The sequence below is a fragment of the Rhodococcus sp. 06-462-5 genome (assembly GCF_002258315.1).
Taxonomy (GTDB): domain Bacteria; phylum Actinomycetota; class Actinomycetes; order Mycobacteriales; family Mycobacteriaceae; genus Rhodococcoides.
Map to the genome: position 1 here is coordinate 1 of NZ_NOYD01000018.1, position 56,175 is coordinate 56,175.

The window sequence follows — 56,175 nt, forward strand, 5'->3', positions numbered from 1 at the left end:
AACCCGCAAACGCGCGCGCATTCGCTGAACGCGCGCAAAGTAGCGACCGAATCACAGGCGAGAATGCGCGCACCTGACAAACGCGCGCGCGTTTGCGGGTTCGACCGGGGGCGGCGGTACCGGCAATGGGCGAACCGCGCGCGGGTTTGCGGGGCACCCCGTCTCGGCCCCTATTCTGGTCGGCATGCAGGCGTGGAGTTCGACGGTCGTTCAGTATCATCGCCTTCGGAACGATCTCGCGGTGATCAGACTCGAAGGCGACGCGGTGCCGTTCACCGCGGGCCAGTCGGTGTCGGTCACAGTTCCGCAGAACGCGGCGCTGACGCGGCGATACTCACCCGCGCTGCCGCCTTCGCGAGACGGCAAGTTGGAATTTCACGTTCGAGCCGTTCCTGCCGGTTGGGTGAGCGGATCGATCGTCAACGAGACGCGGCCCGGTCATGTGTGGCAGATCAGCGATCCGCAGGGCGGTCTGCACGTCGACGATTCGGGGCGCGATGTCGTCATGATCGCGGGCGGCACCGGCCTCGCTCCGTTGCGCGCGATTCTGCTCGACCTCACACGTCTCGAACAGCCGCCGAACGTGACGTTGTTCGTCGGAGGTAAGTCGCCTCGCGACCTGTATGCCGGCGACATGCTGTGGCTGATGGCGGCGGAGTTCCGGTGGTTGACGGTAATACCCGTCGTCGATCAGTTGCACGAGCCGTGGGCGTCGGATCGATGGAACGACCGCATTCATGCCGAGATCGGTTCCAGCGCATCGTTCTTCGAGCCGGAGCATTGTTGGGAGGGCAGTGTGGCCGATGTCGTCGCCACGCAGGGGCCGTTCCCGGATCGCCAGATTCTGGTCTGTGGCTCGCCGGGAATGGAAGCAGCGACCGTCCGCGCGCTCGTCGAGATCGGCACCCCGCTGGACGCCATTCGCCGCTGAACGCCCAGAAATCAGGGCAGCTGCAGAATCCGTCGCAGATGCGCCAGGTCCTCGGCCGATATCGTCGTGAATTCCGGCGGCGGGGCGTCGGCGATCGCTCGGGCCTTCTCGGCGAGGAGGCGTCCGGTGTCGGTGAGTCCGATGATGCGGCGTCGGCGATCGGTGGGATCTTCGGTGCGGACCACCAATCCGCGTTTTTCCAACTCCCGAACGTTGAGCGAGACGTACGGCGCGTCGGAGGCGAGGATCTCGGCCAGCTCGGTGACCGTCCGATCGCCGGTGAGCAACTTGGTCAGCAGCTTGGCTCGCAGGAAACTCATCCCGGTCGCGTCGGCGACGGCTCGTCGGGTGTCGTGCTTCTCGAGCATCAGTGCACGCATCTCGCGCCAGACGTGCGCTGCATCCCCGGTCATACGAGCACCGGTTGGTCGATTCGATCGGCGGTCGCGCGGGCCCATCGGCCGGTGGTGACCACTGCGAGCACCGTGACGACCACGCCTGCGCCCGCGATGACGAACCACGCAGGAACTGCGGCGGCGGTGAAACCGTCGGAGATCTCGCCGACGATGCTCGCCGTGACGATGGATCCGACGACGGCGACGCCGAGCGACTGGCCCACCTGCCTGCTCGTCGACGCGATGGCGGATGCCACTCCGGCCTGACTGCGCGGCATTCCGGACACCGCGGTGTTGGTGATCGGGGCGTTGACCATGCCGAAGGATATTCCGAAGATCACGTACGCAACGGCCAGCCACGCGAACGACGTCGTCGGAGTCAGTCGGGTGAGCATCAGCGCCGAGGTCACGAAGCCGATTCCCGCAACGAGCAGCGGTAGGCGCGCTCCCAGGGTGCCGACGATGCGACCGGAGATCGGCGCGAAGATCAGTGTCATCAACGCCATCGGCAGGGTGTAGAGACCGGCGTGCAGTGGTGAGTATCCGCGCACGTCCTGCAGGTAGAGGGTGTTGAGGAACAGGAATCCGCCGAGGGACGCGAACGCGCACACGGCGATCACCGTCGCTCCGCTGAAGGGCGCGCTCCTGAAGAACTTCAGTTGGATGAGCGGTTCCTCGATGCGCGACTCGACCACCAGTAGTCCGACGAGAGAGCCGACGGCGACGGCACCGGTGAACACGATCAGCGGCGATCCCCACCCCTTCGCGGGACCTTCGATGATGGTGAACACCAGCGACGCGAGGAACGCGAAGATGAGGAACTGGCCGGCCGGATCGAACTTGCGTGAGTGCTCGGCCTTGGATTCCGGGACGAATTTCAGGGTCATCGCCAACGCGAAGATCCCGACGGGGACGTTGATCCAGAAGATGGACTGCCAGCCGGCACCGGTGACGAGGATGCCGCCCAGCGCTGGGCCGGCCGACATGGAGATTCCGACGACGGCACCCCACATGCCGATGGCTCCGGCCCGTTCTTTCGGATCGGTGAAGGTGTTGGTGATGATCGACATCGCGACGGGATTCATCATCGAGCCACCGATTGCCTGGAGCATGCGGAAGGCGACGAGCCAGCCGAGCGACGGTGCGACGCTGCACAGCAGGGAGCCGAGGACGAACGTTCCGGTGCCGATCAGGAAGAAGCGCTTGCGGCCGTACTTGTCGGCCATCGAGCCGCCGAGCATCAGCAGAGATGCCACGACCAGCGTGTATGCGTCGATGATCCACTGCAGACCCGAGACCGACGCGTCCAGATCTGCGCGCATCGACGGCAGCGCGACGTTGACGATCGTGTTGTCGGTGCTGACGAGAAACAGGCTCAGGCAGCAGATGCCGAGCACGAGATACCGGTGTCGTCGAGTCAACTCGGCCACGTTCACCTCCGTGATAATGCTTGTATATATATAACTATTACATGAGTACTCCTAAATTGTTCGACGAGCAAGTGAGAAGCGGGCACGGCGCGCCCGATAGGGTGTGTGTCACAGACTTGCTCGAACCCGATTGCTCGCTGAATGGAGAACAACAGTGGCTTCCGAGATCGCACCAGGCGACCTGGTTCAGGCGTCCGGGCACGCCGGCCCGTGGAAGGTGCTCGAGATCCGTCAGGGTCTGGCATTGCTCGAGCATCACGACGGTCATCGGTTGTCGGTACGCACCACCACGGTCGAGGTGGTGCGGAAGGCGTCGAGCAGTGAAGGTTCGGCTCGGCAGGCCGAGACGGAGACCGACAGCCCTTCACTGTTCGACGAGAGCTGACCTACCTCCCCTTACCGTCTACGGCGTACTTCTGGCGTAGCGACTTCGAGATCTGCTTGTACTCACGCAGCTTCTCGCTGCGTGCTCGGGCATCGTGCCTGGAGGTGGCCCAGGCGTTCTCCCGCAACAATTTTCGGTAGTTGCCCAACCGTCTCTCGGTGAGCTCACCTGCATCGACGGCGGCAAGGACTGCACATCCGGGTTCGTGTTCGTGCGCGCAATCGCCGAATCGACACGACGCGGCGAGTTCGTCGATGTCGGAGAAAGCGCTCGTCACAGCGTCTTCCGATCCCTGGACGCCCACCGAACGCAGACCCGGGGTGTCCAACAGCACCAGGTTCGAAGAAGGAATCGGCACCAACTCCCGATGCACGGTCGTGTGCCTGCCTTTGCCGTCGCCCTCGCGGGTCGCCCCGGTGGCGAGAACCGAACCACCCAACAGGGCGTTGCCGAGTGTCGACTTTCCCGATCCCGACGGCCCGATCAGGGCGACCGTGCCGTGCAGATGTGCTGCCAGCGAATCGATTCCGCCGTCCGAGACTGCACTGGTGCTGCACACGGTGACGCCAGGCGCGGCGGCGAGCAACAATTCTTCGGCGACGCTTCCGCTGTCGGTCTTGGTGATCGCGAGAACGGGAACAGCGCCGCTGCCCCAGGCGAGGGTGATGTAGCGCTCGACGCGTCCGAGGTCGAGGGCGGTGTCCGACGCGACCGTGACGACGACGGTATCGACGTTGGCTCCGAGAACCTGTGTGTCGGATGTGGTTCCGGCGGAGGCGCGTTCGATGGCCGTCCGGCGGGGGAGGATGGCGATCAGCCGGAACGATTCTCCGTCGAGTGCCACCCAATCCCCTGTGCAGGTGCCGCCACCTGTGCATCGAGCGATTCCGTTCTCGGTGACCGCGTCGAATCCGCCGCGGTCGACGCGAACGACGCGGGCGAGAACTGCGTCGTGAGATAGATTTTCGAACTCATCCAGCCAATGCTGATCGAGGCCGTAGTGAAGTAGAGAAGACATGCGAGGGTTCCTTCGGAGAGGAGTGACGTGGGCTCGGGTGTGCGCTCGTCCAGGTGGCCACGATGCCCACCTCCTCACTGTTGGAATACACAAAAAGAAACCGTCGACGGCAAAGTTACAGCCGTCGACGGTTCGAAGGAAAGCGAATTTATCGGGTGAGGCTGGTGCCCTCCGCCGGCGCTGCGAGCGCGGTCAGGAAGGAGCGGGCCCAGCGATCGACGTCGTGGGCGAGAACCTGCCTGCGCATGGCGCGCATCTGACGCTTACCGGACTCCGGCTCCTGCTCGAGGGCTCCGATGATCGCGTCCTTCACGCTGTCCAGGTCGTGTGGGTTGCACAGGTATGCCTGGCGCAGTTCGGCTGCGGCGCCGGTGAATTCGCTGAGCACCAGCGCGCCACCGAGATCGCTGCGGCAGGCCACATACTCCTTGGCGACGAGGTTCATGCCGTCGCGCAGCGGAGTGACCAGCATGACGTCGGCGGCGACGAAGTATGCCAGCAGGTCGTCGCGGGGGATCGGTCGGTGCAGGTAATGCACCACGGGGTGGCCCACCTGGCCGTACTCGCCGTTGATGCGGCCCACCTGCTGCTCGATTTCACCGCGCATGGCGACGTAGCTCTCGACGCGTTCACGGCTGGGCGTCGCCAACTGCACGATGACGTTCTCGGCCGGATCGACGCGGCCCTCTTCGAGTAGTTCGCGGAACGCGTTGAGCCTGACGTCGATCCCCTTGGTGTAGTCCAGGCGATCGACGCCGAGCATGATGCGCTTGGGGTTGCCCAGATCCTTGCGCAGTTGCTTCGCGCGATCACGGACGGCCTTGGAGCGCGACTTGGTGTCGAGGTCACCGGAATCGATGGAGATCGGGAACGCGCCGACTCGCACGGTCCGGAAGCCGACCTGCACGACGCCCAACTTGGACCGCACTCCGACGGTTCCGCGGGACGTGGTTCCACCGGCGAGGCGTCGGGCGAGGTAGAGGAAGTTCTGGGCACCGCCGGACAGGTGGAAGCCGATGAGGTCGGCACCGAGCAGTCCTTCGACGATCTCGGTGCGCCACGGCATCTGCATGAACAGCTCGATCGGCGGGAACGGGATGTGCAGAAAGAACCCGATGGTCAGATCGGGGCGCAGCATCCGCAGCATTTTCGGCACGAGCTGGAGCTGGTAGTCCTGGATCCAGACCGTCGCGCCCTGCGCGGCCGCCTCGGAGGTCTTCTCGGCGAAGCGGCGGTTGACCTCGACGTAGGCGTTCCACCAGTCGCGGTCGTACTCCGGCTTGACGATGACGTCGTGGTAGAGCGGCCACAGTGTCGCGTTGGAGAAGCCCTCGTAGTACTGGGTGTATTCCTTCTCGCTGATCGTGACCGGACGCAGCTGCAGGCCGTCCTCGACGAAGGGTTCGACGTCGACGTCCGAGACGCCGACCCACCCCACCCACGCGCCCTTGTTGGCACGCAGAATCGGTTCGAGAGCGGTGACCAACCCGCCAGGGCTTCGCTTCCATCGTGTGCTCCCGTCCGGGAGCTTTTCCAGATCGACCGGCAACCGGTTGGCTACGACGACAAAATCCGAACCCTGCGAGGCGTCAGCCACAACTGTCCAATCCGCTTGTAGATCCTTGGGTAAACAGTCCTGCGAAGAGTGTCAGTCGGTCTTCGCTACGGGATCTATACCCAACATCGACAGCAACATGCGGCATTCGTCGGCATCGGTCGCGTAGGCCGCGACGACGCGCTGAGCCTGGCTGGCCGTCTCGTATTCGAGTGGGACGATGTCTTCGTCGGCGATGTCGTTGTCGGTGGAGGTCTTGGCAGGCATGGTGTTCTCCGTACTCTCTGCTGGGCTTACATGGTGTTCGTTGGTCCCGACTCTATGTAAATGTGGCACCCCATCGCCAGTTCCCGATGCCCTAGGCTGCAGCAAATGACCGTTTCTGTGCCGCTCCGCCGTGCTCGGACAGTGGTGGAGGTGCCCTCTCCGGCCACCGGCTCCGCAATTCTGCGTCGCACCGTTCGACGGCATCGCACCCGCCTGATCGTCTCGTCGCTGCTGTTCGGGGTGCATCAACTGTGCGAAACGATGGTCCCGGTGGCGATCGGACTGATCGTCTCGCGGGCCATCGACACCGGTGATGTGACCGCGATGGTGCTCTCGTTGGTCGGTCTGGCGGCCTTGTTCGTCACCCTGTCGTACGCGTGGCGGATCGGTGCCCGCATCATCGTGGTCGCCATCGAGCGGGAGGCGCACCTGGTGCGCGTGGAGGTCGCCGGTCGCGTCCTCGATCCGCGGGGTGTGCGTACCGAGTTGTCGGCGGGTGAGTTGCTGACGGTCTCGACGTCCGACGCCGAGAAGGAGTCCTGGATTCTCGATCTGATCGCACGGGTCTTCGCGTCCGCGGTGGCGGTCGTCGCGTCCGCCGTCGCGCTGATCGTGATCGACGTTCCGCTCGGTCTCGCCGTCGTCATCGGGACACCGGTCATCCTCATCGCGCTGCAACGACTCGCTCCGTTGCTCACCCGTGCTGCCACCGCGCAGCAGGCCGAGGTGGCCGGGGTGTCGGGTATGGCAACCGATCTGGTCAGCGGTGTCCGGCCGCTTCGCGGAATCGGTGCCGAGGATGCCGCGACGCAGCGATTCGTGACATCGAGTCGAACAGCGTTGGCTGCGACTCTGAAGCTCGCTCGCGCGAACAACGTCTATCAGGGCCTGTCGGCAACGGTCAACGCGTTGCTGGCCGTCGGGATCGCCGGTACCGCCGGGTGGTTCGCGCTGCAGGGCCGGATCTCGGTCGGTGAGTTGATCACCGTCATCGGCCTCGCGCAGTTCGTCATCGAACCTCTCACCGGATTGTCGAAGATCCCCGGCGTGGTGGCGATGGTGCGCGGATCCGCCGATCGGCTCGCCCTCGTACTCGGTGCGGAACACGTTCTACCGCAGTCCGAGTCAACGGTTCCGGTAGACACAGATCTTGCCGTCGACGACGTTCGGTTCCGATCGCTCGACGGTCTCACGTTCAGCACCGAACCGGGCGAGATGCTCGGCGTGGTCACGTACCGGCCGCAGGACGGGGAAGCGCTCGCTACGCTGCTGTCCGGTCAGATCTCCGACGCCGACTACACCGGATCGGTTCGTATCGGCGGCATCACGGCGGGAGAGATCGATCTTCGATGCGCCCGAGAGACCGTGCTCGTCGAACCCCACATCACCGACCTGTTCGCGGGAACCGTCCGCAGCAACGTCACCGCAGGCCGGGAGCGGCCCGACGCCGAACTCGACGTCGTGCTGCACGCCTCCGCGGCCACCGACGTCGTCGAATTGCACGAGGCCGGTCTCGACCACGCCGTCACCGACCGCGGAGCCAGCCTGTCCGGCGGCCAACGCCAGCGAGTGGCGTTGGCGCGCGCACTATCGGTCGACGCACCGGTCCTGGTGCTGCACGACCCCACCACGGCCGTCGACGCCGTCACCGAGCACGCCATCGCCTGCGGCATCGCCGAACTCCGACATACCGAACGAGGCTCGCAGACAACGATCCTCATCACCACGAGCCCCGCGTTGCTGTCGGTGACCCATCGCGTTCTCGTCGTCGACGACGGTCGCGTCGTCGCCGAGGGCACGCACCACCATCTCGCGTCCTCGGACGCGCAGTACAAGGACGCGGTGCTGCGATGACCACCCCCGAACTTCTTCCCATCGCCACCGGTGCTCGCTCCGGTCGGTGGCTGCTCGAACAGCTGCGGCTACGGAAAGTTCGCACCGCGGTGACGCTGCTGCTCGGCGCGGTTGCCGCGGCCATGTCGCTGGTACCCGTCTACGTGCTGGGTGTTCTGGTCGACCGTGTCCGCGACGGTGCCGACACGTCGACGATCATCGGTGTCGTCGTCGTGATCTCGGTGGCCGCGGTGATCGGCGGCATCGTCACCGGTTTCAGCGGATATCTCATCAGCACTCTCGGTGAGGGCATTCTCGCGTCTCTGCGCGAGGCCGTCGTGCGCCGCGCGCTGCACCTGCCCGTTGCCACGTTGGAGCGAGTGGGCAAGGGCGACCTGCTCTCCCGGGTGGGCGACGACGTCGCGGTGATGGCCAAGTCCATCGGTGAGGTGATCCCGCAGCTCGTCGGCGCGATCCTGCTCGTGTGCCTCAGCATGATCACGATGCTCGGCATCGATTGGCGGCTCGGCCTGGCCGGGCTCGTCGCGCTGCCGATGTACGTCCTCGCGCTGCGCTGGTATCTGCCGCGCTCGGCACCGAAGTACGCAGCCGAACGCGTCGCGATGGGCGAGCGAGCGCAGTCGTTCGTCAGCAGCATGCAGGGCGCGAAAACCGTTCGCGCATACGGACTCGAGTCGGCGCACCTGAGCGAGATCGACAGAGCGTCGGCGAAGGCCCGAGACATCGGCGTCGACGTGTTCCGCCTGTTCACCCGATTCGGATCACGGAGCAACCGCGCCGAGTGCGTCGGACTGTCGGTGATCCTGCTGGCCGGATTCCTGCTCGTGCGAGGCGATTACGTCACCGTCGGCGAGACGACAGCCGCGGCGCTGCTGTTCCACCGCCTGTTCAATCCGATCGGCACCCTGCTGTTCACGTTCGACGACATCCAGTCCGCCGGTGCGTCGTTGGCCCGGCTGGTCGGCGTCATCGACATCCCGGACGAGCGACCGGTGGGCGACGGCTCCGTGCCCGCCGACGCCACCTTGGACGTCACCGATCTGCGGCACGAGTACGAGTCCGGGCACGAGGTGCTGCACGGGGTGAACCTGAGGGTCGGTGACGGCGAGACCGTCGCACTCGTCGGATCCACCGGTGCAGGCAAATCCACGATCGCGGCGATCGCGGCCGGTTCCATGGCGTCGACGGCGGGGACGGTTCGTGTCGGCGGAGCATCACTGGATGCGCTGGGCAGCGACGGGTTACGACGACACGTGGCGATCGTCAGCCAGGAGGTCCACGTGTTCGCCGGCCGATTGATCGACGACGTGCGGCTCGCCGCCCCGGCTGCCGGTCGCGACGACGTCGAAGCCGCACTGCGCACCGTCGGAGCCTGGGCATGGGTCGAGGCGCTCTCGGATGGCCTGGACACCGCGGTCGGCGAGGGCGGGCATCAGTTGACCGCGGCCCAGTCGCAGCAATTGGCCTTGGCGCGACTGGTTCTCGCCGATCCGGCCGTCGCCGTGCTGGACGAGGCCACCGCGGAAGCCGGCAGTTCCGGTGCGCGAGACCTCGAGGCGGCGGCCGAGGCCGCGACCAGGGGCCGCAGCACGTTGATCGTCGCGCACCGGCTGACCCAGGCTGCTGCCGCCGATCGTGTGGTGGTGTTGGAGCATGGCCGGATTCTGGAGCAGGGTCCGCACGAGGAGCTGGTCGCCGCCGGTGGACGCTACGCGCAGTTGTGGGAGGCGTGGCAGGGTCGCTGATTGATGTAGGGATTTGCCTAAAGCTATTAGGTTTGGTTACGGTGTCCTCGAACGAATGAGGAGGCCGGTATGGCACGCGCAGGATTGACCGCGCAGCGCATCGTGGAAGCAGGAGCGGATCTGGCCGATGAGGTCGGTTTCGATCGCGTCACCGCCAGTGAGATAGCCAGACGCTTCGACGTCAAGGTGGCGAGCCTGTATTCGCACCTGAAGAGCGCGCACGAGTTGAACGTCGGGATCGCGCTGCTGGCGTTGGAGGAACTAGCAGACAGGGTGTCCGAGGCCCTGGCAGGCCGAGCGGGCAAGGACGCGTTGGTAGCCGTCGCCGATGCGTATCTCGACTATTCGCGCGAACATCCAGGTCGATATGCAGCGACGCAGTTTCCACTCGATCACGAGACCGCTCTTGCGAGTGCGGGAGTGCGTCACTCGGCGATGATGAAGGCGATTCTCCGCGGGTACGACCTCGGCGAAGAAGATCAGGTACACGCAGTTCGATTGCTCGGCAGTGTCTTTCACGGCTACGCCAGCCTCGATGCGGCCGGCTCGTTCGCCCACAGTGCTCCCGACTCGCAGCAGTCCTGGGTCCGCATCCTCGACGGAATCGACACACTCTTACAGCACTGGAGGCAGTGACATGGAACCGATCTCCGAACGCGACATCAGGTCGTCGTTCGTCAACTCGTCCAAGGGTGACGCCGGTCGGCTCTCCCTTCCCGAGATGTTCGACGCGGTGCCGTGGGACGATCTCGACTTCTTCGGTTGGGTCGATCCCAAGCTCGCCGGGAGGAGCTACATCGTCGTTCCCTCGGGGGACCGCCTGCGCGGAATCTCGTTGCGCTACAAAGTCGGTGGGCCACGCACAGCACAGATGTGCAGCATCTGCCTCACCACGCACGCCAACGGTGGAGTGTCGTTGATGGCCGCCGCGAAAGCCGGAGAATCCGGCAGACGCGGCAACACGGTGGGCACCTACATCTGCTCGGACCTCGCCTGCTCGCTGTATGCACGCAAGAAGAAGACCCCGGCGCTGGGCCGTCAGTTCAAGGAGGACTTCGACGTCGAGACACGAACCGCAGCAGTCGAAGACAACATCGCCGCGTTTCTCGCTCGGGTTCTCGATTGATCAACTGATGGTGTGTACTCGGATGCCGGCGTCCTCGGGGTCGATGTCGTCCCGCAGCACGAATCGCCTGTCGTAGTCCCCGCCGTTCTGGGTGCGGTAGGGGATGGCCCGGTCGGTGGGCAGGCTCTTCAGTCGCTGTAGCAGCTCCGATTCTGCTGCAGCGTAATCGGTTTCGGTCATCCGGTCGGCGCTCGCCACGAGAACGGGCGGCAGTACGGACATCCCGGTGTAGAACAGGATGCCGTGCTGGATCGGATACAGCATCTCGTCAAGATCGCCGTTGATGCCGCGTGGGGAGACGGTGTGTTCGCTGCCGCCCATGCTGACGACGACCATCGCACGCCTTCCGGCGAGCATGCCGTCGCCGTAGCGCCGCGACCGGCCGTCCGCACGTTTGATGCCGTAGCCGAACCCCTCGACGAAGACGCGATCCACCCAGCCCTTCATGATCGCGGGCATCGAGAACCACCACAGCGGAAACTGCAGTACGACGGCATCGGCCCGTAGCAGCTTCTGTTGCTCGGCCACGATGTCCGGGGTCTGGGTGCCGGCCGCGAGTGCCGAGCTCGACGCGGTCGCCACCTTGAATCGCTCTGCCGGATCGTGGTCGTAGTCTGCCGGCCGGACCACTGGATTCCACTGCATCGCATACAGATCCGATTGTTCGACGGTATGGCCGTCGGACCGGAGTTGTTCGAGGGCTGCATCGCGCAGGGAACCGTTGAGGGAGCGGGCGTCTGGATGGGCATATACCCACAGGATGTTCATGCACTCGATCCTGGGCTACGCCGCCGTCCGGAACCAGTGGCATGAAAGACAACATGTGAAAGAATTCGGCCATGACGCATCGCATCGCGGTCTATGTGCGCGACGGCCTTCTCGCCATGGAGTTGGGCATCGTGCATCGTCTGTTCGGGCAGGCCCGGTCCGATTCCGGCGATCCGCTGTACGAGGTGATCACCTGCACCGACGTGCCCGGTCCGATTCGCACCGACTCCGACGTTCGGATACTCGTCGAGCGGGGGCTCGACGCCGTGGCCGATGCCGACACCGTCATCGTGCCGGCGTCCGACGCCGACTACGCGTCCGATGGCACTGTCTCCACCTTGTTCGAAGGGTTGTCGACCCAGAGGTTGGCGTCGATCTGTACTGGGTCGTTCGTGCTGGCTGCGGCAGGGCTGCTCGACGGCAAACGCGCCACCACCCACTGGAAGTCGGCCGCTTTATTCGCCGAGCTGTATCCGCAGGTGTTGCTCGATCCCAACGTGCTCTACACCGAGGACGGCAATGTACTGACCGCGGCTGGGGAGGCGTCGGGAATCGACCTGTGCCTGCACATGATTCGGCAGGATTTCGGAGCGGCAGTGGCGAATCGCGTGGCACGCGGGACCGTCGTTCCACCCCACCGCAACGGTGGTCAGGCGCAATACATCGACACTCCGGTGCCGCGGACGCACAGTACGTCGACGGCGGCCGCGCAGGAATGGGCTCTGCGCAATCTGAGATCGACCCTGTCCGTGGAGGATCTGGCCCGGCATCAGGCGATGAGTGTGCGGACGTTCTCACGCAGGTTCGTCGCCGAAGTCGGTGTCTCCCCGGCTCGATGGATCGTGGCGCAGCGCGTGCAACGAGCGCGAGAGTTGCTCGAGAATACGGACCTGACCATCGAACGCATCGCGCACGACACGGGATTCGGCACGGCAACGTCGCTGCGAAATCAAATTGCTGCGGAGCTGGGTGTCTCGCCGAGCGCGTATCGGGCGACATTCAGAGTGGGCAGTTGACTCGCCTACCACACGCCTCCGACAGGTTAGTGTTCACGAATAGCTAAGCAGAGCAGTAGTTTTCGGTTTAACTATGATTGTCAGTCGAACGCGCGTTCGATACACTTGCTTCCATGACGACGGAGATCTGGCAACTGAGCGAGAGTGAACTACTCGCCGAATCTGCCGCGGTCTCCCATGAGATTCAGTTGTTGGAGGCCCGGCGGATTGCCCTTGTCGCCGAGATCGACACCCGCGTCTCACGGGAGAAGCTCGGGTTCCCTGGACCTGCCGGCTGGCTGACCTCCACCACCCTTCTCTCGCCGTCCAAGGCCACCAAGATCGTCGCCCTCGCCCGCGGACTGAAGAACTTCCCCGACATCGCCGACGCCGTGAACACCGGAGTCATGTCCGTCGACCACGCCGCGTTGATCCTCACCTTCGCCGAAACCCCACCGAAGGACCTCCCGGAAGAGGGGCGCGTTATGGCCCGCAAAGCGATGATCGCCGCCGCGACCGGGCCCGAAGCGCGCACCGGCCGGATCCGGGCAGCGATCACCAAGCTCGAGGACGAGTTCGGCGGCAAGACCCCACCCGCCGAGGACACCGACCGCAACGAATTCTTCGCCTCCAAGACCTTGAACGGGCGGTTGGTACTCAAGGGAGATTTCGATGCGATCACTGGCGAGAAGCTGCTCACCGCACTCTCGCCGCTGACCGAACCCCGCCCCGCTGCCGACGGCACCGAGACACCCAAAACCGGAGACGATCGCAGCCCCGCCAAGCGACGAGCCGACGCCTTCGGGCACATCCTCGACCACTACCTTGCCTCGAGTGATCGACCCATCGAAGGCGGTGAACGCCCGCACCTGAACCTGCACATCAGCCTGCGCGATCTCACCGACCTCCGCGACAGTGCCGACACTGTCGATGACATCGCCGACGACGAGAACACCCGCGCTGCAGACGAATCCGATGACGACGGCCGCCCTGCCACGGATCGCGGCGCATACAGGGACCTGTTCGGTGACGGCACCACCGTCGGGTGGCTGCCCTGGATGGGACCGCTCTCGCGCAACACCTCCCGCCAACTCGCGTGCGATTGCATTCTCACCGCCATCGTCATGGACGAGAACGGCTCCCCGATCAACCTCGCCCGCACCGCCCGCACCGTCACCGCCAAACAACGCAAAGCGCTCATCGCCCGCGATCACGGTTGCGCGTTCCCCGGCTGCGGAAAACCCGCCGCCTGGACCGAAGGACATCACATCTGGCACTGGGGCGACGGCGGACCCACCGACATGAACAACCTGGTTCTGTTGTGCGGATTCCACCACCGACTCATGCACCACAGTGACTGGGAAGTGTTCATCGGCGTCGACAACCACCCCTGGTTCATCCCACCGGCAACCGTCGACCCCTACCGACAACCCCGACCATCCCACGCCCGAGCTGGCCCCCACATCGCTTAACCATCGACATACAGACCAGCCCCGCACCGAGAACACGGTGCGGGGCTGGAAGAGGTTGGCCGTGAGCCTGATTCGAGCTGTCAGTCCTTGTTCTTCTCCGCGATGAACAGTTTCTCGATGCGCTCCGCCTCGTCCTTCTTGGCGGCGGCTTCGTCGGAACGCTCAGCCGCTTCGGCCAATTCGGCCTCGGACGGCGCTGCGGCCAGCTTCTCCTGCTTGTCGACCTGAGCCTGCTGAGCCTTCTTGCGATCCTCGGCTGCCTTCGCGGTGGCAGCGGCCTGCTCGTCGGCCTTCTTCTTGTCCGCAGCTGCCTTGCGCTCGGCGTCCTGGGCGGCCTCGCGCTTGCGCTGCTCGGCCTCCTGGCGGGCGTCACGTGCAGCTTCCTGGGCTGCGGCGTCTGCTGCGCGGCGATCCTTCTCGGCGGTCTCGCGAGCGATCTTCAGTTCGTCGTCGGCCGCGGCCTTCTTGGCCCGAGCCTCGGCGTCTAGGCGCGCTGCCTCGGCGCGGTTCTCGGTGCTGTCGACGAGAGTCTCGCCGCGGTCGGCGAGGCCCTTGTCTCCCAGCAGGTTTCCGACGGCGCGGTCCAGCGATCCGAGCGTGTGCTCGTACACCAGGCGCGCGGGTGACTCCGCATTCATCTTCTCGACCACGTTGGTCTCGATGAGCTGCAACGGAATTCGAGCGATCTTGTACTGAATGCGAAGAATGGTCATCGGTATGGCTAGGACACTCATAAGCGAAACTCCTGTTTTGCGGTAGTGGTTCAGGCCTGGTTGCGGAGCTCTTCGGCCTTCTTGCGATCGGCTTCGGCCTGACGAAGTGCTTCCTGGTGCTTCTGTGCGGCCACCATCTCGTCGGAGTCCGCTGCGGCCTGCTCGACGCGTCGCTCGTCCGCGGCCTCGATCTGCTCGGCGGTCGCGTCGACCTCCGCAGCAGCGCGCTCCTGCGCCACTGCCTCTCGCTTCTCCTGTTCGGCGGCGGCCACCTGGGTCTGGCGCACACGGTCAGCGTTGGCCTCGGTGACCGCGGCGTTCTCTTCTGCGGCTTCCCGACGGCTCTCCGCCGCGGTACGCACGTCGGCCAGTTCCTCGGCGGCCTCGGTGGCCTGCGCCTCGGCGACCCGCTCCGTGGCGTTGGCCTCCTTGCGCTCGCGGGCCTGTGCGGCCTGCAATTGGCCCTCGGCTGTCAACGAGTCGTTGCCGGTCACCGCACCCGCGACCTCTTTGGCCTTGCCCTTGATTCCGTCGAGCAGTCCCTTGCGCGCTTCGCCCGCTACGTTCTCGTCAGTCATGTAACACCAGGTACCCACTGACTGTTCGAGTAACCCCACGTCGGTATCGGACGATACGATCGCCGACGAACGAATCAGCAGTAAGGAGACGTATGCCAATCGCCAAGATCAACGGCATCGACATCAACTACCAGGTCAAGGGCAGTGGAGACCTGGTCGTTCTCGTCATGGGCACCGGCAGCCCCGGTCGTGTGTGGGAGCTGCATCAGGTGCCCGCTCTCACAGCAGCGGGTTACCGCGTGTGCACATTCGACAATCGCGGCATCGCTCCGTCGTCGGAGAGCACACACGGCATCACCATGGAGGACATGGTGGCCGACACCGCCGGTTTGATCGAGCTCGTCCGCAACGGCGACGAGAAGGCCTACGTCGTCGGAACGTCGATGGGCTCACGCGTCGCGCAGGAGCTTGCACTGAGCAGGCCCGACCTGGTTCGCAAAGCCGTGTTCCTCGCCGGCCACGCGCGAGTGGACGAGTTCCAGAAGACGCTTGCGCAGGGTGAACGAGCCCTCTACGACAAGCGTGTGGAGCTTCCCGGCACCTATTCGGCAGCAGTGACAGCGGTGATGAACCTGTCGCCTGCAACGTTACGTGATTCTCGCGGGGCGCGCGACTGGCTGGACCTGTTCGAGTTCTCCGCCTCCTCGCCGTCCGCCGGAGTGCGCGCTCAGCTGGGCATGGAGGACGATTTCGATCGAACGGCGGCCTATCGCGGTGTGGCGGTGCCGTGCCTGTCGGTCGGATTCGCCGACGATCGCATGATCCCGCCGTACTTGGGCAAGGAGCTGGCCGACGCCATCCCCGGCGCCCGGTACGTGGAGATAGCGGACGCCGGGCACTACGGATATCTCGAGCGTCCCGAGGCCGTCAATGCCGAACTGCTCGGCTTCTTCAAGGCCTGACGGCACCACGGCCCGAGCTGCGTTGCTAGGGTCGTGTGGCACCTCACGGTGCAGACTTACCAACCAAACGTTCGCGACGAGTGAGGCGAGATGAGTACCAACCCGTTCGATGACGAAGACGGACGCTTCTTCGTGCTGGTCAACGACGAAGACCAGCATTCGCTGTGGCCGACGTTCTCCGAGGTCCCTCAGGGATGGCGTGTCGTCTTCGGTGAAGACACCCGCGCCGCGTGCTTGGAGTACGTCGAGAAGAACTGGACCGACATGCGTCCGCGCAGCCTGCGTGAGGCCATGGAGGCCGACGCTGCTGCACGCGCATCCGCTGAGGGAACCCCCAGCACAGAGGCCTGAGTTCCGCCTTCTACGAAGGACTCGTACCGCGCCGCCGACGAACTGTCGGTCGGCGCGGTTCTTCTGTGCGGCGAAGCGTCGGGCGTAGTAGTTCCTCGGTGCGCGCGATGATGCGCGGTCGACGCAGGGTTCGGGCACCCCACTCGCCCAGTGTCACACCCGCGGCCAAACCGCAGCCGACGCCGAACGCCGCGAACAACGAGCTGATGCCGAGCAGTAGCTGGTCGTTGAGGATCGCGTACAGACCGCGATACAACGCCAGGCCGGGGAGCAGCGGAGTGATACCCGCGACGGCGACGATCAACGGCGGAATCAGCGCACGACGAGCCAACAGACCACCCGCGAAGCCGACGACGGTAGCAGCGATGGCGGAGGCGATGATCGGTCCCACATTGAGTGTCTGCGAGAGCAGATACACCAGCGAGCCCGCGAAGCCGCCCATGAATGCAGCCGTCAACGCACGACGTTCGGCGTAGCAGGCCAGTGCATAGAACAGTGACGCTGCCGCGCCGGCGATCACCTTGGTGGGGACCTGCAGGATGTCCGGTGGCGCCAGGTTGCTGATCTGCGGCAGATCGCTGCCGATCAGTGCCGCCAACCGCAGAGACGTCGCGACGCCGGCGATGATGCCGCCGGTCATCATCAACACCTCGAAGAATCTCGACACCGCGGTGATCGGGGCACCGGTGATCGCGTCCTGCACCGAGCCGACGAGCGAGAGCCCCGAGAGCAGCACGATCACACCCGCAGCAATGACCTGCGACGGCGAAATATCGATGTTCAGCTGGTCCTGGAAGTTGTAGAGCGTGATCGCCGGTGTCGCCGCAACGAAGCCGCCGACGACCTGCTGGAAGAAGAACGGCAGGCCCGCGCGGTTGAGTACGCGTCCGATGCGGTCGATCACCATCGTCGTCAGGAAGCTGACCACAGCCACCAAAGCGCCACCGCCGAGCAGCACACTGATGGCCGCGGCCATGCCCGACCACGCCAGCGTCGCAATCCAGCGGTTGTATGGGTGCGGGGCCTTGGTTATCTCGTCGAGTCGCTCGAGCGCCGCACTCGGCGGCACCATCTTCACGCGCACGGCGCGAATGAGGCGGTCGACCTCGGCCAGCCGCGTGAAGTCCATCGACCGGTAATGCACGATGCGCATCGTCGACGCAGGCGGCCGCGTCGGGCCGCGGTGAGCGCTGAGGGTGATCGAGTTGTACGTGACGTCGACATCGCACCGTGCGAGGCCGTACGTCGCGGCGATGAACTGCACCTGAGTCGCCGTATCCATCGCTGCCGTGCCCGAAGCCAACAGAACTTCGCCGACGCGAACCGCAAGGTCCAAGACCTCCGCAACCGACGCATCGTCGGTCAGATCGATCGGACGAAGGGGCGACGGTGCTGCGGTCGGTGTATCGATGGTGGCCCGACGCTCACCGGTGAGACGGCTCAGCGAAGCCGTCAGGTCTTGCAGGAAAGTCATGACCGTCTTTACACGTTGCTGGGGTGATCCACGGACAAGGTACCTGTTGACACTGAGTGTCCGATGAACGGATATGATTGCCTCGCTTCACTGCCTCCTTAGCTCAGCGGTAGAGCACTCGCCTTGTAAGCGAGCGGTCAACGGTTCAATCCCGTTAGGAGGCTCCATCAAAAATAGGGTCTGATCAGGCCTTTTGCGTTATCTCTAATGAGATTCATTGCCGATTAGGCGAGCTCGGTGTCACAGAATGTCACAAGTGCTTCAAAACTCGTCGGAACAGCGCCTGGTGAGTCCGTCTACTCCTTGGTGGACGGTCGCGGACGAACGCCGGTCAACTCGCATCGTCGGATGGCTCGTCGCGACGTCGGACGAGTGACTGCAGAGTGTCGGCCGCGCCCAGTAGCGCGTGGTTCTGGGAGTGGACATAGGTGCGCATCGTGAAGGCGTTGTCCGAATGCCCCAGCCATGCCGAGATCACGGCAATAGGCACACCTTGAAGGTGCAGCAGAGTCCCGCACGTGTGACGCGCGTCGTGGAGGCGTATGTCGGACACCTTGCTGTTGATGCATAGCCTGCGCCAATAGTCGCTGACCGTATCGGGATGAAATGGTCGCCCGACAGCGTCGGACACGACGTAGGTGCCGGGGCCGACGTAGCTCGAACTCTTTCGTTCCACACCCTGCAAGTGGTGCGCAGTTTCGAGTGCGGATTTGAGGGCTGGCGTGAGGGGGAGCGTGCGCTTGGACTTTTCTGTCTTCGGCGGACCCTCGACGACGCGTCCATTGACCGAGACTCGCGTGTTGTTGATTGTCAGACTGCCGGCGTGAAGATCGACATCGTTCCACCTAAGCCCGCACAGTTCACCGCGTCTTAGGCCGCTCAGCGCAAGCAACCAGGCGTGCCCGTTCCGGTCGGCCGTCGATGCTTCCAGGAGGCGTTGCACTTCGTCTTCCGTGAATGTCTGCATCTCGACGTTCACACGGGGCGCTCGGTCGACGAGCGCGGCAACGTCTCGTACCAATCGCCCTTCTCGCATCAGCCCGGTGAGGACTGCGCTTACAAGGTTGAGCATCGGATTGATCGAAGTGGCCTTCCACGGACGTCGCAGTTGGCCATCGGGTTTGACCGAGCTGCCGGCCAGTAGATCGTTCACCAGGGCGTCCAAGTGACCTTTGGTCAACTTCTGCACCGCTAGCCCGCCGTAAGTATCGCGCAGCGGTTGAAGGGCATGGGTATACGCGGCTTTTGTGGACTCACGTACGCGTCGTCCGGCAAGCCACTCAGCGCAAGCCTCTTCGATCGTGGTGGTCGAGGAGGGAACGAACGTCCCCTTCGAGACTTCCTCGAGCACCTTGGAGAGGGCTGCGCGAGCGTCCTTCTCCGTAAGAAACCGACGACGCAACTGCGTTCGCTTCGATGCCCGGGTGCCGGTGGCGTCGGCACCACCAGCGTCGACCGTCATTTGATACCGCAACTCGGTACTGCCGGTAGACCGATTGGTGACGTAAATCTTCTTGATCTGTGGCGGCAGTTGCTGCCTAGCCATCCTCTTCGTCCTGCGTGTTCATGCCCAGTTCAGTCATACGTCTGAAGAGCTCTTCCGAACGCCGTCGAGCATCCTCGTACAGATACTGCATCGACTCGATATGTTCGGTGGATTCTCTCTTGGACAATCCGTTTCGGAGCTGCACCCGGGCGCGCCGCATCGCCTTCAACGCATCGAGCCATTCACGAGTGACTCCAACGCGATCGTTCTTCGGGTCGAAGGTGTCACGTACCCACATCTCGAAAGGAGCGTCGGATTCCTCCTCGGACCAGTCGGAGCTCGGCCGCATCAGCCCGGCCTCCCCGCTGAACCAGCGAAGGGCATCGTGAGACTCCTGTTGCAGCCCTGGGAGGACCTCGACTCTTCCTTTGGGGAGGTCCGGATAGACCAGTTGCGCTGGTGAGACTCCCAGTGCCGCAGCTAGAATCAAGAGTTCCGAGACGTCCAAGCTCTTCTTGCGTCCGGTCTCCAGGTCCGCGACTACAGATCGCGAGATCCCCCACCCGAAGTCAACCGTCCTGTCGGCAAGCTTTGCTGCGGACAGAGCGGAGTGGTCTTTACCTCGGAGTCGGCGCACTTCCGAGGCGACCCGGGCAACGATTGATTCCGCCCACGACTGCGTCATGGTTACGCAGTCTAGCGGAGATTGTCTCCCCGTTGTGGGATGGCTACGTACTTGTTACTCTGTGGTGGAACCACGTGGACTGACCGGAAATGTCCTGCAAGATGTGGCGCTACTACACAATTCAGTGGAGGTGCTGAAGATGCCCAGACGGTTGCTGTCTGTCCCGGAGGCTATGGCTTGCACGGGACTTGGACGTTCCAACTTCTTCAACAAGATCGCGTCCGGGGAAATCCGGAGCGTGAAGGTCGGCAAGCGCCGGCTGATCCCGGATACGGCCATCGATGAGTACATCGAAGGTCTCGAGGCGCAATCCGACGCCAGCTCAGGCGTCGCGTGAGGCCGAGAGCCAACTGTCCCTCAGGAAACTGAAACGCCCCCGGAAAATCTCAGTGTTACCAGCACCGAGGCCGAGGGCGTCGAAACCACAACCCGTGAGGAAGGAGCTTCGCCACCGATCATAGAGCGTCTTGATAAGTCATTCAAGACATTTCGCCGAGTCACCGTTCTCCGCCCTCGATTTCGGTCAGGGACCGAGCGGGCGATGACGCATGTTTCGACCCGCGACAGCGCGGTCGAGTTCTTCTGCTCGTGCCGCACAAGCCTTGGCTACGGGACTTCCTAGCAAGGCCTGATGTGCCGCAGCAGCGTCGTTTTCTGGCAGAGCCCGACGTAACACCAGCCTGCCGCCGGCCTGTGCACCCTTTGTAAATCCTCGGAGACCGGCCCCGAGGCACCACCAGCTCGACTGATCATTGAACGGGTGGCGATACCGATTAGCCGCGCGCCCATCGAGGCGCGGGGCTATCGGGCGTGGAGCGGACAACGTGGGTGCGGAAATTGGCTGAGGGGCCATGGGGGGTCCGGAGGGAACGAACGAAGTCCCTTGTCTTTCATACGTCACCACTATGGAGGTACCAGTTGAGCTCTCGACCCATCTGCAGTGCTGACATGACCAAGTTGTCCGGCATGACGAACCGTCATTCAGGCCTCGATCTTTCAGTCCACGCCGCTCGCTTACTCAAATCCGTTGTGCACGTCGATTCCGTGAAGATCCAAACAGAGCAACATATTTGGCTACTTCAGCTCAAGCGCGGCAGTTCGCCGGTGCAGGCCGTTCCCGCTAGCGGTGCGGCGGCGTTCCGCAGAACTGACGTACCAGAATTACCCGCAAAGAGTGCCTCAGATGACTCGCTGGCGACGGGCGTCATACGTCCTGCGGTGGTTACACCTCCATTGCCCACAAAGGATGCGAGTCGAGCTTGGGATGTGTTGGTAGTAAACGCTTCTCATACCCCTGTGGCATGCATTTCGCCTATGGCACGCGACTCGCGTTTCGTGCCCTTTACCTGCAATACATCCAACCCTTCTACAGGGTGCGACTCATCCGTCGGTTCCAAGGCGTGCATGACATCCCATACCCGCAATACCGCCAGTTCGTCCCATTCATCCATGGAAAGTGAGACCCACCATGCCCGCGGACATCTTTGCGTTCTGCAACCAGAAGGGCGGCGTGGGTAAGACCACCACCGTCTTTCACCTCGCCTACGCCGTCGCCCAAGCAGGGAAGCGAGCACTCGTAATCGACGTGGATCCGCAAGGCAACGCCAGCACAGTCCTGACCAAGACCGAGTTAGAGAGCGATGAGGTCGGTGTTGCGGACGTTCTCGCCGAATCATCGAACGCGACCATCGCCGATGCTGTTGTCCCCACCATCTGGCCTGACGTAGACCTGGTACCCACGTCGCCGGGAAACGAGTCCCTGGCCTATGTCCGCGATCAATTGGTCGTCGCCGGTGCCGGCCGAGAACGGCGGCTTCGCGACGCAATCGACGTCGTACGAGGCGTGTACGACGTGGTCCTCATCGATTGCCCACCTAGCCTCGATCTGCTGACTATCAACGCCCTTGTTGCAGCGCGCGCCGCCGTAGTCGTGACTCAGTCCGCGCTGTTCTCAGCCAATGGACTCGCGCGATTGCTGCGCACCATCGATGCAGTCAAGCGCAGCTACAACCCGGACCTCGTCATGCTCGGTGCGATAGTCAACCTCCACGAGATCGCGACGATCAGCGGCCGAGAACAATTGAGCGAGATCGCCGCAAGCATCAACGTTCTCGGTGATGCCGTACCCAAGCGGGTTGTCATCAAAGACTCAATGGAAGCCCAAACCAGCCTGGTCGACTGGGGGACAACACAATCTCGCAGCCTGTCGACGATCTATCGCGACACTCTCGCGCTGCTCACGAAGGGACACCTGTGATGGCCCGGCCCGAACGTATGAAGAGCGCACTCGCCGGATCGAGCCCGGTCGATCCCCCGGAGAACTCGCGGCAGCCCCACGACACTGTTTCGTCGGCCGAGACCGGTGCGCAACCGTTACCGGACCACGCAAAACAGAAGCGTTCGTACTACCTCTACCAGTCCACCGTCGACGATCTTCTCAACGCAGCCGAAGCGCTGTCCGCAACGCCCGGCGCACCGCGGGGCCCGTCGGATCTGGTCAATGCGGCAATCGAAGACTACTTGGAGTTGTTGCGCAACAGGTTCAACGACGGTGCGCCGTTCCCGCAACGAACGGGCCCCCTCGCACGAGGACCGAGAATCCGATGAGCCGATCACATTCCGCGGCAACCCCGTTGACAACGAAGCCGTCAGACGTCGTTGCGCTCCATCCCGCGATTTTGCAGTGGGCTCTCGCGACAGCCGTTGCGCTGACAGTTGGCATCGCCGGAGCGTCCTTCTGGCTCAGTTTCGCTGTGTTGCGTGATCTCGCGGTGATGGCAGGGATAGGTCCCGGTGAAGCCTGGGTGATTCCGATCGTGCTGGACGGCGCAATCGTCTCGACAACAGTGACGGCGATTGCGCTGTCCAACCACACGGACAACCGCACCATCAAGGGCCGTCGTTTTGTCGTATCGATTTTGCGTGTCGCGGCATCGGCGTCGATTGCGGGCAACTCGTACCACGCAGTGTTGAGTGCGACTTTGCTTCCGGCCGTGGTCTCGGCGGGTATTGCCACCATTGCACCTATTGCGCTCCTTGCTATGACGGAAGTGCTGGCTGTCATCCTTCGTGCCCCCCGCGGAACCGCAGGGGAGGAGTTCGCTCCAAGTGCTGCCACAGAAGAGCCGGATTGGACTGACGCCGACTCCATCCAAGAAGGCCAAAGCCAGAGCGGGGATGACTCAGAGGGTGAAGACGGCTGGCGGGAAGAACAGGTCGACGCGGCGGACTCGTCTCGACGACCAATAGACGCCCTCACCCCGGAAGTTGCAGAGACAGCGCGGCTTCGACACGCACACCGTGAATGGTCGTGGGCACGAATCGGTAGAGAAACGGACGGCTCCGTTGCATCGACCGCGATGCGCCGATATCGGAAGTGGGAAGAAGTCACCGCCGGGATCGTCGAGGGCCGCCAGGACGGGGAATCCGAGCTGGGTGACAAGCCAGCCAGCGAGCGTGATCGGATGTTCGCAGAATAGAAGTGCTGCCGCGACATCGAGCCCTGTTGCTCTCCGTTGCTCCCGCACAATCGCCCCAGACTGTTGATGGCTGGGAGGTGGTCGCCTCGGGTGGTTCAGCGTGCGTCGAAACGTGTGCCGCCCTGGGACCACCTCCGGCGGTCTCCGGATTGAGCTTCGCTGCGCTTCGCCCTGCAGAAAGAACTATTTCTTTCGCACATCTGGCTCCGGTCGAGCTTGCAACACCCTGACCCGTCTTACCCAACCCTGACTCCGCGTTGCTCCGGCCCGATGGGCTCCGAAAACTTTTCAAAGCGCCTGCGGCTGAAAACTTTCCGGATCAGGGCCAGGACGCCGGTCCAGTGCGCCGCCTTCTCTCCTTCGAGCCAGATGACGGCGAAAGAAATTGGCAGAGCGAAAGGGCCGGGGGAGCCGGTCCCGCAACAGAAAGAGAGCCCGACATGCCGCAGAATACTTCCAGCACAGGACGACGGGCCACCGCCGCACACAACGCCCGGACCACCGGAATCGTCACCCACACAACCGTCCTGGTCTCCGGACCCCAACAGGCCACTATCACCGCCACCTCCGCAGCCACCGACGAAGCGCAGATGATCGTCGCACTAGGTCACGTCATGATGACCTTCCGCAGCGCCCAAACAGTTTCCGCAGTCATCACCGGATTCGCCACCGTCCGCGCCGCACTTGCCGGAGCCGATGGACAAGCCCCCCACCCCGCCCAACCAGGCGCAGAATTCGGGGCCGCCGCGATCTCCGTCCTGTGGCTCGACAGCCCTGAGCACACTGCGGTGCCGCATCACCGCTACAGCTCCGAACAACGCCGCACCATCCGCTGGGTAGACCTGCACATGGGACCTGTCACCTGGCGCATCACCGACCGCATCGGGTACGACACATTGATGGCCGAACTCCGACGCGTTCATCGTGCTGCCGTCGGAGTTTTTCTCGACGGCGGCCGCTACCGCCGCGACCCCGCCAAACTCCTCGATGTCTTCGACGACGTCTAGTACCACACGTTCGGCCCCAACCCCGGGGCCGAACGTCGTTTATCCACAGGCTGACTCGACATCACAGCTATCCACACCCTCTCCTGAACTGTCCCCACATCGAGCGCGTCGTTTCGGAGCTCGTGTGACGCTCGACAACAAGCAGCTGGCCGGCCACGAGCGACAAGGAACCAACGATGATCACCTGGACAGTCACCACACACCCTGAGGACAACCCCGAAATTCTGACCGCAACCGGAGCAGAACCCAATCTTCAAGTGGCAAAACGCGCCGCCGCAGATGCCGTCCGTACCGCCCTCCTCGACGCGCGCGAGCACGCATCGTCCGACAACGGCAGCCCGCCGTCCTACCTCGTCACACTCGACGGAACCTGTGCCCTCATCATCGGGCTCGGAAGCTGCAGGCCCGAGAACTACAACGCCGTCCTCGACAGCCTCGAGCAGTTCGACGGCACCGCACCACCGAACCTTCTCTACATCTGACCCACACCTCCGCAATGACGACGAACGCGGCATAGCCAAGCAAAGCGCCACCGGAATATCGAATCCAGTTCTCCCGCAACAGACCCGCGAATGGAAACGAGGCGAACAGATGACCCCATTGAGAGCAGTGGAACCCACCGACGACGACGATCACGCTGATCTGACGGACCATCCGGAGACGGCACCGGAAGCACTGGTCATCTGCGCACTGATGTGGTTGCAGGACACCGACGAGGCCGCCCGCATCGCAGCGACACTGCAGGCCAATGATTTCCATGATCCCGTGTATCGCGAGCTGTACGGCATCGTGCAGGAGCTCATCATCGACAACCTCCCACACGACCCCGCGAGTGTTCTGGGCGTCCTCGTCCGGTCGGGTGCCAGCGGACACCGCGGTGCCCGGCTGCGTCGAACACTGACCGACGTTACCGCAGCGAACGCATGCGGAGCGTCGGCGACCGACTACGCCGGCATGGTCCTGTCGGAAAGCTACCGACGTAGCTTCTACGACGCAGGGATCAGAATTCAGCAGCTCGCCGAGGAAGCGCCGGAAGAATTCCTGTTCGACCAGCTCGTCGAAATCGGAAGGGCGCAACGTGAAGCGACGAACCGCCTGAACGCCTTCCGCAGCGGCAGCACACTATGACCGCGCGGAAAGAGACAGAGTCGGGCGACGAGCGGCGTCGAGCTGCCCTCGCCTCTGCACGATTGGTCGCCATCGATGTCGCGCATCTCGATACAGGCGAAGTCGAGGACCTCGCTGTCGGGCGGGAGATAGATGAAGCGCTCGCCGCCGGCACGACGCTCAGTGACGTCGCGCGGTCCATCGGTCACACCGAGGCAGTCGCCTCAGACCTTCTGGGCAAGTTCCGAGAACTCCGAGACAGTCTCGCGGCGCGCAACCAAATCCCTCTGTTCTGAGCAACATTCAACGCACACCTCGTATTGCCGCTACAACTCGAATAGGCCGACGCCATGAATTTCATCCGCATCGACACCGACCGAGGCACCCTCTACGGACCGTCCTTCGCCGAGACTCTGACGCACTTTTTCGGACAGAACCAGCACGTCGAGTGGGAATGCCACCAGCTGACCGCAGGGTACTCCGGTGTTCGGTGCACAGTGTCGACTGCAATCCGAGTGCATCACCGCGGACAGTGGATTGTCGCAGCCAGGTCTTTCGGCTCCCGCCCGGTCGATGCGATCCCCGAGTGCGCAATGCGCTTCGGATCCAGTTTCGCTACCGCACCGTTCGATGCACCCGAGTTGCCTCGCTGGGTGTACGAGTGGGCGTATGACCTGCTGGTCTGAATTGACGGCAGAGATCGACCGGTGCAGATCGAAAGCGAACTTGCTCCAGCGCTACGGCGTTGACGCGGAGCGCTTCCGTGCACTGAGCATCTTTCGGCCCACGCCACAAGCCCGCCACGTGACGAAACTTCGACGAGATGTCAGAAGGTGCTGCTCAGCGCGCCGCACTCCGAACCAGCCACACGAAAGGAACCCGGCCCGTGCCAGCACAAGCCTGGATCACCCTCATAGTCGGCGTCTTCGCCGTCGTTGGCGTCGCTGGAACCGTCAACCAACGCACCCGAGCGGACAACCGCTCCCAATCCTGGCAACGAATCACCTGGTGCCTCGAACGCACCGTCAGCGACAACCCCGATGAGGTTGCCCTCGGCTGGACGGTGTTCGGCACCGTAGTTGCTACACCGTTCATCGCCAAGACCGACCGTCGCACACTCCGAGCAATCGCGGACCGTGACATCGACCTCGGCAGCGCCGATCTGGCGGAAACCGACGACAACAGTGACAATGGACCTACTGCAGACCGCGAGGAGCGCGCATGACCACCACCGAACCACGCCGGGCATGGACCCCCGAGCAACGCCGGAAGGTCCGCGCCGCAGCCGCAGGAGCCTCGATCAAGCTCCGCGAGTACGACAACGATCCGGTCCCGCAGTGGCTACGCGACGTCGCCGCAGGCATAGACAGTAAGCCGCCGACTGACTGAACACCCCATCAATCCGACAAGGCCCGCCCCCAACCAAGGGACGGGCCTTCGTCATTTGGCGAACGTCGGGAATCGATGCCGTCGACTACGCAGAACGAGTGGCCGCCATGCGGGTGGCAGGTGAATCGAACTCCACTGCGCTCGTCCTGCCACAGCCCGGACAGCAGAGAGAACATAAAGCCGCCGCTCGCGTCGCCGCGGGCGGCTCGCCGCCTGTCATTGTGCGGCGTTGTACGCCTCTTCGATGTCGGCCGGGATGCGGCCGCGTTCGCTAATCTCGTAGCCCTGGTCGAATGCCCACTGCCGAATCGCCCGCGTCTGCTCCGGATCACGCTTGGTTGACCCGCCGGCCGCTGTAGCGGCAGACGCGGCAGCGGCGGAGGGCTTGCGCTTGCGGCCACCGACCCGTGTCGCGTGCCCGACGTAGTAGTCGAGCTTCTTGTGAAACTCGTTCGCGTTCTTCGCCTTCAGGTCGATCGAGTATTCGACGCCGTTGATCGCGAATTCGATCGTCTCGCCGGACTCGTCATCGATGACCGACCCGTCGATATCGTCCACCAATTGGGTTGTCACTCGTTTGGCCACAGCCGGAAAACCTTTCATCGACACATTCGCTATGCGCAACCGCATTCTTATCTATGAGCGTAACCAGCACCGACATCCGCGCTCTTCAGCGACACGGCCATTCGCTACCGCACCGTTCCACGCACCTGCGTTGCTTCGCTGGGTGTGCGACTGAACGGATGTCCTTCTGAGCTGACACGCACGCCTCAGCTCGACCGTAGAACAACAAAAGCGCATGAGCACAGACGCGCTACGACGCTGAAATGGCGCAGAGCCGTGAAGACGGGTCGAGCAACAGGCAGACCCTGCCGCAAGCTAGCCACATGATGCAGCTTCGACGACCTATTGGAAGGTGGTGCGCAACGCGCCGATGGCAACAGCAATGACTACGGCAAACATGATCGACGCAACAACCACGCCGATGCGAAACGCGCCGCCGGCGATGACTCCCGTTGCACGTAGGGGAGCGAACCGCCAACCTGACTCGGACTTTCGAGCTCGCCACAGCGCTCCTACGACGATCAAGCCGACGGCAACAAGTGCGATCACGATCGTGCACCTCCTATCGCAAGCCGTGTCCAACACCGAGCCAGCGACATAAATACATCGCCGTAACCATGTGCAGTGGGCGTGCGTTCTCATTGTGTTCTCGAAATATTGTTGTGTTGCACTGAGTCAGAGCCCTCGATGTGTGCGGTCGTGAAGCCTGCGGCGCTAGCTTCGCTTATATGTCAGGCGATGCTGCGCGCGCCCTCTCCATCCGCGCCTGCGTCTCCTTCTGTCGAAGGGTCTGCAGATGAAGTTAATGCGGAATCCCCAGGGCTCTCCAAATGTTCTTCTGTGCTACTCGCGTCACCCGCGTCATTCTCTGCAGCCGAACCGATATCGGGCCTGGCGGTCGAACGTGCCGACTTCGTCGATTTGACCAATCGCGTCGCTTCCGGCACCGAAAGATCCACCAGCGCAGCGATGCTGGCGTATGTCTCACCCCGTTTCTTGAGCTCTGCGAGTGCCCTTGCGCGTCTCTCATGCGCCGCGTCGAGTTTGGTTTCCGCGTCCCGCCGCAACCGCTCGATCCTCGTGGTCACATCGTCGTTGATTTTTTGTTCGTCGCGGGTGGCATCGAAATACGAAACCAAATCCTGCTCCTGATTCTTCAAGTGCATCTGCGCGTCCGACAGTCGCTGCGCATTCGCTCTCCGAGCCCGTTCCCGAGCGCTGACCGGTCCACCGTTCGAGGGAGTCATGTTGGACAGGCTACCGCCAACATGCTGGCCGGCGAAAGGGTCATACGCACCCACGGTCGCCCTGATTGATCTGTCCTGCTACAACTTTCGTCCCTCATCGTCCATGCACGTTCTAATTCGTCCGAAATCTAGATACTATCGACTTTAGATTCCCTGTATCGCTTCGCGAAATGAAAAACCAAACGCCACACACCTCTTGCACTATTAGTGTCCATGGGCGGAATCTGCGTACTATCGCGACTGTGCCGCGCGATTTAGAAGCAGAATGCGAGCGAGATCGGCCCGTGAGATCTCGTCGCACACCGCCTCGTCGGCGGCTGTGCCCGCGATGATGACTGTTCATGCGCTGCACGCGGGCGACGGCTACACCTACCTCACCCGCGAGGTCGCCAGCGCCGACATTCGCCTCGAACGCGGCCAAGACCTCACCGACTACTACGCCGAAGGCACCGAAGCGGGCATCTGGGGAGGGCGGGCATCGGCCGAACTCGGCGTATCCGGGTACGTCCGCGAGGACCAGATGAAAGCCCTGTTCGGCGAAGGACTGCACCCCGAAGCCCAGGCGTTGATCGACGCCGCCATCCTGGACGGTACGAAGGCGAATGCGGCGATCGAGAGCGTGCGGCTCGGCCGTAAGTTCGCGAGCTTCCGCAACGAAGTGCCGCTGATGAAGCGCATCCGCGCCGAGATCGACAACGACCGCGCCGCCGGCGGAGGGCCGCTCACCGCGGAGCAGTGCCAGCAGATCCGCTACCGCGTCGGAGCCGACGAGTTCCACCGCGAAGTCGGCCGATCACCGGCCAGCGAAGCAGAGCTCGTCCGCTACATCGCCTCGCAGCAACGCCGCGAACGCCAACCCGTCGCCGGCTACGACTGCGTGTTCACTCCACAGAAATCTGTGTCCGTTCTCTGGGGTCTAGGCGACGACGACACCCGTGTCGCGGTCGAGCGTGCACACAGCGCCGCGGTGAGCGATGCCATCGGCTGGGTCGAGGACAACGCCTCCTACACCCGCGTCGGCAAAGCGGGTGTCGGACAGATCGAATCGACCGGCCTGATGTACACCCGGTTCGATCACCGCGACAACCGCAACGGTGACCCGAACCTGCACACCCACGTCGCGATCTCCACCAAAGTGCAAGGCATCGACGGCAAATGGCGCAGCCTCGACGGGCGCGTGCTGCACAAGCTCGCCGTCGCCGCATCCGAACGCTACAACACCCTCATCGAGGAGTACGTCACCCGCGAGCTCGGCACCGTGTTCGCCGACCGACCCGGCACCGGAATCAACAAACGCGCAGTCCGCGAAATCGAGGGCATCCCCGCCGCACTGCTCAGCGAGTTCTCCCGCCGCGACGCCATCGAGTCACGCCTGGAAAAGCTCGTCTCCGACTACCGCAAGACCCACGGCAAAGACCCCTCGACCGCGATGCAGATGCGCCTCGCCGACCAAGCGACCCTGGAAACCCGCAACCAGAAAGCATCCCCGAAATCACTTGGTGCCCAACGCGCTGAATGGCGCGAACGCGCACTCGACGTCGTCGGCCGCCGCGCCCTGAACTCAGCCTTGAAAACGAGCACCGGGAACACGATCACCGTCACCGACGCCGCCGCGATCGACGACCGCGAAATCGCCCGCACCGCTGTCGCACGCATCGCACAGCAACGCTCGAGCTGGAACCGCTGGCACATCCAAGCCGAAGTCCAACGACAACTACGGCCACTGGTGTTCACCACCGCCGCCGAGCGTGACGCGGTCGCCGAGAAGGTCGCCGAAGCCGCGCTCGGCGGGGAGTCGATCCGGTTGACCCGGCAGGTCGACGCGACCCCGGCAGCGTTGCAGCGCAGCGACGGTGCGTCGATCCTGACCGTGCACGGCAACGAGACCTACACCAGCGCAGCGATCCTCGCCGCCGAACACCGCCTCGTCGGTGCCGCCCACACCCCGACCGCGGTCATGGCACCTGCCCACGCCTACACCGCCGCCCTCGCCGCGCACACCCAACGCAAAGGCTGGGATCTCGGCGCGGACAAGAAAGCACTCGTCGAGCACTTCCTGTTCTCCGGTGCCCTGCTGGCTGCCGGTGTCGGTCCGGCCGGCACCGGCAAGACCACCGCCATGCGCGTGGTCGTCGACGCGTGGCGCAGTACCGGATACGACGTGATCGCCCTCGGACCGTCCGCGAAAGCCGCCGGCGTCCTGGGCGACGAACTCGGTGTCACCGGCCGCACCATCGCCGACGTCCTCACCCGCTACGAGAACGAACTCGACACCGGCATCACCCCGGGGGCGATGATCCTCGTCGACGAAGCAGGCATGGCCTCCACCCACGATCTGGACCGGCTGACCTACATCGCCGCCGAGCACAGCGCAGTGGTCCGACTACTCGGCGACCCGCAGCAGCTCGCCGCCGTCGACACCGGGGGTGCACTGAGGCTGGTCGCTCGATCGAGCGCGGCACCGGAACTGGTCTTCGTCCACCGCTTCCGCGACAATGAAGAGGCCGAGATCTCGCTGCGTCTGCGTGACGGTGATACCTCTGTCGCGGCCTGGTACGCCGCGAAAGACCGCGTGCAGCACGGTATGGCCGACGACCTCGCCGAAAAGGTCTTCACTGCGTGGGCGCAGACCTCGGACACCGAGACGACGTCGCTGATGATCGCCAGCACCAACCACGCCGTCCGCGACCTCAACGATCGGGCCCGCACCGAACGACTCGCCAAGGGGCTGGTCAAGAAGGGCGGCAACGACCTCTCCGATGGACTGCGCGCCAGCGCAGGGGACCGCATCGTCACCCGCCGCAACGACACCAGCCTGCGCGTCACCGGCACACGTGGGGAACGGGTCCGCAACGGCGACCTGTGGACGGTCAAGACCGCGCACCGCGACGGCTCGCTGACCGTGCGCCACCTCGAACACGGCGGGCGCATCCGGTTGCCGGCCGAGTACGTCAAAGAGCACTGCGAGCTCGGTTACGCCGCCACCATCCACCGCTCCCAAGGCATGACCGTCGACCAGGTCCACGTCCTCGTCGACGACACCATGAACCGACAGGCCCTCTACGTCGCCCTTACCCGCGGCCGCGACGGAAACCAGCTGTACGTGCCCATCGACCGGATCGTAGACCCGCACCTGATCCACGTGCATCCGGACAAGAAGATCGCCGACGAAGTCGTGCGGACCATCATCGGCCGCGACGGCTCGGACGTCTCGGCGACCGAACAGCAACGCGACGCCGCCGTCGCACACCGCAAACTCGGCTACAACGTCGGCGGATACGAGTACGCGGGCGAACTTATCGACGCGCACCGCATCGAAGCGATCGTGCGCGAGAACATGGGTCCGGAGCTGGCGAACACGATGATCGGCGAAGCCGAATGGGACACCTTCGTCCACCAGTACCGCCGCGCCGAGCAGCTCGGCCTCGACGCCGCCCCCACATTGGCCGCCGCCCGCTCGGAGCGCGAACTCGCCAGCGCCGACTCCGTCTCCGCCGTGATGCACTGGCGACTCGAAAAGCACATCGAGAACGGCGCGGACGAGATGCACGCGTGGGCGCAGAGCATCGAACCGACGCTGCGGACACAGTTCGGTGAGCACGCCGAGACGATCCTCGGCGACGATGGGGCGTGGCCAGACCTCGCCGCCCATTTGCGCAATGCTGAACGCGCCGGCAAAGACCCCCACGCCGCGATCGTGGAACTGCGCCGCGGTGTCACCGACGCCGACCCGAGTGCAGCGGATCTGCTCGACGACTCCGAACGACGCTGGCCCCTCGGCCGAGAAGCACGCGACCACAGTGCCCCGAGTTGGGTGCTGCCGCCGATGCAGGACCGCGAGGGTATCGACCCCGAACTCGTCGCCTGGAGCCGACGCCGATACACCGAGATCGCCGAACGCACCCGCGAGCTCGGACAGAACGCCGTCGACGAACAACCCGCCTGGACCCGCCACCTCGGCGAGGTTCCCGACTCCGGCGGTGCCCGACTGCGCTGGCAGGTCACTGCCGGCCAAGTCGGGGCCTACCGAGAACAATTCGGCATCGACACCGATCGCACGCTCATCGGCGACCGACCCGAACACGGAGAAGCGGCCCGCGCGTGGGATCAGGTCAACGCCCGCATCAAGACAGTCACCGCGCCCGCTCAGGTGCCCGCACACGCAGGCCCCGGACAGCAGTCGGCACCGACCCCGCAATCCGCGACGCCCGATCCGACCGTCGACACGGACCGGGCGCGACGAGAGGCTGCAGAGCAACGCGCGACGGAACAACGCCGCCTCGCCGAGCAACGTAAAGCCGAACGCCGCGAACAACTGCGCCAACAACAGGCCCGCCGATCCGGACCAATCCGCGGACCACGTATTTGAGACCGCCTATCCGCACCTTCCGTCGCCATCAGCGACACCGAGCCAGAATCAATGCTTTGAACCTGGCCCGGTCCGCAGAAGGGCACTTTGGAATCAGGCGGCTAACCCCACGGGCAGCGACGAGGTAAACGAAGATTGCTCTCGCGATGGACGCGTTACATTCCGGTGGGACGAGCGTGCAGGTTGCGAAGTTTGACAGATACGCGACTGCGTGGCGGACAAGAGGTCTTGCTGATTACGGCTCTTACGGACTGACAGTTGTTCGTTTGAGCAAACTGAGTCGAAAGATCGACAGCACAAAATGTTGGTCGTGGCCGTTGGATCGATCGACGAGTGACAGGCCGCGGAACGAAAAGTGTTGTGGGAAAGTAGATGTAGCACTCTACTGCTAGCCCATGTACCAGAATTCGTTCTGGTACCTGTACACAACCCCCCCGTGGATTCGCGATGCGACTTCTCAGGAAGTTCGCGTATGTCGGTCCGGTGATCGAACGCGTGGGCGACCTTATCGACGGCAAAGCGTCCAAATTCGTGTGGTCGATAGACCCGAAACGGTTGCGGAACACAGCCTCGCGCAGATACGGTCATGTATCGTTCTGGCGATTGCCTGACCGGATCTGGTGGCACCGCCAACACGTCGTCGATCTGTTTGATTGCTACTTCTGAGCTCCTGGTACGAATTAGTCAGTTATGCCGAGCTCGTTCTCGATAAGCTGCTGAACTGGCCTTTTCTCCACATGCCGCCATCGAGCACCAGCGACGATTTCCTTGGCGGGATCGATCGACGAAATACAGTGAGCACTCGTGACCGAGGCAGCGGCGAATGCGGTCGCGGTACGGACCGGAATACAGATCGACGGCGTCGCGCGCGACGATCGATAGCACATTTCGTACATCGACCGATCCACCGAAATGACTGTTGGCTGCGTCGTAAGCGAGCAGTAGCGGGGGAGGTCCGTAGGACGCGGCACGGTTGATCGTGTCGATTGCGGCGGGTGCCGGCCTTGAGCCGTCCACTCGGGAGCGCGTCAAGTGGTTGAGGGCCTCACGCAATGCAATGGCGTCTTCGAGTCGATCCGGGGTGATCGGGTCGAGTGCAGGAGGTAGCCCTGCGACGAAGATCCAGGTGTGCAGTGCGTCGCTGTCGACCAGAAGTTCTCTTTCGTTCATGTCGCGCTTGGCGACCGTAGCGACAAAATCCAATGCCAGACTGCCGGATCGGAACGGAAAACCAAGTCTTCGTTGATCTTTGGTCTCCACCACAGGCGGACGACTCACAGCTTCTCCTTGCTCGGGCCAGTGCCACCACTGTTGTGGCCGGCTCCGCCATAGTCAACCCCCGAGGTGTACGTACGGCATCGATTTAAAATCATGTTGAGCACAACACATTCGCGTGAGGGTCTTGACAGGTCACCGACGTGTCGCGTTCAGTATTGCCTATGCAACGAGTAGGGATTCCCCTCACCCGCCGACGCGTCGTGGACTTCATGACGTTCGTCGGCGCGGATTGTCGCTGACTAGCTTCACCCCCTCTAGCGCCACAGAGGCGCTGCGCTACATCACATCGCTCTTCTCCGGCCGTACGTGCCTGCGCCCATTCATCTCAGTCGCTCCACGCTGCCGTCGAGTAGCCACACCAAAGGATCTTCTTGATGCCTGTCGAGTTCATCAGTGCCAGCTTCGTCAACGATTCCACCGAACTGAACCCCACGTCGAGCACCGGAATCGATCCCAAATTCCTGGTTCGCTACGCCCGCGTCCTCGACGACGCCGGGTTCGACTACACCTTGCTTCCCTACGGATCGTCGGGGTGGGATCCGTTCGGCGTAGCCGCCGCGGTCAGCCAACACACCGAGCGGGTGAAACCGCTGGTCGCGCTGCGTCCGAACATCATGTATCCGACGGTTGCGGCCAAGGCGCTCGCCACGTTGGACCAGCTCAGTGGCGGCCGTGCGGCCGTGCACATCATTTCCGGTGGCGACACCGCCGAGCAGGCGCGGGAAGGCGACCGACTGGACAAGTCGGGTCGCTACGAGCGGTCTGCGGAGTACATCGAGATCTTGCGCAAGGTGTGGGCGTCGGACAAACCCTTCGATCACAGCGGTACGTACTACCAGTTCGAGGACTTCCATTCCTCGATCCGTCCAGCGGGCGGATCCATTCCGGTGTCTGTCGGTGGATCTTCCGCCGACGCCTACCGAGTCGGTGGGGCCCTGGGTGACATCTTCGGCTTGTGGGGGGAGCCGCTGGCGGAGACCAAGGAGCAGATGGATGCAGTGTTCGAGCAGGCCGCACTCGCGGGCCGGGTGGACCGCCCCCGCATCTGGGTGACGTTCCGTCCGATCATTGCGCCCACCGAGGAGCTGGCCTGGGAAAAGGCTCACCGGACGTTGGCGCAGCTGAACAAGTCCGGTGGTTGGTCGGCGGCCAAGCCCTCCACCGGCGCGCCGCAGAATGTCGGATCTCAGCGTCTGTTGGAGATCGCCGCACGCGGTGAGGTACACGACCGGGCGTTGTGGACGCCGACAGCGACCGCCACCGGAGCGCGCGGGGCGTCGACGGCTCTGGTCGGAACTCCGGAAACCGTGGCCGCGGCGATTCTCGATTACGTGGACCTGGGTGCGGAGCTCATCTCCATTCGCGGCTACGACAATCTCAACGACGCGATCGACTACGGCCGGTATGTTCTTCCGCTGGTTCGCCAAGAACTGGCCTTACGCGAAAAAGCAGCGTGAGTCGCTACGTCGTCGTCGGAGCCGGCGCAGTCGGGGCAACCTTGGCGGCCGAGTTCGATTCGGCCGGAATCGATTACGTCCTGGTTGCACGCGGGGTGTCGTATCGCGCGATTGCCGACGACGGGTTGCGATACGTCCGGCCGTCCGGTGAACGCACGATTCGGCTCCGCGTGGTCGATGGTCCGGATGCGGTAACGGTCACCACGGCAGACGTTCTGCTTCTCACGGTCAAGGCCCAGCAGGTCGAAGCTGCGGTGGCGCAATGGGCGTGGCGTTCGGTTGAGGGTTCAGAAGATGCTGTGGCGCAGACGATTCCGATCGTGACGTTTCAGAACGGGCTCGACAGTGAGCGCACCGCACTGCGCCGATTCTCCCGCGTCTACGGGGCGTCGATTCGGATCCCAGGAACTCACGTCGAACCCGGCGTAGTGGTGTCGGCGGGCGAGCCGTCCGTTGCGCTGAACTGGTTGGGATGCTTCCCCGGCGGGATCGACTCGACAGCGCAGACGATCGCGCGCGATCTGGGCTTCGCCCATATCCCTACCGATGTCGTCCCGGATATCGGGCAGTGGAAGGCCGCCAAGCTGATCGACAATCTACTCAATGCCGTCGATCTGTTTCGCGTCCATGACGCCGACATCGCCGAGATCGCTGCCGCAGTGCGGTCCGAGGCGGAGTCCGTCTACGCCGCTGCAGGAATCGAGGTGGCCGACTACGGCCGCTCCGCTCTCGATCTGGCTTCACTCGGTGTTGCCGACATCGAGGGCTACAGCAGTACTCGTAGATCCACCTGGCAGAGCGTCGTCCGCGGGTCGAGCGTGGAGACGGACTATCTCAACGGAGAAATCGTCCTGCTCGGTCGCCTGCACGGGATAGCGACACCGGTCAACGAGGCCCTTGCCGTCGCGGCGAACTCCGTCGCTGAGCCGGGATCGCGCGATCTGCGTGCAATTCTGCCCCACGCGAATGCCATCCCGGTATAGCTCTCCGTCCGAACCCCCATCGAAGAAACGAGTCACCATGACCGATTTGGCAGTTGGACGCCAACGGATCGAAGAACCAGTCGACGCCACCGCAGGACTGGTGGCCATCACGCCGCGATCGAAGCGGACCGTCTGGAGCCCACCCCGTGGGGTACGTCGAGCCCTGGGGCCGATCGCTCTCGTGCTCGCCTGGCACGTGTTCGCAGTCACCGGCGTCCTGCACCCCGATGTGCTGGCCGCGCCGCTCGACGTGTTGACGAGAGGATGGGACCTGTGGTCGGACGGTCAGCTGCCCGGCGCGATCATCGCCTCGGGTAAGCGGGTTCTGTTCGGTTTCGCGATCGGTGGAGTGATTGCGCTGACGCTGGCACTGCTGGCCGGGTTGTTTCGGCTCGGAGAGGATCTCCTCGACAGTTCGGTCGGCATGATCCGCATGATTCCCTGGGTCGGCCTGATCCCGCTGTTCATCATCTGGTTCGGTATCGACGAGACTCCGAAGATCGCCCTCGTGGCGCTCGGTGTCTGCTTCCCGTTGTATTTCAACATCTACGGGGCTATTCGTACTGTCGACTCACAGCTGATCGAGGCGGGCGAGACCCTGGGCTTGAAGCGAATCGGGTTGATTCGCCATGTGATCCTCCCGGCCGCACTGCCCGGGGCTCTGGTGGGACTGCGATATGCCCTCGGAACCGCTTGGCTGGCTCTGGTTTTCGCCGAACAGGTCAATGCGAGTGCCGGCATCGGATATCTGATGAACACCGGCCGCGACTTCTTTCAGACCGACGTCATCGTCGTATGCCTCGCGGTGTACGCGATTCTCGGGTTGATTTCCGACCAGCTGGTGCGCCTGCTGTCCAAGGCGTTGCTGTCCTGGCAAGCCTCATTCGAAGGGAAGTGACGACTATGACGCTGGCGGTGAGACTGCGCGGACTGTCGAAGACATTCGGTGACCGCAGGGTGCTCGAAGACCTCGATGTCAATATCGAGGCGGGCGAATTCGTCGTCCTGCTCGGTCACAGTGGCTGCGGGAAGAGCACACTGCTGAGGATACTTGCCGGGCTCGACCAAGACATCGACGGCGATGTTCGGGTGCCGAGCAAGCGTGCGGTCGGATTTCAGTCCCCGCGTCTGATGCCGTGGAAGCGAGTGTGGCGCAACGTCGTCCTCGGACTACCGGGACGACCGGACAAGGGATTGGCCGAACGATATCTTGCCGAAGTCGGTCTGAAGGACCGGGCAGGAAAATGGCCGAAGACACTCTCCGGCGGTGAGGCGCAGCGAGTCTCGCTGGCCCGAGCATTGGTACGCGAGCCGGACCTACTGCTTCTGGACGAGCCCTTCGGCGCTCTCGATGCACTGACGCGAACGAAAGCGCAGGCGTTGGTTGCCGATCTCTGGCGGAAGCACGGCTGCGCAGTGCTGTTGGTGACCCACGACGTGGAAGAAGCGCTGCTGCTTGCCGATCGGGTCCTGGTCATGGACCACGGGCGTATCGAACACGAGGTGCGTATCGATACCCAGCGGCCGCGAGATATCGGCTCCCCCGAATTCGTGACGAACCGTCGTCGACTGTTGAACTGGCTCGGCGTGGCCGACGCCTCCCAAGAAAAGGCTTCCGCGTGATCAAGTCCGTACTCCGCACCCTCGCGGTATTATCCATCGCTGCACTGACCCTCGGGGCATGTAGCTCCGAGGAGGACACCGATGCCCCCGCATCGGGAGTGACCCTGACCTTCGGCGATCAGGTGAAAGGCCTGCAGGTTCTGGCCGAGGCATCCGATGCGTTCGCCGGTGCCGACTACGGCATCGAGTGGGCTCAATTCCAAGGCGCAGCACCGCTGTTCGAGGCCGTGAAGGGCGGATCGGTCGACACCGGCTACGCAGCGGACCTGCCCACATTGCAGGCAATCAGTGCCGGCGTTCCGATCAAATCAGTCGCCGCATTCAAGAGTGACGGCAACGGGAACGTCATCATCGCGCGCGAGGGATCGGGGGTGAACTCCGTTGCCGACCTTAAAGGGAAGACGGTCACGGTCTCCTCGGCCAAGGGCAGTATCGCCGAATACCTGCTCGTCCGTGCGTTGGAGGAGGCCGGGCTGTCCTACAGCGACGTCACGATCCAGTATCTGCTCCCCACCGACGCCCAGGCGGCGTTCGTCAGCGGAAACATCGACGTGTGGGCAACGTTCGGCATCTTCGGGAACATCGGGCTCTCCCGCGGCGGCACACTGCTGGTCGACGGTACCGGCGGGCGCACCACCGGTATCGGAATTCTCAGTGCCACCGACGCTGCGTTGGCCGATCCCGCCAAGAAGACCGCGCTGACCGACGCGATCGCCCGACTCGACAAAGCCGTTGAGTGGGGACAAGATCATCCGGATCTGTGGGCGCAGGCGATCGCCAAAGCCAACAACACGCCTGTTGAAACTGCCGAAGTACTTGTGCAGCAGGGCAACAAGTCCACCACCGCGTTGACTCCCGACGTCGTGGCCGACATTCAAGTCGTAGCCGACACGATGCACGGCGTCGGATCTCTGCAGCCCAACGTCGACGTCGCCGCCACCAGCGACCCGTCTGTGTATCCCGTCCGATGAATATCTTGACCACTCACACGAAAGATCGACCATGACCGCACGAAGGTTGCTGCTTCCAGTTCTTGCCCTCGCGACCGCGCTGACGATATCGACGGCGTGCAGCAGTTCGCCCGACCCCGAGCCGACGTCCTCGGACGGTGTGGACTTGTCTTCCGTGTCGTTGAAAGTCGGTGCCACCGGCTGGAATGCACAGGAGCAGGCCTTGCAGGTCGCAGGCCTGGACGACACCCCGTACTCTCTGGAATTCGCCGTGTTCTCCGGTGGCGACCAGCAGCTGCAGGCGCTCCAGTCCGGCGCACTCGACCTCGCCCAGTCGAGTGAGATTCCGCCCATCTTCGCCGCGGCAGGCGGTACGGTCAAGTTCGACCAGATCGCGGTACAGACGGGTACGACTCTGTTGCAGGAGGTCGTCGTCGGAGGGGGCTCGTCGATCCGTTCGATCGCAGAGCTGCGAGGCAAGAAGGTCGGCTACGTCAAGAACACGACGGCCGCGTACTTCCTCAACGAGTTGCTCAAGGAGAATGGGCTGAGCTGGTCCGACATCGTGCCGCAGCCATTAACCCCCAACGACGGTCTGGCCGCACTGAACGGTGGGTCGATCGACGCCTTCGCGAGCTACGGCAACACCATCATCGCCGCACATCGATCGGGTGCCGAAACGATCGGTTCGGGTGAGAGCATCTTGTCCGGGAACTTCCCGTGGAGCGTGTCGGACGGGGTACTCGACCATCCCGGTCAGAAGGCGGCGGTAGCAGATCTGCTGGCGCGCTTGGACCGAGCGTATGCCTACATTCGAGACGGACATCAGCAGGAGTTCGCCGAGCGCACCGCCGCAGCCACGAACCAGCCCGTCGACAGTGCCCTCGCCCAGATCACCGACGGTGAGGCGCAGAACCCCACGAGCTTCGCGGTTCCGACGGCCGAGGTCGAGTCCAATCAGCAGAAGGTGGCCGATTCGCTGCGTGAGATCGGTGCCCTGCCGAACGAGGTGAATACTTCGGAGCTGTGGTCGGATGGTCTGAGTACCGAGTTGACAGCGGCGTTGGCGGCAGCGAAGTGACGACCGTCGAGCTGACTCGGATCACTGCCGACATCGCCGAACATGCGGCCGAGTACGACCGCACTGGGCAGTTTCCACAGGCCGGAATCGACATCGTGCACCAGGCGGGTCTGCTCACGGCCTCGGTGGCCGGACGATACGGCGGACGGGAGGTCGGCAGTCTGGAGTCCGCCCACATTCTGCACGCACTCGGAGAGGGTGATCCGTCCGTTGCGCTGATCGCGGCGATGACACTGTTCACTCACGCGGCGCAGGCGCGGACTCCCAAGTGGCCGGAGGAGTTGTACGCGCAGGTACTCGACCGATCAGCACTTGAGCCGACGCTTCTCAATTCAGCTCGAGTCGAGCCGGAGCTCGGTTCTCCGGCGCGGGGTGGACTGCCCGCGACCACGGCACGCAAGACTGCGACGGGCTGGTCGCTGACCGGAACCAAGCGGTTCGTCACGGGAGCCCACGGGCTCAGCTACTTTCTGGTGTGGGCCCGTACCGACGAGACCGACACCCGAGTCGGCACGTTCGTCGTTCGTGCCGACAGCCCCGGCATCACCGTCGGAAACAATTGGAACATGCTCGGGCTGCGGGCAAGTGGCTCCGTCGACGTCGAGTTTCTAGACGTCGACGTACCGGCCGATCACGTCATCGACCTTACCGATGCCGCCGCGGGTGGACAGGACAATCGCGCCGCCGCGCAGTTGAACACGGCGCTGGCTGCGCTCTACCTGGGTGTCGGACGTGCTGCCCAGAAGGAGTTCCACCGATTCGCGCACACCAGGGTTCCGGCAAACCTGGGTAAGCCGTTGGCAACAACGGATCGCTTCCGCGACCTTGCCGGCGAGATCGAACTGCAATTGTCCGGTGCCGAGGACCTGCTGTTCTCGGTGATCGAATCCGACGCCGAACCGACGCGGTTGCTCGGTGCGCGGGTTCTGGCGGTTCGGGCACTGACCGACGCCGTCGGCTTGGCCGTCCGCTCGATCGGTAATCCCGGGCTGAGCCAGGACAACCACCTGCAGCGGCACTTTCGTAACGTTCAATCGGCCGGTGTGCATGCGCCGCAGCAAGACACATCGATCGCCATCATCGGTGCCTCGGCACTGAAGTCTTCGTAGAGGATCAGTCATGACAGCCATAATCGAACGTCCGACACTCGAGTTCGACGAGCCGGTAGGCCTCGGCCCACGCGGAACACTGATAGTCCTTCCGGGGCGAGGAGACTCGCCCGGTGTCTACGCCCGGTTCGGTGCACGCATCGCCGTCGACGCGTACCGGGTGCGTGTGGTGCACGGCCCGGCAGAACTCGCCGATACGGTCGCGGCCGCCGTGGGCCCGGTGGTGTTGGTCGGTGTCGACACGGGAGCGATCGACGCGTTACGCGCGGTGCAGGACGACGGGATCGACGCTGCGGCAATGGTATTGGTCGGTCTACCCAGCGCGGGCGATCGAGGCCCGACCGAATGGGAAGACGAGGTCACGGCGCGAGCGAGCTGCCCGACCCAGCAGGCGCGTCTGCGCAGCGGCGATCTCGTGGAGGTGGGTCGGTTGGCTCGGCCCGTCGAAGACGACGTCGTATTGGCCACTACACGTCCGATTCTCGCGCTGCACGGTGCCGACGATTCGATAAGTCCACTGGCGCAAGCGAAAAGCCGCTACGCAGGTGCATCGAACGTGCGTCTGCTGTCGGTGGCCGACGGTCGACACGACGTACTGAACTCGCTCAACCACCGCACCGTCGCGGCCTCGGTGGTGCTGTTTCTGGAAACGCTGAGGGCCGAGACCGAACTGGTGAAGGAGGTCGCGCTGTGACGACTACGCACGGTAGCGAGAAGTTGCTTCTCTCCCCGGGCCGACTGAACGCTGCGCTGCACAGCGCCGTTCCGCCGGTGGTGCTCGATGTCCGGTGGGCCCTCGGAGACCTGGACGGGCACCGACACTACCTCGATGCTCACATTCCCGGTGCGGTGTTCGTCGATCTCGACACCGAGTTGGCCGCTCACGGCGAACCCGAGGACGGACGCCATCCCCTGCCCATCGTCGAGACTCTTCAGGCTGCGGCGCGGCGGTGGGGAGTGCGAACCGGCATCCCTGTGGTGGTCTACGACAACACCGGTAATCTGGCTGCCGCGCGGGCGTGGTGGCTGCTGACTTGGGCAGGCGTGGCGGACGTGACACTTCTCGACGGGGGATTGTCCGCCTGGATCGGCGAAGGCAACGACACGGTATCGGGAGAGCAGACCCCTTCCGAGCCGGGCGACATCGTGCTCACCGGGGGACATCTACCTACCATGACAGCCGACGATGCTGCTGTACAACCGGATTCGGGAACACTGATCGACGCGCGGGCGGCCGAGCGGTACTCCGGTGCGGCCGAACCCATCGATCCGAGAGCCGGCCACATCCCGGGCGCGGTGAGTCTGCCCACGGCCTGCAATCTCGACTCCGACGGCACGTTTCTCCCGGCCGAGGTGCTGCGTGATCGCTTCTCCGAGGTCGGTGACGACGTGGCGGTGTACTGCGGTTCTGGAATCACCGCAGCCCACGAGATTTTCGCACTGAAGCTCGCAGGTATCGACGCAGCGCTCTATCCGGGTTCGTGGTCACAATGGTCCTCGGACCCGGCCCGCCCGGTCGCCACCGGAACGTCGCCTCGATGACGGCGGTGACCGATACCGACTTCGTCGGCGAACTGAAGTCCAACTTCGGTCGAAAGGCGGTGTTCGACAACGCTGCTCTGTCGAGTCTGAGCATCGACAGGTCCGGTTGGGAGCCCGAGGGCTCACCCGTGGCGGCGGTGTTCGCGGAGTCGACCGGCGACGTGTCGGCGCTGCTGAAGGCCGCGGGAAGGTTCGGCGTTCCGGTCGTGACCAGGGGTGCGGGCACCGGGCTGTCCGGTGGGGCAGTCGCGCGATCGGGTGAAGTGGTGCTGAGCCTGGAAAGAATGAACAGCATCGTCGAACTGTCCGAGCAGGATCAGATCGTCCGAGCGCAGGCCGGCGTGATCACTGCCGACATAGATTCGGCCGCAGCGCGAGTGGGGCTTCGCTACGCTCCCGATCCGGGAAGTGTCGCGATTTCGACCATCGGTGGCAACATCGCCACCAATGCCGGCGGTCTGAGGTGTGCCAAGTACGGGGTCACCAAGGACTCGGTACTCGGACTCGAAGTGGTGCTCGCCGACGGGCGAGTGGTGAGAACGGGCGGGCGCACCGTCAAAGGTGTTGCGGGGTATGATCTCACGTCACTGATCGTCGGATCCGAGGGAACGCTCGGTGTCGTGACCGAAGCTACGCTGCGATTGCGACCCGCCCCCGCGTCCACCGACACGGTCGCAGCATTCTTCGGCTCGGTGGGCGAGGCTGCCGCTGCTGCGTCGGCGATCACTGCGGCCGGATTACAGCCGTCGGTATGTGAGTTGTTGGACTTCGCGTGCCTTCGCGCCATCGATGCTGCCGAGGGAACTGCATTGAGTGCGAGAGGAAATGCGTTCCTTCTGGTTCAAGCAGACGGTGCCGGATCGGGGCCCGAGGCTGCTCTCATCGAGGGCTTGCTCGGACCGTTGGCGAAGCACGTGGAGCGAAGCGTCGATGCGCAGTCCGCAGACGAGTTGGTACGCATCAGGCGTGGTGCGTTGCCTGCTCTGGAGCGGCTCGGCCGAGTTCTTATCGAGGATATCGCGGTGCCGCGATCGCAGCTGGGTCCGATGACCGACCGTATCGAGCGCATCGCCGACGCGCACGGAGTGACAGTTGCGACGATGGCCCATGCTGGTGACGGAAACCTGCACCCAATCTTCGTCGTCCCGAGTGGGGAGATACCGGCCGAAGTGTGGACTGCGGCCGGGGAGGTATTCGGTGCAGCACTGGAATTCGGTGGCACCTTGACCGGTGAGCACGGCGTCGGTCTGCTCAAACAACAGTGGCTCGGCGACGAAATCGGTAGCGACGTCAGCGAATTGATGCACGGAATCAAATCCGTGTTCGATCCAAGCGGAATTTTGAATCCCGGCAAGGCCCTCCCAACGCGATGACGGTCCTGTCAGTGTCTGGCTGGATACCGAAACAGCGCGGATCGCGTCAAGATCTGCCAATCGATCACCCCGGTAATCGCAGCACGAGCGAAGTACTGAGCTGATGGAACTGGACACTGCCGATCAATTCAAGGCCAACACGCCAGCCGATATCGGGGCGGGGAGTGTAAAGCCAGTGCCTGGGATGCTGGTTCCCATTCGGGCGCGGCGACCGGCACCCCGGCTGCGTACTCATGCTGTAGGTCCACAGTTCGTGGACTTCGATCAGGTATACGGAGCCCAGGCACCCATGCGGGCGTTGAAGGTCCAATCGATGCCCTCGAACATCACGGGGCTGTCGGGGTCGGCGGGGTCGAGTGGTTCGGCGAGGCCGGAGTCGATGGCCATGTCCATGTCGTCGGCGGGGATGGTGCGCACTTCCTCGGCCGCGGTGACGTCGGCGACCGGTGCCGGCGGGGCAGCAAGTGGTTCGGGGCGGGCGCCGACGTCGGCGTCGACGAACCCCTCGATGCCGGCGAGCGTGGCCGGCGGCAGCGGGCGGTGCGCACACTGATCGTGGGTGCAACTGTCGAAGTCCGAGATGTCACGAACGCGCGCCATGAGCGGCCGAAACCACTGGGTGTGCCAGGCGGTGAGGTCGTCGCGGTACTCGTCACCGCGGTAGTAGGCATCGGTCCACGCCGCCATCAGGGCGCTCAGTTCCTCGACGACGGGATCGTGGCGGTACCAGCACGGCGGGATCTTGGTGCCGAGCTCGTAGCGCTCCCGCAGCCACGTGGTCCAGTCGATCAGCTCCGACCACAGGGCCCGCGCCCGCTCGGCATCGAGGTACCGCCAGGTGAACCGCGACGGCACCAGCTCTTCCTGCCCGGCCCCCGGTGCGGTCACGACAGCGTCGTCCCGTCACTGACCTTGTCGGGCACCACCGCACCGGACCGGACGTCGGTACGAGGCGCGGTGCCCGACGCCACGATCTCGTCGAACACCTTCTGCGAGCGCAGCACCGCGGCACGTGATTCCTTCTCGTCCCACACCGTCGGCAGGTGCACCAGGATCGGCGGCGCGGTCCGGTAGATCAGCAGACCCTGGTAGGGGTCCATCTGACGGATCTGCGCCGGCGACATCACCGGTACCTCTCGCAGCGTCGGCCCGGACCGGGCGTTCCCGGAGGGCTGCCACTCGTACCGGTCGCCGAGCATCTTCGAGATCGCCTGCAGCTCGTCGCCTTTGAGGCCGGGCAGGATCAGGCGGGCGGGGGAGTTGTCGGCGAACATCTTGCCCGCGACCGCGCCCCAGCGGAGCTTGTTCTGCTCTTCGTTGTGGGCGTAGGCGTGGATGGTGATGCCCCGGCCACCCGAGTCCGACATCAGATCCGGCAGGCCCGGGATCGGGGCGACGTTGTTGACTTCGTCGAGCTCGAACCGGATCGGGGGATCGAATCGGCCACCGGGCAGGGACTGCGAATGCCGGTCGGCGAGGTGGTGCACTTCGCTGGCCAGGGCCGCGATGAACGGTGCCGCAGAATTGTCCTTGCCCTTCGATACCAGATGCAGCGTGTCCGCGCCGGATCGAATGAACTCGTCGATATCGAACGACTCGCGCATCGGTACATCGACCGCCTTGAGCAGTGCGGGGGAGGCGAGCGGGGCGAGGAGTCTGCTGGCCGCGCCGATCATGTCATCGGAGGAGTCCGATCCGGAGTCGAGGATCTGGCCGAGTTCGGCTTCCCAGCCGGGCATCGTCCGCATCAGGATCTCACGTGGTTCGCGGCCTTTACGCGAGTTCACCCAGACGCGCAGCGTGGCCAGATCCGCACCACTGATCGCGGCCGCGTGCAGGTAGCAGCGCAGCAGCACGACTGCTTTGTCTTCCCAGTAGCCGCCGTTCTTGGTATCTCCCATAGGCATTGCCGACACCAAGCTCTGCGCGCGTCGGATCGCCACGTCCGGGTCCTGGCAACCGGAGAGGATCGACCAGCGGATCGGGTCGGGCCATCCGGTGGTGTTGTCCGGATCGAAGATCGACACCCGCCCGAGCGCGGCGCGGTGCTCGTACGTCGCCGAGATCAGATCCACTTTCGTCGACGTCACCAGCAGTGCACCGGGTGCGTCCATGCAGCGCCGATACGCCACGCGCCAGGTCTTACCCGAGCCGGTGACACCCTCGACGAGCATGCAGTCGTTCTGTTTGATGTAGACGACCCTGTCGGGGTCGACCATGTTGCGGCCCAACGCGATCGCGACCTCGCTCGCGTCCAGCCTTGAGGCCCGCGTGCCCTTCAACGACGAACGGGTGGCGACGGCAGCGGTGCGAACACTCTTCTCGTCGATACCTGCCCGGGCGAGCTCATGTCGGCCGGCGAAACCCCGTTGCGCCTGACCGCGGTGGTGCTGCCAGTCGTCAATCTCGGAGCTGATCCACAGCGCCACAGCGGTATACAGCGCACCGAGCACCAGAATGCACACCCACGTCACCCACGCCGGGCCCGGCTGCGCGCTCGCCGGCCACGCGGCCGCGGGGTCCGACGGGTTCGTGACCAACCCACGGAAGATCGAGAACAGCTCACCGAGGCTGGTGGGCATCGCGATCACCTTGCCCGAGACCAGCGAGGAGACCATGCCGCCGCCGGCGACAGCGAACACCACACCCACGATCAGAGCGGCACCGACCCAGACCTCGGACGGAACGAACGGATCGCTGGGCCTACGGGGAGGGGATTGCATCGCACTCATCGAACTGTCCTGTCGTCGGTGGAAGGGACACGCCGGGAATAGCTTTCGAGCACATGCAGCTCGGCGGCGAGACCGACAGCGCAGTCCGCGTCGGCCACCGGGTCGAGGGCGGCGAGGTTGGCTCGTAGTCGGGTGATCCGGATGTACCGGACCACCGCGGCGGCGTCGGTATCGGAGACCGGGTCGGAATGGGTGATCTCGTACCGCCCCTGGTCGGGGAGGTGCGTCACGGTGGCCGGGGTGCGTTGACCACTGCGCTCGGTGATCGAGCGGGCAAGGTCGTGCGCGAGGCGGTGCGCGAGGTCCGGTGCCCACTGTCCGAGCAGCACTGTCGAGTTCGGCAGCGGGTCGGGCCGAGTCGAGAGCACACGCACGTCGACGCCGGCTTCCGCACTCACGCGGCCATCGGGGCCGACGCCGCCCTGCCACTGGATCGGCAGGGCGACGCCGTCGACGGCGGCACGCAGGTAGCCCGGTGCCGGTATCCGCGCTGTGCGGACGCCGGCGCTGTAGGCCGGGATGGCGGCGAGTGCGCAGGCGATCTCGCCCGCGGTACCGGACACACAGACGTCGTCGGCACCGTCGGAGACTGGAGTGTGCGTGATGGTGACGGTGATGTCGGGCCAGTCGAGGCCGGCGGCATGGCTGACGGCGAATCGCGCTGCGGCCGAGGGGGACGCGAACCGCCTCTCCCCGCTCGCGCAGGTGTAGTCGTACCCGATCGGGGCCGGCGAGCTCACGCGCACGTCGATGGTGCGGGAACGCCGGGCCGCTGACGAGGAGGGCGATGAGGTGCTCATGCTGGCTTGACTCCTTTGACGGCGGCATCGGTGTCGGTGAGGGCGATCTCCTGCGGTGAGCGGACGTGTTCCATGAGGATCGGGTCGGACGAGCCGATCTTGACCAGGCATTCGCCCTGGCCCAGGCCCATGATGATGTCGATGGACCCGGGCGGCAGGTGATACATCTCCGCGGTCTCGCGGGCGTCGTCGTAACGTTCCTGCGCGAACAGGAACACGATTCCCGCCTCCTGCATGAGCGCCCGAGCGGGGGAATCGTGGGGCATGTCCGAGGGGTGATGGAAGGCCGAAACGGTCGACAGGCCCAGTCCACGAGAGAGTTTCATGTTCGACCGGAACACAGTGCCGGTCGATCCTTCGGCGACGTGCCAGCCTTCCTCGACGATGAGAATGGTCTGCTTGGACACCGACGAGCGTGCCGCGAGCAGGTTCGCCAACCAGGTGTTGATCACGGTCATCACCACCCGCAGCGCAGGCCCTTCGGTCGGCAACGCGGAGACGTCGAAGTGCGCGAAGGGGTGCTCGAGCGCCTCCCGGACCTCCGGGGAGGTTTCTGCGTCGACGAGGCCTTTGAGGTCCCTGTCGACCAGGCGCAGCAGGGCCAGGCCCGGCTCGTAGCCCCATTCGAGCGAGCGCTCGGACCAGCGGTCACCGAAGTACGTTCCGTCGTCGGTGGACGGCTCGACGAGGCGGCGGGCGAGATCCTCGAGCACCGGTGCGCGACCGGACGCGGCGGCGTCGGCGTTGACCAGCTCCAACGCTCGGCCGACGGCGCTCTTCTCCGGGGTGGTCAGCGGGCGTTCCATCGTGTCGGCGAGGACGGCGAGCACGAGGGCTTCCTGACCGGCCGGGGTGACACCGTCGAGGCCGCCGGCGTGTTCACCGCCGGTGGTGATCGCGGGATCGAGCAGGTTCAGCCTGGCACCGCCGCCACCGGTTTTGAACCGGACCGATTCCACCCCGAGGGTGCGGGCGAAGATGGAGTACTCGCCCTCGCTGCCCTGACGTTTCTTGTCGATGACCACCACCTGTCGGCCGAAGATGATCTGCCGCCACAAAAACGCGGTCTTGATCATCGACGACTTGCCCTTGCCGATGTCCCCGACGACGCAGACGTTGATGTTGGAGATGTCGGTGCCGTAGAGCTCGAACGGATCGGTGATCACCAGGTCCTGGGAGATCCGGTTCAGGCCGGTCACCGCTCCCTGGTGGCGGGCACTGCGGCGGCTGATGGCCAGGTTCAGCGCTTCGGACTGCCTGGTCGTACTCCACGCACCTTCGGAGCGGGGTTCGTACCATCCGTAACGGTCGAGGAGCGCGAACCGCCGAGGTGGCTTACGGCGGGCAATCCGCTGGGGGAGCGCCTGCGCGGCCTCGAGGACGGCACCGCCGTCGCCGAGTCGTTCGCGATCGCCGCCGAGCAACCGCGGGCGTACCGGTTGCTCGGTCGCGGCCGGTCGAGTGTACGGACGATGGGTGGTGTGTTGCGGCATCGAAATCTCCTGGGCTACTTGGTGTAGCGCGTCACGGCGAGACCGCGAGCGAAGGGAAGGGTGGTGAACAGGGCGACGTCGTGCGTGTCGTCCTGCCATGTGATGGTTTTGATTGCCGATTCGTCGGCGGCTTCCTCCACGCGCATGCAGGCCCGCTCGAGGTCGTCTTCGTCGCGGCCGGTGACCGCGACGGCGAGGGAGTAGATGGTGCCGTGATGGCCCGAGCCGGGCATCAGATCGGCGCGTCGACGCCCGGACGCGGTGGCCATCACTTCGGCCGAGCCGTCGCCGGTGATGCCTTTGCGTGCGGCGCTTTCCTGCGCCGCCTTGTCCTGGGTGAAGTCTTGGCTGGCCGCTTCCCGGGCGACGGCGTCGGGCACGAAATCGACTCGGACACTGACTGTTCGGATCGTTGGTGAGGGCGGGTTCTCGTCGTCGCCGATGTCGGGGCCGACCCCGGTCAGCAGCGGCGCGAGCCACAACGGGCCCAGCGGAATGGGTTCGATGCTCGCCGGCGGGAGGAACCCGACACGGGTGTGCCAGCGGCCGGATACCACCACCGAGTCGTGGCCGCCGACGTAGGAGGGCCAGCAGTTCGACCACCGCGCCCCTTGGTGGCGATCGAGTGGGTTCGACGGGTCGATGAACGCGCGGATCAGCGCACAGCTGCGCTGCTTACCGAGGACCTGGACGCGGCCCATGCCGGCGGCGACGAGTTTGCTCACCGCGCGCATCGTCTCGTCGCGGATCACCTGGGCGACACCGCCTTCGAATCGGGCACCTTTCCCGCCCGCCGCCCGCGCGGCTTCGGCCTCGAAGTGGTCGGTCTGTGGGAATTTGAGCACCACGTACGCCCGGTGCTCTTCCGAGTGCGGCCGAATGGTGTCGATGAGGTCGCCGTAGGACTCCACCGGTGCCCGCAAACGCATGTCGCCGAGCTTTTCGACTTCCCGCTCGACCCAGTCCTCGTGCATGGTCAGATCCGCGGGAATGGAGCGGTGGATCAGCTGCACTCCGCGGATGAGCGAGGTCTTGCGGGCCATCGAGGCGCTGAACAGACCAAACTTCTCCGAGGTCGTCGCCCAGGCCGCGTCGGTGCGCAGCCCGCCGGCCAGGCCCTGCACGGACAGTACGACCGTGTAGTAGGCCCGCTCGCCGGGGTTGGCGGTGCGGACGATGAACATCTCGTCCAGGCCGGTGCCGGCGACGTCGAGCGGGGCGGTCCGCCCGAGCGGGACCGGGTACTCCCAGCCGGGGTCGAGGTCGGCGATCCCGTAGGCGGGGTCGTCGGCGTTGCGGTAGACGTGCTCCCCGCGCCGCATCCGCGCCCAGTTCCTCAATCGGTGCAACTGCCGCGACGCCAGCGAGGTTTCACCGAATTCGTATGTCGAGGCGAACACCCCGACGTAGAACACGGCCACGAGCCCGACGGTCATCGCGCCGCCTCCGGCCGCGAAGTAGTACACGACGCCGATGATCAAGGCCGCGGTCCAGGTGATGAGCACCGGTGCCGAGATCCCGGTCATGCCGCGGCGTGCGATCTCACCGCCCAGGATGGAGGTTCTCTGCTCGCTGTCGTGCTCGACGGTCTCGGTCGACATCGCTTACCTGCCTTCGGCTTCGGACGGAGCGGACTCGGCACTGGATTTGGCTTTGTTCATCGCCGCCGCTGCGGACTGCGCGGCGATCGGCACGGCTGCGGCCCCGGCCGAGGCGACCGTCGCGGCAGATCCCGTCGCGAGCTTTCCGCCGAGTCGGCCGGCCATACCCATCGTCGAGCGCTTCGGTGTCGACGCCCCGCCTTTGTTGGCGCCGCTGTGGGCGGCCCCGGTGGTGTGGCCGGGGGTGGAGTTGTTCGTCGGGGTCGAATGCGCGGATCGGGTGGCCTTGTCGACGCCGTCGCCGGAGCGGGTCGAGCGCGGTGTGACGGTCGACCCGCCTCCGCCACCTCCGCCGCTCCGGCTGCGGAACAGGGCCGAGCCGCCCACGCCTCCGATGACACCACCGGCGACGGAGCCACCGCCGCGGCCGAATCCTTCGGAGTCGGCCTTGGTCGGCAGGATCGGTGCCCACGCGAGCATCGACCACGGTGCCAGGCCGACGACGACCATCGAGGCCCCGACGAGCACGAGAGCGCCGAGCGAGGTCAGGTCTCCTGAGCCGCCGCCGCCCGAGAGCAGAGCGTTGTTGGCCCCGGCGAGCACGATCGCGATGAGCAGGAACAGCATCGGCTTGCTGAGCACGATGCCGACGAAGGTGAACAGTGGCCGCAGCGCCTTGGTCCGCCACGTCGGGTGCACCCACATGCCGTAGCCGATTCCGGCGACGCATGCGGTCAGCGGAAGCCCGATCTGGTGCATGAGCAGACCCAGATAGACCGACATCGCACCGAGCAGCAAGATCCCGAAGAAGACCAGGCCGACGATCGAGCCGCCGACGACGGTGTCCTTGTTCAGCGTGCCCATCGTGGCGTAGATGTTCTGCACCATCTCGGTGATCGTGGAGCCGCTGAAACTGGCGATGCCCTCGGTGAGCACTGTCGCGAACTCGATCAACAGTTGAGCCAGGGCCAGGGAGAACAGCATCATCACCACCCCGGCGGGCATGTAGCCGAAGACGTTGGCCACCAGCTCCGACGGTGAGCCCTTGTGCCGCGATCGCATGATCGCCAGCAGGACCGCCACCGCCATGACCATGATTCCCAGACCCGTCGATCCGGCGTAATGGGTCACGAACCATTGCTGGGTGGGATCGAAGTCGCCGGTCGAAGTCAGCCCACGCAGCACGGCGTCGGTGAGCGAGAGGGCCCCGCTTTTGGTGGCGTTGACCCAGTCGTCGATGACGGTGGTCGGATCGGTGACGAAGTCGACGATGTCGTTCGCAGCCCCCGAGATCCAGGAGAATGCCTGCAGGTAGGCCTTGCCGAGCTTGTACTGCGGGGTGGCCGCGATGACCTTGCCCAGGGTGTCCTCGAGGCGCTCGGTGAACGAGGTGTTCTTGTCGATCCAGTTCGCGGTGCCGGCGAACAATCGTCCGATCGACAGATTCCAGTCCTGGCAGCGGCTGGCATCTGCCCGTTCGGCTTTCGAGCAGTCGACGAAGAACGCGTGCATGCAGTACTGGTCGCCCGAACCCTGTGAGCACGGGTCCGACCAGGCGGCGTCGGGCACCTTGTCGGCACCGGGCAGCGCTTTGATCGCGGTCAGCGAGTCCGCGTCCGGGCTCTGCGCCCAGGCGAAGCCCCACGTGCCCCATTCCTTGGTTCCCCACCGGGCGAGGTCCTCGGCGCACGTTCCCGTCGGTGGGTGAAAGCTGGTGTCCCCGGCTGGGAACACCGTCGGCAGAGCGTCGGCGGGTGGTTCGGTCCCGTCGGCGACGGCCTTACGGGTGATCTCGGCTGTGGCGAGGGCCTGCGCATCGCTGCCGACCGCGCTGGCACCGCCGAGCATGGCGACCTTGTTCTCATCCGATGCCGTCCAGTACAGGAGCCGGTTTTCGTTCGTGAGTGCTTGGGAGATATAGGTTCCCAGGTCGCCGCCGCGGTCTCGGCAGTCCCCTGCGAACCAGGGCCCGCTCCGAAATTCCTCGGTACCGCCGATGAATTTCTTGAGATCGTCCGGGAAGTGCGCGGGCAGCCTCGATGCCGGTTGCTGGGCGGTGACCGCACCCGGTGCGGGAGCGGGAACGGCGGAAGGCTGGGCGAGCGCAACAGCGGATGACCCGAACAGAGCCACCAGTGCGGCAGTGACCGCGATGAGAACGAGACGGCGAATCATGTTCTCTCCTAGTCGATGTAGAAGGTGTAGTACCCGGCGGTCAGTTGACCGCCGAGCGCGGAATCAGCGGCCGGGTAGGACGCGTCCTCCGGTCGCGGGCCCTGGCGGTAGGACCAGTCCTTGGCCTTCCAGTCCCCGTCCTGCCAGACCAACGAGATGTCGGTGGTCGCCCACAGAGTGCTCACAGCGACGGTGCCGGTGTTGTTGATGTCGGACTGTGTGGTGGTCATCGACCACACCGAGATCTGCGCGGCGTCGGTGCTGAACGAGGACACGTGCACCGCGGCCGGCAGAGTGTTCATCACGTCGCTGCTCTCGTCGCGGTTGCTTCCGACTTCGATCTCGCGGGCCAGTTCGGCACCGGGGTCGGCGGCGATCATCGTCGAGCGGACATCGTTCATGTCGATGCGGCCCTGGCTGGCCTGATCGAACGCTTGGAGCACGTTCACCGCGGCAGTCGATGCGCCTTGGGTGTCGCGGGTGTAGCCGCTGGGGACACCGTTGTCCACCGTCGTGGGCCCGTGTACTGCGCGGATGGCATCGGAGCCACCGGCACCGGAGTTGTCGGAGCTGCCCGACAGACCGACCACGATCACCGAGACGACGGCGAGGACCGCCAGGGCGACGGCCCCGAGAATGATCCAGCGCTTGGACCCGGACTTGCTGTCGGAGTGCTGATCACCGGAGACGGTGCCGGTGTTGGGCGAGCTGGGGGGTTCGGAACCGACGTTGCGGTAGTCGATGGCCATGATGAGTGCTCGTTTCTGCGGATGGTGCCGCGTCGGAGAGGAGGGGAGAGTGGTAGTCAGATCCGCGATCGGCTATGCGCCGGGCTGGACGAGGAGCAGGATCGCGCCGACGATCGGCGAGACAGCAGCCACACCGCCCAAGATGATGAGGGAGAGCTTGAGATCCTCGCCCGCCTCGCTCAGATCGCTGGACATGTTGCGTTTACGGGCCTTCCTGGAGCTAAGGAACGAGGTCAGCACCCACAGGCCCGCGAGGGCGATGCTGGCTCCCCAGATCGCCGCGAGCAGGCGCTTCCACGTCTGGTTCAGGGCAGGGCCGAACAGGCCGATGTCCGGGTTGACCCCGTCGTACGGGTTGACCGCCTGTGCGGCGGCGACTCCGCCGGCCAGGACGGTCAGCGCGGCTGTAAAGGCGAGGACGCCGAGTACGCGGCGTGCCCGGTGCGGGGTGCGGGTGGTGGGGGTGGTGACGGATTTTGTGTCCATCGGGGGTTCCTTTCCGAAACATGTTGTTCTGCAGTGCCAGTGGATGCACGAGGCGGGGCTATTTGTCCTGAATGCGGCTCACCTCCCAGCCGTCGGAGCAGCGCCGCAGGATCATCGCGACGACCCTCTCGCTCACCGGGGCACCGTCGATGCGTTGGGTGACGTGGTAGGACCGGTATGCCGTCGAATCGGTCTGCGGGGGAACGGGTTCGTCGGCGACGACGAGGTCGGGGGTCAGGACCGCGCCGCGCGCGGCCCAGTCCAGCCATTGCGCGCCGGGGCTCGATTGCGCTGTGGTGGAGGTGATCTCGCGCGCGTAGTCGGAGGTGAGCAGCGGTGCGGTGCGGGCGGCGGCATCGTTGGGTCCGGCGTCGACGGCGGTGTTCCAGGTGAACCAGACCGTCAAGGCCGTGTTGGCCACCGAGTCCGGGTCCTGACGGTCCACCCCGGCCGCGATGTCGGGAAGCGCGGTCGCGGCCGGCGGCGGGGTACGGGTGGGATCGCTGCCGCTCGGCGGGGGCGTACCCGGTGTCCACTGCTGCGCCGGGATCGACGGGGCATCGCTGCCGTTGTCAGTGCTTTCACCACCGCAGGCAGTGAGAACCGTTGCAGCGATGAGCAATCCGGTCAGGGCGGTGCGGGTGGTTCTCATCCGAATCTCCGTGCTGTCAGGCCGCTCGCGGGCGGGGTCCAGTCCGATACCTTCACGACGTCGCCGGACTGCGGTGCCTCGACGACCTTGTTTCCGCCGAGCCAGATGAAGATGTGGCCCGAGTGGGGTTGGATGATGTCGCCGGGAGCGAGCTCGCCGGGGGTGGCGATGACGCGGCCGCGGCTGTCGGCGATCTGCGCCGAGTCCTGGTGGGGGAGCACGATCGCGCCGCCGGAGGCTTGTGCGACGGCGTAGAGGACCAGTCCGGAGCAGTCGAAGCCGACCTTGTCGAAGTCGCCGATCATGTCCGCGCGGCCGCCGCCGTCGCTGACACCGCGGGTGGGTCCGTTCCGGTCGCCTCCGCCCCAGGCGTAGGTGGTGCCGAGCCAGCGCATCGCGGCCGCGACGACGTTCTGACCGAACGGGCCACCGGGGACGATGCCCGGTGTGGCCTGGGGGACGGCGACGGAGAACGCCTCTGCTGCCCGTCGGGGAATCTTCGCGACGTAGTCGAGGGTTTCGGCGTTCTGGCACACCCGGCCCTGCGAGAGGGTCGCACCGGGCCCGCAGTTGTACATCGACAGGTACAGCTCGGTCAGGTCGCCGCTGAGCTTGCCGGCGGCGAGCGAGTCCTTGGCGATGCCCGCCAGCTCGCAGTCGTAGGCGGCTTGGCTCATCACCGCGTCGGCGATGCTGCGGGTGTCCTTGCGGCCGTCTCCGTCTCCGTCGACGCCTTTCGCGGCCCAGGTGGCGGGCATGAACTGCGCCGGTCCGTCCGCGCCCGATCCTGCGTTGTGGG

General features: G+C 64.6%; 57 protein-coding genes and 1 tRNA gene (1 of these 58 only partly in view). 33 read left to right on the top strand and 25 right to left on the bottom strand.

Features of this window, described 5'->3' with window-relative positions; all coding sequences use genetic code 11:
* Nucleotides 1-184 precede the first annotated feature (184 nt).
* The gene (locus CH251_RS12085; RefSeq protein ID WP_094613476.1) at nt 185-931 is read left to right on the top strand and encodes an FAD-binding oxidoreductase; all 747 of its coding nucleotides are present in this window, start codon (nt 185-187) and stop codon (nt 929-931) included.
* Nucleotides 932-942: 11 nt separating this feature from the next.
* Here the strand turns inward: CH251_RS12085 and CH251_RS12090 are convergent, their stop codons facing one another.
* Both CH251_RS12090 and CH251_RS12095 read right to left on the bottom strand, forming a co-directional pair.
* A complete protein-coding gene (locus tag CH251_RS12090; RefSeq protein ID WP_179273449.1) occupies nt 943-1,344 on the bottom strand; it encodes a MarR family winged helix-turn-helix transcriptional regulator in 402 nt (133 codons plus the stop codon).
* Nucleotides 1,341-2,756 carry an MFS transporter gene (locus CH251_RS12095; RefSeq protein ID WP_094613565.1) on the bottom strand — a complete coding sequence of 472 codons (1,416 nt, stop codon included), beginning with the start codon at nt 2,754-2,756 and terminating at the stop codon, nt 1,341-1,343. Before CH251_RS12095 ends, CH251_RS12090 begins: the two co-directional genes overlap by 4 nt.
* 154 nt (nt 2,757-2,910) lie before the next feature.
* Between CH251_RS12095 and CH251_RS12100 the strand changes: the two genes are divergently transcribed.
* Nucleotides 2,911-3,141, top strand: a complete 231-nt coding sequence (locus CH251_RS12100) for a hypothetical protein (RefSeq protein ID WP_094613478.1) — start codon at nt 2,911-2,913, stop codon at nt 3,139-3,141.
* Between the two features lies 1 nt (nt 3,142).
* Here CH251_RS12100 and rsgA read toward each other — a convergent pair whose 3' ends face one another.
* The 3 genes from rsgA to CH251_RS27480 all read right to left on the bottom strand — a co-directional run bounded on the left by rsgA (nt 3,143) and on the right by CH251_RS27480 (nt 5,981).
* Entirely contained in the window at nt 3,143-4,159 is a 1,017-nt protein-coding gene (gene rsgA, locus CH251_RS12105; protein ID WP_094613479.1) for a ribosome small subunit-dependent GTPase A, read from the bottom strand.
* Nucleotides 4,160-4,307: 148 nt separating this feature from the next.
* Complete coding sequence (locus CH251_RS12110) at nt 4,308-5,756, bottom strand: trehalose-6-phosphate synthase (RefSeq protein WP_094613480.1); 1,449 nt, start codon at nt 5,754-5,756, stop codon at nt 4,308-4,310.
* 51 nt (nt 5,757-5,807) lie between these two features.
* Entirely contained in the window at nt 5,808-5,981 is a 174-nt protein-coding gene (locus CH251_RS27480) for a hypothetical protein (RefSeq protein WP_008710019.1), read from the bottom strand.
* A 105-nt stretch (nt 5,982-6,086) separates the two neighbouring features.
* On the opposite strand from CH251_RS27480, the gene CH251_RS12115 reads away from it, so the two are divergent.
* The 4 genes from CH251_RS12115 to CH251_RS12130 all read left to right on the top strand — a co-directional run bounded on the left by CH251_RS12115 (nt 6,087) and on the right by CH251_RS12130 (nt 10,706).
* Nucleotides 6,087-7,835 carry an ABC transporter ATP-binding protein gene (locus CH251_RS12115; protein WP_179273450.1) on the top strand — a complete coding sequence of 583 codons (1,749 nt, stop codon included), beginning with the start codon at nt 6,087-6,089 and terminating at the stop codon, nt 7,833-7,835.
* A complete protein-coding gene (locus tag CH251_RS12120; protein ID WP_094613481.1) occupies nt 7,832-9,580 on the top strand; it encodes an ABC transporter ATP-binding protein in 1,749 nt (582 codons plus the stop codon). Before CH251_RS12115 ends, CH251_RS12120 begins: the two co-directional genes overlap by 4 nt.
* A gap of 69 nt (nt 9,581-9,649) precedes the next feature.
* A complete protein-coding gene (locus CH251_RS12125) occupies nt 9,650-10,216 on the top strand; it encodes a TetR/AcrR family transcriptional regulator (protein WP_094613482.1) in 567 nt (188 codons plus the stop codon).
* 1 nt (nt 10,217) lies between these two features.
* Nucleotides 10,218-10,706 (top strand): FBP domain-containing protein, encoded by a 489-nt coding sequence (locus CH251_RS12130; RefSeq protein WP_094613483.1) that lies wholly within the window; start codon nt 10,218-10,220, stop codon nt 10,704-10,706.
* Here CH251_RS12130 and CH251_RS12135 read toward each other — a convergent pair whose 3' ends face one another.
* On the bottom strand, nt 10,707-11,474 hold the full coding sequence (locus CH251_RS12135) for an NAD(P)H-dependent oxidoreductase (protein ID WP_094613484.1): 768 nt from the start codon (nt 11,472-11,474) through the stop codon (nt 10,707-10,709).
* Nucleotides 11,475-11,545: 71 nt separating this feature from the next.
* Between CH251_RS12135 and CH251_RS12140 the strand changes: the two genes are divergently transcribed.
* Together CH251_RS12140 and CH251_RS12145 are read left to right on the top strand one after the other, a co-directional pair.
* Nucleotides 11,546-12,490 carry a GlxA family transcriptional regulator gene (locus CH251_RS12140; RefSeq protein ID WP_179273451.1) on the top strand — a complete coding sequence of 315 codons (945 nt, stop codon included), beginning with the start codon at nt 11,546-11,548 and terminating at the stop codon, nt 12,488-12,490.
* A gap of 113 nt (nt 12,491-12,603) precedes the next feature.
* Nucleotides 12,604-13,941, top strand: a complete 1,338-nt coding sequence (locus CH251_RS12145) for an HNH endonuclease signature motif containing protein (RefSeq protein WP_094613485.1) — start codon at nt 12,604-12,606, stop codon at nt 13,939-13,941.
* An 80-nt stretch (nt 13,942-14,021) separates the two neighbouring features.
* Here the strand turns inward: CH251_RS12145 and CH251_RS12150 are convergent, their stop codons facing one another.
* Nucleotides 14,022-14,675, bottom strand: a complete 654-nt coding sequence (locus CH251_RS12150) for a hypothetical protein (RefSeq protein WP_094613486.1) — start codon at nt 14,673-14,675, stop codon at nt 14,022-14,024.
* Between the two features lie 29 nt (nt 14,676-14,704).
* Entirely contained in the window at nt 14,705-15,232 is a 528-nt protein-coding gene (locus CH251_RS12155; RefSeq protein ID WP_094613568.1) for a general stress protein CsbD, read from the bottom strand.
* A 92-nt stretch (nt 15,233-15,324) separates the two neighbouring features.
* Here CH251_RS12155 and CH251_RS12160 point away from each other — a divergent pair, with 92 nt between their 5' ends.
* Nucleotides 15,325-16,134: an alpha/beta fold hydrolase gene (locus CH251_RS12160; RefSeq protein WP_094613487.1), complete on the top strand. Its 810-nt coding sequence runs from the start codon at nt 15,325-15,327 to the stop codon at nt 16,132-16,134.
* Between the two features lie 90 nt (nt 16,135-16,224).
* Complete coding sequence (locus tag CH251_RS12165; protein WP_008710007.1) at nt 16,225-16,485, top strand: MbtH family protein; 261 nt, start codon at nt 16,225-16,227, stop codon at nt 16,483-16,485.
* A 10-nt stretch (nt 16,486-16,495) separates the two neighbouring features.
* Here the strand turns inward: CH251_RS12165 and CH251_RS12170 are convergent, their stop codons facing one another.
* The gene (locus CH251_RS12170) at nt 16,496-17,959 is read right to left on the bottom strand and encodes a threonine/serine exporter ThrE family protein (RefSeq protein WP_094613488.1); all 1,464 of its coding nucleotides are present in this window, start codon (nt 17,957-17,959) and stop codon (nt 16,496-16,498) included.
* Between the two features lie 92 nt (nt 17,960-18,051).
* Here CH251_RS12170 and CH251_RS12175 point away from each other — a divergent pair.
* Nucleotides 18,052-18,126: transfer RNA gene (locus CH251_RS12175), tRNA-Thr, on the top strand.
* A 164-nt stretch (nt 18,127-18,290) separates the two neighbouring features.
* Here the strand turns inward: CH251_RS12175 and CH251_RS12180 are convergent.
* The gene (locus CH251_RS12180) at nt 18,291-19,505 is read right to left on the bottom strand and encodes a site-specific integrase (RefSeq protein ID WP_032392282.1); all 1,215 of its coding nucleotides are present in this window, start codon (nt 19,503-19,505) and stop codon (nt 18,291-18,293) included.
* Nucleotides 19,498-20,130, bottom strand: coding sequence for a helix-turn-helix transcriptional regulator (locus CH251_RS12185; RefSeq protein WP_032392283.1), 633 nt, complete (start codon nt 20,128-20,130; stop codon nt 19,498-19,500). The genes CH251_RS12180 and CH251_RS12185 overlap by 8 nt, the downstream gene beginning before the upstream one ends.
* A gap of 124 nt (nt 20,131-20,254) precedes the next feature.
* On the opposite strand from CH251_RS12185, the gene CH251_RS12190 reads away from it, so the two are divergent.
* From CH251_RS12190 to CH251_RS27485, 11 genes are all read left to right on the top strand, one after another.
* Nucleotides 20,255-20,467 (top strand): AlpA family transcriptional regulator, encoded by a 213-nt coding sequence (locus tag CH251_RS12190; RefSeq protein ID WP_230074464.1) that lies wholly within the window; start codon nt 20,255-20,257, stop codon nt 20,465-20,467.
* 1,131 nt (nt 20,468-21,598) lie between these two features.
* Nucleotides 21,599-22,387, top strand: a complete 789-nt coding sequence (locus CH251_RS12195; RefSeq protein WP_032392284.1) for a ParA family protein — start codon at nt 21,599-21,601, stop codon at nt 22,385-22,387.
* Entirely contained in the window at nt 22,387-22,737 is a 351-nt protein-coding gene (locus CH251_RS12200) for a hypothetical protein (RefSeq protein WP_032392285.1), read from the top strand. The genes CH251_RS12195 and CH251_RS12200 overlap by 1 nt, the downstream gene beginning before the upstream one ends.
* The gene (locus CH251_RS12205; protein ID WP_032392286.1) at nt 22,734-23,609 is read left to right on the top strand and encodes a DUF2637 domain-containing protein; all 876 of its coding nucleotides are present in this window, start codon (nt 22,734-22,736) and stop codon (nt 23,607-23,609) included. The genes CH251_RS12200 and CH251_RS12205 overlap by 4 nt, the downstream gene beginning before the upstream one ends.
* A 440-nt stretch (nt 23,610-24,049) precedes the next feature.
* Nucleotides 24,050-24,616 carry a hypothetical protein gene (locus tag CH251_RS12210; protein WP_032392287.1) on the top strand — a complete coding sequence of 189 codons (567 nt, stop codon included), beginning with the start codon at nt 24,050-24,052 and terminating at the stop codon, nt 24,614-24,616.
* Nucleotides 24,617-24,792: 176 nt separating this feature from the next.
* Nucleotides 24,793-25,098 carry a hypothetical protein gene (locus tag CH251_RS12215; protein WP_032392288.1) on the top strand — a complete coding sequence of 102 codons (306 nt, stop codon included), beginning with the start codon at nt 24,793-24,795 and terminating at the stop codon, nt 25,096-25,098.
* Nucleotides 25,099-25,207: 109 nt separating this feature from the next.
* Nucleotides 25,208-25,744, top strand: coding sequence for a DnaB-like helicase N-terminal domain-containing protein (locus tag CH251_RS12220; RefSeq protein ID WP_032392289.1), 537 nt, complete (start codon nt 25,208-25,210; stop codon nt 25,742-25,744).
* A complete protein-coding gene (locus CH251_RS12225) occupies nt 25,741-26,019 on the top strand; it encodes a hypothetical protein (protein WP_032392290.1) in 279 nt (92 codons plus the stop codon). The genes CH251_RS12220 and CH251_RS12225 overlap by 4 nt, the downstream gene beginning before the upstream one ends.
* A gap of 54 nt (nt 26,020-26,073) precedes the next feature.
* Complete coding sequence (locus CH251_RS12230) at nt 26,074-26,409, top strand: hypothetical protein (RefSeq protein WP_032392291.1); 336 nt, start codon at nt 26,074-26,076, stop codon at nt 26,407-26,409.
* Nucleotides 26,410-26,609: 200 nt separating this feature from the next.
* Nucleotides 26,610-26,948 carry a hypothetical protein gene (locus tag CH251_RS12235; RefSeq protein ID WP_143537838.1) on the top strand — a complete coding sequence of 113 codons (339 nt, stop codon included), beginning with the start codon at nt 26,610-26,612 and terminating at the stop codon, nt 26,946-26,948.
* Nucleotides 26,945-27,112: a hypothetical protein gene (locus CH251_RS27485; RefSeq protein ID WP_155291288.1), complete on the top strand. Its 168-nt coding sequence runs from the start codon at nt 26,945-26,947 to the stop codon at nt 27,110-27,112. The genes CH251_RS12235 and CH251_RS27485 overlap by 4 nt, the downstream gene beginning before the upstream one ends.
* A 216-nt stretch (nt 27,113-27,328) precedes the next feature.
* On the opposite strand, the gene CH251_RS12240 is transcribed toward CH251_RS27485, so the two are convergent.
* From CH251_RS12240 to CH251_RS12250, 3 genes are all read right to left on the bottom strand, one after another.
* Nucleotides 27,329-27,697: an Lsr2 family protein gene (locus CH251_RS12240; RefSeq protein ID WP_032392292.1), complete on the bottom strand. Its 369-nt coding sequence runs from the start codon at nt 27,695-27,697 to the stop codon at nt 27,329-27,331.
* A gap of 321 nt (nt 27,698-28,018) precedes the next feature.
* Nucleotides 28,019-28,225: a hypothetical protein gene (locus CH251_RS12245; protein ID WP_032392293.1), complete on the bottom strand. Its 207-nt coding sequence runs from the start codon at nt 28,223-28,225 to the stop codon at nt 28,019-28,021.
* Between the two features lie 182 nt (nt 28,226-28,407).
* Nucleotides 28,408-28,923, bottom strand: coding sequence for a hypothetical protein (locus tag CH251_RS12250; protein WP_032392401.1), 516 nt, complete (start codon nt 28,921-28,923; stop codon nt 28,408-28,410).
* 265 nt (nt 28,924-29,188) lie between these two features.
* Here CH251_RS12250 and mobF point away from each other — a divergent pair, with 265 nt between their 5' ends.
* On the top strand, nt 29,189-33,292 hold the full coding sequence (gene mobF / locus CH251_RS12255) for a MobF family relaxase (protein ID WP_230598349.1): 4,104 nt from the start codon (nt 29,189-29,191) through the stop codon (nt 33,290-33,292).
* Nucleotides 33,293-33,976: 684 nt separating this feature from the next.
* Here the strand turns inward: mobF and CH251_RS12265 are convergent.
* The gene (locus CH251_RS12265) at nt 33,977-34,570 is read right to left on the bottom strand and encodes an ABATE domain-containing protein (RefSeq protein ID WP_143544969.1); all 594 of its coding nucleotides are present in this window, start codon (nt 34,568-34,570) and stop codon (nt 33,977-33,979) included.
* A gap of 374 nt (nt 34,571-34,944) precedes the next feature.
* Between CH251_RS12265 and CH251_RS12270 the strand changes: the two genes are divergently transcribed.
* From CH251_RS12270 to CH251_RS12315, 10 genes are read left to right on the top strand one after another with little or no spacing between them, the layout of a single operon-like run.
* Nucleotides 34,945-36,027: an LLM class flavin-dependent oxidoreductase gene (locus tag CH251_RS12270; RefSeq protein ID WP_032392295.1), complete on the top strand. Its 1,083-nt coding sequence runs from the start codon at nt 34,945-34,947 to the stop codon at nt 36,025-36,027.
* Entirely contained in the window at nt 36,024-37,010 is a 987-nt protein-coding gene (locus CH251_RS12275; protein WP_032392296.1) for a ketopantoate reductase family protein, read from the top strand. The genes CH251_RS12270 and CH251_RS12275 overlap by 4 nt, the downstream gene beginning before the upstream one ends.
* 37 nt (nt 37,011-37,047) lie before the next feature.
* Nucleotides 37,048-37,908: an ABC transporter permease gene (locus tag CH251_RS12280; protein WP_032392297.1), complete on the top strand. Its 861-nt coding sequence runs from the start codon at nt 37,048-37,050 to the stop codon at nt 37,906-37,908.
* 5 nt (nt 37,909-37,913) lie between these two features.
* Nucleotides 37,914-38,633 (top strand): ABC transporter ATP-binding protein, encoded by a 720-nt coding sequence (locus CH251_RS12285; RefSeq protein ID WP_032392298.1) that lies wholly within the window; start codon nt 37,914-37,916, stop codon nt 38,631-38,633.
* Nucleotides 38,630-39,604 (top strand): ABC transporter substrate-binding protein, encoded by a 975-nt coding sequence (locus CH251_RS12290; RefSeq protein ID WP_032392299.1) that lies wholly within the window; start codon nt 38,630-38,632, stop codon nt 39,602-39,604. Before CH251_RS12285 ends, CH251_RS12290 begins: the two co-directional genes overlap by 4 nt.
* 31 nt (nt 39,605-39,635) lie before the next feature.
* Nucleotides 39,636-40,664: an ABC transporter substrate-binding protein gene (locus CH251_RS12295; RefSeq protein WP_032392300.1), complete on the top strand. Its 1,029-nt coding sequence runs from the start codon at nt 39,636-39,638 to the stop codon at nt 40,662-40,664.
* Complete coding sequence (locus CH251_RS12300) at nt 40,661-41,773, top strand: acyl-CoA dehydrogenase family protein (protein ID WP_218828291.1); 1,113 nt, start codon at nt 40,661-40,663, stop codon at nt 41,771-41,773. Before CH251_RS12295 ends, CH251_RS12300 begins: the two co-directional genes overlap by 4 nt.
* A gap of 10 nt (nt 41,774-41,783) precedes the next feature.
* On the top strand, nt 41,784-42,467 hold the full coding sequence (locus CH251_RS27910; protein WP_032392301.1) for an alpha/beta hydrolase: 684 nt from the start codon (nt 41,784-41,786) through the stop codon (nt 42,465-42,467).
* 23 nt (nt 42,468-42,490) lie between these two features.
* Nucleotides 42,491-43,315: a sulfurtransferase gene (locus tag CH251_RS12310; RefSeq protein WP_032392405.1), complete on the top strand. Its 825-nt coding sequence runs from the start codon at nt 42,491-42,493 to the stop codon at nt 43,313-43,315.
* Nucleotides 43,312-44,688: an FAD-binding oxidoreductase gene (locus tag CH251_RS12315; RefSeq protein ID WP_080735727.1), complete on the top strand. Its 1,377-nt coding sequence runs from the start codon at nt 43,312-43,314 to the stop codon at nt 44,686-44,688. Before CH251_RS12310 ends, CH251_RS12315 begins: the two co-directional genes overlap by 4 nt.
* A 264-nt stretch (nt 44,689-44,952) precedes the next feature.
* On the opposite strand, the gene CH251_RS12320 is transcribed toward CH251_RS12315, so the two are convergent.
* The 10 genes from CH251_RS12320 to CH251_RS12365 form a co-directional block, all read right to left on the bottom strand.
* A complete protein-coding gene (locus CH251_RS12320) occupies nt 44,953-45,576 on the bottom strand; it encodes a DUF4913 domain-containing protein (protein ID WP_032392302.1) in 624 nt (207 codons plus the stop codon).
* On the bottom strand, nt 45,573-47,420 hold the full coding sequence (locus CH251_RS12325) for a type IV secretory system conjugative DNA transfer family protein (RefSeq protein ID WP_032392303.1): 1,848 nt from the start codon (nt 47,418-47,420) through the stop codon (nt 45,573-45,575). The genes CH251_RS12320 and CH251_RS12325 overlap by 4 nt, the downstream gene beginning before the upstream one ends.
* Entirely contained in the window at nt 47,417-48,220 is an 804-nt protein-coding gene (locus tag CH251_RS12330) for a hypothetical protein (protein WP_032392304.1), read from the bottom strand. Before CH251_RS12330 ends, CH251_RS12325 begins: the two co-directional genes overlap by 4 nt.
* Nucleotides 48,217-49,713 carry an ATP/GTP-binding protein gene (locus CH251_RS12335; RefSeq protein WP_032392305.1) on the bottom strand — a complete coding sequence of 499 codons (1,497 nt, stop codon included), beginning with the start codon at nt 49,711-49,713 and terminating at the stop codon, nt 48,217-48,219. Before CH251_RS12335 ends, CH251_RS12330 begins: the two co-directional genes overlap by 4 nt.
* A gap of 14 nt (nt 49,714-49,727) precedes the next feature.
* Nucleotides 49,728-51,314, bottom strand: a complete 1,587-nt coding sequence (locus tag CH251_RS12340; RefSeq protein ID WP_052053552.1) for an SCO6880 family protein — start codon at nt 51,312-51,314, stop codon at nt 49,728-49,730.
* A 3-nt stretch (nt 51,315-51,317) separates the two neighbouring features.
* Entirely contained in the window at nt 51,318-53,489 is a 2,172-nt protein-coding gene (locus tag CH251_RS12345) for a hypothetical protein (protein ID WP_032392306.1), read from the bottom strand.
* A gap of 8 nt (nt 53,490-53,497) precedes the next feature.
* Nucleotides 53,498-54,238 (bottom strand): hypothetical protein, encoded by a 741-nt coding sequence (locus tag CH251_RS12350; protein ID WP_032392307.1) that lies wholly within the window; start codon nt 54,236-54,238, stop codon nt 53,498-53,500.
* Nucleotides 54,239-54,310: 72 nt separating this feature from the next.
* Entirely contained in the window at nt 54,311-54,724 is a 414-nt protein-coding gene (locus tag CH251_RS12355; protein WP_032392308.1) for a hypothetical protein, read from the bottom strand.
* A gap of 58 nt (nt 54,725-54,782) precedes the next feature.
* Complete coding sequence (locus CH251_RS12360; RefSeq protein WP_032392309.1) at nt 54,783-55,376, bottom strand: hypothetical protein; 594 nt, start codon at nt 55,374-55,376, stop codon at nt 54,783-54,785.
* On the bottom strand, nt 55,373-56,175 hold the 3' portion of the coding sequence (locus tag CH251_RS12365) for a peptidoglycan DD-metalloendopeptidase family protein (protein WP_032392310.1). It continues 883 nt past the right edge of the window; 803 of the gene's 1,686 nt are visible here — the last part of the coding sequence; its start codon lies beyond the right edge, outside the window; it ends in the stop codon at nt 55,373-55,375. The genes CH251_RS12360 and CH251_RS12365 overlap by 4 nt, the downstream gene beginning before the upstream one ends.

What these genes read in the sequence shown, in the direction of transcription:
- CH251_RS12085 (WP_094613476.1), top strand. Translation starts at nt 185, where the DNA reads ATGCAGGCGTGGAGTTCGACGGTCGTTCAGTATCATCGCCTTCGGAAC.
- CH251_RS12090 (WP_179273449.1), bottom strand. Translation starts at nt 1,344, where the DNA reads ATGACCGGGGATGCAGCGCACGTCTGGCGCGAGATGCGTGCACTGATG.
- rsgA (WP_094613479.1), bottom strand. Translation starts at nt 4,159, where the DNA reads ATGTCTTCTCTACTTCACTACGGCCTCGATCAGCATTGGCTGGATGAG.
- CH251_RS27480 (WP_008710019.1), bottom strand. Translation starts at nt 5,981, where the DNA reads ATGCCTGCCAAGACCTCCACCGACAACGACATCGCCGACGAAGACATC.
- CH251_RS12115 (WP_179273450.1), top strand. Translation starts at nt 6,087, where the DNA reads ATGACCGTTTCTGTGCCGCTCCGCCGTGCTCGGACAGTGGTGGAGGTG.
- CH251_RS12120 (WP_094613481.1), top strand. Translation starts at nt 7,832, where the DNA reads ATGACCACCCCCGAACTTCTTCCCATCGCCACCGGTGCTCGCTCCGGT.
- CH251_RS12125 (WP_094613482.1), top strand. Translation starts at nt 9,650, where the DNA reads ATGGCACGCGCAGGATTGACCGCGCAGCGCATCGTGGAAGCAGGAGCG.
- CH251_RS12130 (WP_094613483.1), top strand. Translation starts at nt 10,218, where the DNA reads ATGGAACCGATCTCCGAACGCGACATCAGGTCGTCGTTCGTCAACTCG.
- CH251_RS12135 (WP_094613484.1), bottom strand. Translation starts at nt 11,474, where the DNA reads ATGAACATCCTGTGGGTATATGCCCATCCAGACGCCCGCTCCCTCAAC.
- CH251_RS12140 (WP_179273451.1), top strand. Translation starts at nt 11,546, where the DNA reads ATGACGCATCGCATCGCGGTCTATGTGCGCGACGGCCTTCTCGCCATG.
- CH251_RS12145 (WP_094613485.1), top strand. Translation starts at nt 12,604, where the DNA reads ATGACGACGGAGATCTGGCAACTGAGCGAGAGTGAACTACTCGCCGAA.
- CH251_RS12150 (WP_094613486.1), bottom strand. Translation starts at nt 14,675, where the DNA reads ATGAGTGTCCTAGCCATACCGATGACCATTCTTCGCATTCAGTACAAG.
- CH251_RS12155 (WP_094613568.1), bottom strand. Translation starts at nt 15,232, where the DNA reads ATGACTGACGAGAACGTAGCGGGCGAAGCGCGCAAGGGACTGCTCGAC.
- CH251_RS12160 (WP_094613487.1), top strand. Translation starts at nt 15,325, where the DNA reads ATGCCAATCGCCAAGATCAACGGCATCGACATCAACTACCAGGTCAAG.
- CH251_RS12165 (WP_008710007.1), top strand. Translation starts at nt 16,225, where the DNA reads ATGAGTACCAACCCGTTCGATGACGAAGACGGACGCTTCTTCGTGCTG.
- CH251_RS12170 (WP_094613488.1), bottom strand. Translation starts at nt 17,959, where the DNA reads ATGACTTTCCTGCAAGACCTGACGGCTTCGCTGAGCCGTCTCACCGGT.
- CH251_RS12180 (WP_032392282.1), bottom strand. Translation starts at nt 19,505, where the DNA reads ATGGCTAGGCAGCAACTGCCGCCACAGATCAAGAAGATTTACGTCACC.
- CH251_RS12185 (WP_032392283.1), bottom strand. Translation starts at nt 20,130, where the DNA reads ATGACGCAGTCGTGGGCGGAATCAATCGTTGCCCGGGTCGCCTCGGAA.
- CH251_RS12195 (WP_032392284.1), top strand. Translation starts at nt 21,599, where the DNA reads ATGCCCGCGGACATCTTTGCGTTCTGCAACCAGAAGGGCGGCGTGGGT.
- CH251_RS12200 (WP_032392285.1), top strand. Translation starts at nt 22,387, where the DNA reads ATGGCCCGGCCCGAACGTATGAAGAGCGCACTCGCCGGATCGAGCCCG.
- CH251_RS12205 (WP_032392286.1), top strand. Translation starts at nt 22,734, where the DNA reads ATGAGCCGATCACATTCCGCGGCAACCCCGTTGACAACGAAGCCGTCA.
- CH251_RS12210 (WP_032392287.1), top strand. Translation starts at nt 24,050, where the DNA reads ATGCCGCAGAATACTTCCAGCACAGGACGACGGGCCACCGCCGCACAC.
- CH251_RS12215 (WP_032392288.1), top strand. Translation starts at nt 24,793, where the DNA reads ATGATCACCTGGACAGTCACCACACACCCTGAGGACAACCCCGAAATT.
- CH251_RS12220 (WP_032392289.1), top strand. Translation starts at nt 25,208, where the DNA reads ATGACCCCATTGAGAGCAGTGGAACCCACCGACGACGACGATCACGCT.
- CH251_RS12225 (WP_032392290.1), top strand. Translation starts at nt 25,741, where the DNA reads ATGACCGCGCGGAAAGAGACAGAGTCGGGCGACGAGCGGCGTCGAGCT.
- CH251_RS12230 (WP_032392291.1), top strand. Translation starts at nt 26,074, where the DNA reads ATGAATTTCATCCGCATCGACACCGACCGAGGCACCCTCTACGGACCG.
- CH251_RS27485 (WP_155291288.1), top strand. Translation starts at nt 26,945, where the DNA reads ATGACCACCACCGAACCACGCCGGGCATGGACCCCCGAGCAACGCCGG.
- CH251_RS12250 (WP_032392401.1), bottom strand. Translation starts at nt 28,923, where the DNA reads ATGACTCCCTCGAACGGTGGACCGGTCAGCGCTCGGGAACGGGCTCGG.
- mobF (WP_230598349.1), top strand. Translation starts at nt 29,189, where the DNA reads ATGCGAGCGAGATCGGCCCGTGAGATCTCGTCGCACACCGCCTCGTCG.
- CH251_RS12270 (WP_032392295.1), top strand. Translation starts at nt 34,945, where the DNA reads ATGCCTGTCGAGTTCATCAGTGCCAGCTTCGTCAACGATTCCACCGAA.
- CH251_RS12280 (WP_032392297.1), top strand. Translation starts at nt 37,048, where the DNA reads ATGACCGATTTGGCAGTTGGACGCCAACGGATCGAAGAACCAGTCGAC.
- CH251_RS12285 (WP_032392298.1), top strand. Translation starts at nt 37,914, where the DNA reads ATGACGCTGGCGGTGAGACTGCGCGGACTGTCGAAGACATTCGGTGAC.
- CH251_RS12295 (WP_032392300.1), top strand. Translation starts at nt 39,636, where the DNA reads ATGACCGCACGAAGGTTGCTGCTTCCAGTTCTTGCCCTCGCGACCGCG.
- CH251_RS27910 (WP_032392301.1), top strand. Translation starts at nt 41,784, where the DNA reads ATGACAGCCATAATCGAACGTCCGACACTCGAGTTCGACGAGCCGGTA.
- CH251_RS12315 (WP_080735727.1), top strand. Translation starts at nt 43,312, where the DNA reads ATGACGGCGGTGACCGATACCGACTTCGTCGGCGAACTGAAGTCCAAC.
- CH251_RS12325 (WP_032392303.1), bottom strand. Translation starts at nt 47,420, where the DNA reads ATGAGTGCGATGCAATCCCCTCCCCGTAGGCCCAGCGATCCGTTCGTT.
- CH251_RS12330 (WP_032392304.1), bottom strand. Translation starts at nt 48,220, where the DNA reads ATGAGCACCTCATCGCCCTCCTCGTCAGCGGCCCGGCGTTCCCGCACC.
- CH251_RS12335 (WP_032392305.1), bottom strand. Translation starts at nt 49,713, where the DNA reads ATGCCGCAACACACCACCCATCGTCCGTACACTCGACCGGCCGCGACC.
- CH251_RS12340 (WP_052053552.1), bottom strand. Translation starts at nt 51,314, where the DNA reads ATGTCGACCGAGACCGTCGAGCACGACAGCGAGCAGAGAACCTCCATC.
- CH251_RS12345 (WP_032392306.1), bottom strand. Translation starts at nt 53,489, where the DNA reads ATGATTCGCCGTCTCGTTCTCATCGCGGTCACTGCCGCACTGGTGGCT.
- CH251_RS12350 (WP_032392307.1), bottom strand. Translation starts at nt 54,238, where the DNA reads ATGGCCATCGACTACCGCAACGTCGGTTCCGAACCCCCCAGCTCGCCC.
- CH251_RS12355 (WP_032392308.1), bottom strand. Translation starts at nt 54,724, where the DNA reads ATGGACACAAAATCCGTCACCACCCCCACCACCCGCACCCCGCACCGG.
- CH251_RS12360 (WP_032392309.1), bottom strand. Translation starts at nt 55,376, where the DNA reads ATGAGAACCACCCGCACCGCCCTGACCGGATTGCTCATCGCTGCAACG.